This is a genomic window from Leptospira montravelensis (assembly GCF_004770045.1).
GTDB classification, from domain to species: domain Bacteria; phylum Spirochaetota; class Leptospiria; order Leptospirales; family Leptospiraceae; genus Leptospira_A; species Leptospira_A montravelensis.
The window spans coordinates 115,344-173,014 of the sequence record NZ_RQFO01000001.1; the positions used below are offsets into that span (position 1 = coordinate 115,344).

General features: G+C 36.9%; 48 protein-coding genes (2 of these 48 cut by a window edge). 17 read left to right on the top strand and 31 right to left on the bottom strand.

Annotation, left to right across the window (positions count from 1 at the left end; all coding sequences use genetic code 11):
• Positions 1–2,823: the 5' portion of a SpoIIE family protein phosphatase gene (locus tag EHQ31_RS00515; protein ID WP_244247221.1), read on the bottom strand. 231 nt of this gene lie to the left of the window's left edge; the window shows 2,823 of its 3,054 coding nt (coding positions 1–2,823); it begins with the start codon at positions 2,821–2,823; the stop codon falls past the left edge of the window.
• A 175-nt stretch (positions 2,824–2,998) separates the two neighbouring features.
• On the opposite strand from EHQ31_RS00515, the gene fliJ reads away from it, so the two are divergent.
• Both fliJ and EHQ31_RS00525 read left to right on the top strand, forming a co-directional pair.
• Positions 2,999–3,598, top strand: coding sequence for a flagellar export protein FliJ (gene fliJ, locus EHQ31_RS00520; RefSeq protein WP_135570824.1), 600 nt, complete (start codon positions 2,999–3,001; stop codon positions 3,596–3,598).
• On the top strand, positions 3,598–4,248 hold the full coding sequence (locus EHQ31_RS00525) for a periplasmic-type flagellar collar protein FlbB (RefSeq protein WP_135570826.1): 651 nt from the start codon (positions 3,598–3,600) through the stop codon (positions 4,246–4,248). Before fliJ ends, EHQ31_RS00525 begins: the two co-directional genes overlap by 1 nt.
• Positions 4,249–4,317: 69 nt before the next feature.
• Here the strand turns inward: EHQ31_RS00525 and EHQ31_RS00530 are convergent, their stop codons facing one another.
• The 9 genes from EHQ31_RS00530 to flhF all read right to left on the bottom strand — a co-directional run bounded on the left by EHQ31_RS00530 (position 4,318) and on the right by flhF (position 12,067).
• Positions 4,318–4,881, bottom strand: a complete 564-nt coding sequence (locus EHQ31_RS00530) for a guanylate kinase (RefSeq protein WP_135570828.1) — start codon at positions 4,879–4,881, stop codon at positions 4,318–4,320.
• Entirely contained in the window at positions 4,878–5,162 is a 285-nt protein-coding gene (locus EHQ31_RS00535; protein WP_015681102.1) for a DUF370 domain-containing protein, read from the bottom strand. Before EHQ31_RS00535 ends, EHQ31_RS00530 begins: the two co-directional genes overlap by 4 nt.
• Positions 5,163–5,174: 12 nt before the next feature.
• Complete coding sequence (locus tag EHQ31_RS00540; RefSeq protein ID WP_135570830.1) at positions 5,175–6,050, bottom strand: hypothetical protein; 876 nt, start codon at positions 6,048–6,050, stop codon at positions 5,175–5,177.
• Positions 6,051–6,097: 47 nt separating this feature from the next.
• A complete protein-coding gene (locus EHQ31_RS00545) occupies positions 6,098–6,388 on the bottom strand; it encodes a hypothetical protein (RefSeq protein WP_135570832.1) in 291 nt (96 codons plus the stop codon).
• 11 nt (positions 6,389–6,399) lie between these two features.
• The gene (locus tag EHQ31_RS00550; RefSeq protein ID WP_135570834.1) at positions 6,400–8,391 is read right to left on the bottom strand and encodes a FapA family protein; all 1,992 of its coding nucleotides are present in this window, start codon (positions 8,389–8,391) and stop codon (positions 6,400–6,402) included.
• Between the two features lie 6 nt (positions 8,392–8,397).
• Positions 8,398–9,198 carry an RNA polymerase sigma factor WhiG gene (gene whiG, locus EHQ31_RS00555; RefSeq protein WP_039927380.1) on the bottom strand — a complete coding sequence of 267 codons (801 nt, stop codon included), beginning with the start codon at positions 9,196–9,198 and terminating at the stop codon, positions 8,398–8,400.
• A gap of 102 nt (positions 9,199–9,300) precedes the next feature.
• Positions 9,301–9,777: a hypothetical protein gene (locus EHQ31_RS00560; RefSeq protein WP_135570836.1), complete on the bottom strand. Its 477-nt coding sequence runs from the start codon at positions 9,775–9,777 to the stop codon at positions 9,301–9,303.
• On the bottom strand, positions 9,778–10,701 hold the full coding sequence (locus tag EHQ31_RS00565; protein ID WP_135570838.1) for a MinD/ParA family protein: 924 nt from the start codon (positions 10,699–10,701) through the stop codon (positions 9,778–9,780). It abuts the gene before it with no gap.
• 34 nt (positions 10,702–10,735) lie between these two features.
• Entirely contained in the window at positions 10,736–12,067 is a 1,332-nt protein-coding gene (flhF, locus tag EHQ31_RS00570; protein WP_135570840.1) for a flagellar biosynthesis GTPase FlhF, read from the bottom strand.
• 196 nt (positions 12,068–12,263) lie between these two features.
• Between flhF and mnmC2 the strand changes: the two genes are divergently transcribed.
• Both mnmC2 and mnmC1 read left to right on the top strand, forming a co-directional pair.
• Positions 12,264–13,028 (top strand): tRNA (5-methylaminomethyl-2-thiouridine)(34)-methyltransferase MnmC2, encoded by a 765-nt coding sequence (gene mnmC2, locus EHQ31_RS00575; protein ID WP_135570842.1) that lies wholly within the window; start codon positions 12,264–12,266, stop codon positions 13,026–13,028.
• Positions 13,012–14,205, top strand: coding sequence for an FAD-dependent 5-carboxymethylaminomethyl-2-thiouridine(34) oxidoreductase MnmC1 (gene mnmC1, locus EHQ31_RS00580; RefSeq protein WP_135570844.1), 1,194 nt, complete (start codon positions 13,012–13,014; stop codon positions 14,203–14,205). The genes mnmC2 and mnmC1 overlap by 17 nt, the downstream gene beginning before the upstream one ends.
• Here the strand turns inward: mnmC1 and lpxK are convergent.
• Both lpxK and hisE read right to left on the bottom strand, forming a co-directional pair.
• The gene (gene lpxK, locus EHQ31_RS00585; RefSeq protein ID WP_135570845.1) at positions 14,153–15,238 is read right to left on the bottom strand and encodes a tetraacyldisaccharide 4'-kinase; all 1,086 of its coding nucleotides are present in this window, start codon (positions 15,236–15,238) and stop codon (positions 14,153–14,155) included. The two genes, mnmC1 and lpxK, sit on opposite strands and share 53 nt — an antisense overlap.
• A gap of 27 nt (positions 15,239–15,265) precedes the next feature.
• On the bottom strand, positions 15,266–15,544 hold the full coding sequence (hisE, locus tag EHQ31_RS00590; protein ID WP_002989187.1) for a phosphoribosyl-ATP diphosphatase: 279 nt from the start codon (positions 15,542–15,544) through the stop codon (positions 15,266–15,268).
• 97 nt (positions 15,545–15,641) lie between these two features.
• On the opposite strand from hisE, the gene EHQ31_RS00595 reads away from it, so the two are divergent.
• Positions 15,642–16,463, top strand: a complete 822-nt coding sequence (locus tag EHQ31_RS00595) for a thioredoxin fold domain-containing protein (RefSeq protein WP_135570847.1) — start codon at positions 15,642–15,644, stop codon at positions 16,461–16,463.
• A 36-nt stretch (positions 16,464–16,499) separates the two neighbouring features.
• Here the strand turns inward: EHQ31_RS00595 and EHQ31_RS00600 are convergent, their stop codons facing one another.
• Genes EHQ31_RS00600 through EHQ31_RS00615 form a run of 4 tightly spaced genes read right to left on the bottom strand, consistent with a single transcriptional unit; the run spans position 16,500 to position 20,076 of the window.
• Complete coding sequence (locus EHQ31_RS00600) at positions 16,500–17,804, bottom strand: UDP-glucose dehydrogenase family protein (protein WP_135570849.1); 1,305 nt, start codon at positions 17,802–17,804, stop codon at positions 16,500–16,502.
• A gap of 45 nt (positions 17,805–17,849) precedes the next feature.
• The gene (locus EHQ31_RS00605) at positions 17,850–19,049 is read right to left on the bottom strand and encodes an ABC transporter ATP-binding protein (RefSeq protein WP_135570851.1); all 1,200 of its coding nucleotides are present in this window, start codon (positions 19,047–19,049) and stop codon (positions 17,850–17,852) included.
• A 5-nt stretch (positions 19,050–19,054) separates the two neighbouring features.
• Complete coding sequence (locus EHQ31_RS00610) at positions 19,055–19,804, bottom strand: ABC transporter permease (protein WP_135570853.1); 750 nt, start codon at positions 19,802–19,804, stop codon at positions 19,055–19,057.
• A 56-nt stretch (positions 19,805–19,860) separates the two neighbouring features.
• The gene (locus EHQ31_RS00615; RefSeq protein ID WP_135570855.1) at positions 19,861–20,076 is read right to left on the bottom strand and encodes an LIC12298 family protein; all 216 of its coding nucleotides are present in this window, start codon (positions 20,074–20,076) and stop codon (positions 19,861–19,863) included.
• Positions 20,077–20,352: 276 nt separating this feature from the next.
• Here EHQ31_RS00615 and EHQ31_RS00620 point away from each other — a divergent pair, with 276 nt between their 5' ends.
• Entirely contained in the window at positions 20,353–21,930 is a 1,578-nt protein-coding gene (locus EHQ31_RS00620; RefSeq protein WP_135570857.1) for a hypothetical protein, read from the top strand.
• Here EHQ31_RS00620 and EHQ31_RS00625 read toward each other — a convergent pair.
• From EHQ31_RS00625 to EHQ31_RS00660, 8 genes are all read right to left on the bottom strand, one after another.
• On the bottom strand, positions 21,927–22,424 hold the full coding sequence (locus EHQ31_RS00625; RefSeq protein WP_135570859.1) for an LIC_11959 family protein: 498 nt from the start codon (positions 22,422–22,424) through the stop codon (positions 21,927–21,929). The two genes, EHQ31_RS00620 and EHQ31_RS00625, sit on opposite strands and share 4 nt — an antisense overlap.
• Positions 22,421–23,368 carry a HEAT repeat domain-containing protein gene (locus EHQ31_RS00630; RefSeq protein WP_244247222.1) on the bottom strand — a complete coding sequence of 316 codons (948 nt, stop codon included), beginning with the start codon at positions 23,366–23,368 and terminating at the stop codon, positions 22,421–22,423. Before EHQ31_RS00630 ends, EHQ31_RS00625 begins: the two co-directional genes overlap by 4 nt.
• A gap of 115 nt (positions 23,369–23,483) precedes the next feature.
• Positions 23,484–23,951: a response regulator gene (locus tag EHQ31_RS00635; protein WP_100742232.1), complete on the bottom strand. Its 468-nt coding sequence runs from the start codon at positions 23,949–23,951 to the stop codon at positions 23,484–23,486.
• 49 nt (positions 23,952–24,000) lie between these two features.
• Positions 24,001–26,514 (bottom strand): glycogen/starch/alpha-glucan phosphorylase, encoded by a 2,514-nt coding sequence (locus EHQ31_RS00640; protein ID WP_135570861.1) that lies wholly within the window; start codon positions 26,512–26,514, stop codon positions 24,001–24,003.
• Positions 26,515–26,566: 52 nt separating this feature from the next.
• Entirely contained in the window at positions 26,567–27,031 is a 465-nt protein-coding gene (locus tag EHQ31_RS00645) for a DUF192 domain-containing protein (RefSeq protein WP_135570863.1), read from the bottom strand.
• A gap of 3 nt (positions 27,032–27,034) precedes the next feature.
• Positions 27,035–27,805, bottom strand: coding sequence for an enoyl-CoA hydratase-related protein (locus EHQ31_RS00650; protein ID WP_135570865.1), 771 nt, complete (start codon positions 27,803–27,805; stop codon positions 27,035–27,037).
• Between the two features lie 11 nt (positions 27,806–27,816).
• The gene (locus EHQ31_RS00655; RefSeq protein WP_135570867.1) at positions 27,817–29,184 is read right to left on the bottom strand and encodes a PP2C family protein-serine/threonine phosphatase; all 1,368 of its coding nucleotides are present in this window, start codon (positions 29,182–29,184) and stop codon (positions 27,817–27,819) included.
• Complete coding sequence (locus tag EHQ31_RS00660; protein WP_135570869.1) at positions 29,185–29,526, bottom strand: hypothetical protein; 342 nt, start codon at positions 29,524–29,526, stop codon at positions 29,185–29,187. It abuts the gene before it with no gap.
• A gap of 19 nt (positions 29,527–29,545) precedes the next feature.
• Between EHQ31_RS00660 and EHQ31_RS00665 the strand changes: the two genes are divergently transcribed.
• The 10 genes from EHQ31_RS00665 (at position 29,546) to EHQ31_RS00710 (ending at position 41,618) form a co-directional block, all read left to right on the top strand.
• Complete coding sequence (locus EHQ31_RS00665) at positions 29,546–30,571, top strand: hypothetical protein (protein ID WP_135570870.1); 1,026 nt, start codon at positions 29,546–29,548, stop codon at positions 30,569–30,571.
• Positions 30,531–31,859 (top strand): hypothetical protein, encoded by a 1,329-nt coding sequence (locus EHQ31_RS00670; protein ID WP_135570872.1) that lies wholly within the window; start codon positions 30,531–30,533, stop codon positions 31,857–31,859. The genes EHQ31_RS00665 and EHQ31_RS00670 overlap by 41 nt, the downstream gene beginning before the upstream one ends.
• 99 nt (positions 31,860–31,958) lie before the next feature.
• Positions 31,959–33,704, top strand: coding sequence for a methyl-accepting chemotaxis protein (locus EHQ31_RS00675; protein ID WP_135570875.1), 1,746 nt, complete (start codon positions 31,959–31,961; stop codon positions 33,702–33,704).
• Positions 33,705–33,711: 7 nt separating this feature from the next.
• Positions 33,712–34,215, top strand: coding sequence for a chemotaxis protein CheW (locus EHQ31_RS00680; protein WP_244247224.1), 504 nt, complete (start codon positions 33,712–33,714; stop codon positions 34,213–34,215).
• 4 nt (positions 34,216–34,219) lie between these two features.
• Positions 34,220–36,103 carry a chemotaxis protein CheA gene (locus EHQ31_RS00685; protein WP_135570877.1) on the top strand — a complete coding sequence of 628 codons (1,884 nt, stop codon included), beginning with the start codon at positions 34,220–34,222 and terminating at the stop codon, positions 36,101–36,103.
• The gene (locus EHQ31_RS00690) at positions 36,100–37,143 is read left to right on the top strand and encodes a protein-glutamate methylesterase/protein-glutamine glutaminase (RefSeq protein WP_135570879.1); all 1,044 of its coding nucleotides are present in this window, start codon (positions 36,100–36,102) and stop codon (positions 37,141–37,143) included. Before EHQ31_RS00685 ends, EHQ31_RS00690 begins: the two co-directional genes overlap by 4 nt.
• Entirely contained in the window at positions 37,140–38,396 is a 1,257-nt protein-coding gene (locus tag EHQ31_RS00695) for a sensor histidine kinase (RefSeq protein WP_135570881.1), read from the top strand. Before EHQ31_RS00690 ends, EHQ31_RS00695 begins: the two co-directional genes overlap by 4 nt.
• A 1-nt stretch (position 38,397) precedes the next feature.
• Entirely contained in the window at positions 38,398–38,757 is a 360-nt protein-coding gene (locus tag EHQ31_RS00700) for a response regulator (protein ID WP_135570883.1), read from the top strand.
• Positions 38,758–38,764: 7 nt separating this feature from the next.
• A complete protein-coding gene (locus EHQ31_RS00705; RefSeq protein WP_135570886.1) occupies positions 38,765–39,145 on the top strand; it encodes a response regulator in 381 nt (126 codons plus the stop codon).
• Positions 39,132–41,618, top strand: a complete 2,487-nt coding sequence (locus EHQ31_RS00710; RefSeq protein WP_135570888.1) for a PAS domain-containing sensor histidine kinase — start codon at positions 39,132–39,134, stop codon at positions 41,616–41,618. The genes EHQ31_RS00705 and EHQ31_RS00710 overlap by 14 nt, the downstream gene beginning before the upstream one ends.
• Here the strand turns inward: EHQ31_RS00710 and purM are convergent.
• The 4 genes from purM to EHQ31_RS00730 are packed head-to-tail and all read right to left on the bottom strand — an operon-like array spanning position 41,611 to position 45,873.
• Positions 41,611–42,636, bottom strand: a complete 1,026-nt coding sequence (gene purM, locus EHQ31_RS00715; RefSeq protein WP_135570890.1) for a phosphoribosylformylglycinamidine cyclo-ligase — start codon at positions 42,634–42,636, stop codon at positions 41,611–41,613. The genes EHQ31_RS00710 and purM overlap by 8 nt on opposite strands.
• Positions 42,629–43,438: a glutamate racemase gene (gene murI / locus EHQ31_RS00720; RefSeq protein ID WP_135570892.1), complete on the bottom strand. Its 810-nt coding sequence runs from the start codon at positions 43,436–43,438 to the stop codon at positions 42,629–42,631. The genes purM and murI overlap by 8 nt, the downstream gene beginning before the upstream one ends.
• On the bottom strand, positions 43,439–44,740 hold the full coding sequence (locus EHQ31_RS00725) for a pyridoxal phosphate-dependent aminotransferase (RefSeq protein ID WP_135570893.1): 1,302 nt from the start codon (positions 44,738–44,740) through the stop codon (positions 43,439–43,441).
• Positions 44,741–44,745: 5 nt separating this feature from the next.
• Positions 44,746–45,873, bottom strand: coding sequence for a S1C family serine protease (locus EHQ31_RS00730; RefSeq protein WP_135570894.1), 1,128 nt, complete (start codon positions 45,871–45,873; stop codon positions 44,746–44,748).
• Positions 45,874–45,876: 3 nt separating this feature from the next.
• On the opposite strand from EHQ31_RS00730, the gene EHQ31_RS00735 reads away from it, so the two are divergent.
• Entirely contained in the window at positions 45,877–46,962 is a 1,086-nt protein-coding gene (locus EHQ31_RS00735; protein WP_135570895.1) for an aminopeptidase, read from the top strand.
• Here the strand turns inward: EHQ31_RS00735 and EHQ31_RS00740 are convergent.
• The 3 genes from EHQ31_RS00740 to EHQ31_RS00750 form a co-directional block, all read right to left on the bottom strand.
• Positions 46,959–54,818 (bottom strand): PD40 domain-containing protein, encoded by a 7,860-nt coding sequence (locus EHQ31_RS00740; RefSeq protein WP_135570896.1) that lies wholly within the window; start codon positions 54,816–54,818, stop codon positions 46,959–46,961. The genes EHQ31_RS00735 and EHQ31_RS00740 overlap by 4 nt on opposite strands.
• 86 nt (positions 54,819–54,904) lie before the next feature.
• Positions 54,905–55,492: a DUF1318 domain-containing protein gene (locus tag EHQ31_RS00745; protein ID WP_135570897.1), complete on the bottom strand. Its 588-nt coding sequence runs from the start codon at positions 55,490–55,492 to the stop codon at positions 54,905–54,907.
• A 7-nt stretch (positions 55,493–55,499) separates the two neighbouring features.
• Positions 55,500–57,671, bottom strand: the 3' portion of a protein-coding gene (locus EHQ31_RS00750; RefSeq protein ID WP_135570898.1) for an LIC_11026 family protein. 861 nt of this gene lie beyond the right edge of the window; the window shows 2,172 of its 3,033 coding nt (coding positions 862–3,033); the start codon falls outside the window, past its right edge; the stop codon is at positions 55,500–55,502.

Here is a 57,671-nt window from a genome sequence, read left to right on the forward strand (position 1 = left end):
AACATCTTCTTGAATATCTAGTTCAGGAATCCAACCAATCAATTTTCCTTGTGGTAAACTTAAAGTGGGTTTCGAATCCCCCAAACGATTAATAATCAGAGGAGGATGACCACAACGAGCGTGGACCATTTCTTTTGTTTCTAAATTAATATATATATAAGAAGCAGTGAGAAAAGCCCCTTTCATTTTTCCAAGTAAGGTGGAGTTGATTTGTGTCATTAACTGAGCTGGTTCTCTCGATAACCTAACTTGTGTTGAAAAAGCAATTTTTAACATGGCTGAGATAAGGGCAGCTGGAATCCCATGTCCCGAGACATCGGCAACCATTACACCAAGTTCTGTCCCTGAGATCGCATGGAAATCAAAGAAGTCCCCTCCTACGCTGTCCATTGGTTCATAATAAAATTCTGTTTTGATTCCAACGATAGCAGGGGCTTCTTCAGGTAAGATAGAACTTTGGAGTTTTCTTGCGAGTCCCAATTCATTTTGAAATGCAATAAACTTATTTTGTTCTTCCACTGCCTTTTTCAATGTAATTAAATTTTTAGCTCTAGAAATTAACTCTCGTTTGTCGAAAGGTTTTGCTAAATAATCATTTCCTCCAGCTTCTAAAGAGGCAATGATGTCAGTGATTTGGTTTTTGGCAGTCAAAAATAAAATCGGAAGTTGGTATAAAGAATATGATTCACGTAGAACCGTACAAACATCATATCCGCTCATGCCGGGCATCATGATATCAAGTAACATCAACTCAAATGGACCATCATCTCGAACCATTCGAATGGCATCGCCACCATTGGAAGCTTCATGTACATCACAACCAATCAGTGTTAAATGGTTTTTGAGAACTTGCCTATTGATCGGTTCATCGTCTACGACAAGGACTTTGATTTTTTCGCCATCATAATCATCACTTGTTTCTTCTATAGGCTCAAATTCAGGAGACTCACCCCCAAACCATAAATCTGTCTTTTTTTGTGGCGGTTTTTCCATTGGAATTTCGCCTTCTCTCGCCAAAGGAAGCGTAAATCGAAAAATAGAACCTTCCCCTTCTATGGATTCCACCCAAATATTTCCGCCGTGTAACTCCACCAAACGTTTTGTAATGGCAAGGCCTAGTCCAGTCCCACCAAACTTTCGCGTGGTGGAAGAATCCACTTGTTCGAAGGATCTAAAAATATCGGCAAATTTATCTTTGGGAATCCCGATCCCAGTATCTTTTATAGAAAGTACCAACATCTTTTCCAAAATTTCAGCGGAAACATCGATTCGACCTTTCTCTGTAAATTTAATCGCATTTCCAATTAAATTAAAAAGGATTTGTTGGAGCCTTGCTTCATCTCCCAAAATGGGAGGAAAATCCACTGGAACATGATTGCGAACGGTTAGATTTTTGGTAACATAGAGTGGCCTTGAAATCACAAGTACCAAATCACAAATTTGATGTAAATCAATGGCTTTTAGGTCCAAATCCAAGTCTCTGTTTTTCATTTTGGAAAAGTCCAAAATATCATCTACAAGAGAAGACAATCGTTTCCCTGAACTTACTATCATACCTAAATTTTGCCTTTGTTCTTGGTTGAGGCGTCCACCAATTCCATCAAACATAGATTCGGCGATACCAATGATTCCATTTAAAGGTGTTTTTAATTCGTGAGAAGTATTTGCTAAAAACTCGTCTTTGAGTTTATCTAAAGCAAGAAGTCTTTTGGATAGAGATTCTACATCAGAAAAAGCACGACTAAACCTTCTAGAGAGTGTTAAGGACTGTACTAAAATAAATATAAAAATCCCAATAGGAATTGCTTCTACAGTATAAACAATCTGATACGCATTCATTAAATCAATAAAAGCGGCAACCGCTACCGCAATGATACCGATTGAAAATAACAAACTACTTTCCTGGCGATTGACAACCGCACGAAAAACACCTTGTAAAATCATTAAGATTCCAGATAGAAAAACAATTTGGAAATATCCATTTAACTTTGTATAAATGGGAGTTGGTAAAAACAAAAGGAAACTAATGAATATTAAAGTGGGGATAAACAGAACTCGGTCCATCCAACGAGGGTAAAACTTGGGATAAAATTCACGAAAAAAAGCAAAAAATAAATAAGGAGATAAATAAAAAGTAAGGTATTCGATCCTAAGACATAGATTCCAAGTGATATAGGGGGACAATTCGTTAAATACGAATCTTTCTCCAGTGAAAAGGGTTCTTACTGATAACAAAAGGGCAGCTAACCCAAATAACAAATTTCCTTTATCCGATCTTCTAAAATAAAATAATCCAAAATGGTATAAAGCAATGATGAAAACTGCCCCTGCTAAAAACAAAGAGGAGGCTAAATCTTTCTCATTTGCTTTTAATAGTTTATTCCACTCACCAACATAAGGAGGTTCCCACATTCCACCCTTGTCATGATGAAAATTAGATATCTCCACCAATAGTTCGTTAGGTCCCTCTTTCCAAGGTAAAGGATAAAATTGGAATTGGTAAGAAGGTTTTGACTCTTCTGGATTTTTGGAAACTGTCCCAGAAGACCCAAGTAGCTTTCCATTCCAAAACACTCGTGAGGCGGTGGCTGAATCTACAAGTTTGATTCCATAAACTGTCTCTAAATCCGTACCTTCTGGTCTCTCCAAAACCAAACGATAGGTTCCAAATCCATTTCCGGTCCCAAGTTCCGAATTCCAAATTCCAGGTACCTGAACTTGGAGTTTTGACTCAGGCAATTGATTTGTTTCTGAGAGAAAGGTATGAGGATAAAACTCCCATTCGCCTTCCAAATGAACGGGATTTCCTTGGCTTTTTCGCACGATTTCAGCCGGAGACGTGGCATATAAATGAGGAAAACCCAAAAATAAAGGCAACCAGCCCGAAACAATCAAATGTAAGTATTTATAGGACAATATTGCAAGTTTTACTCATTTTTTTAAAAATACGAGTAAAAAAGAGTACAAAAATTATTCAGAACCGAAGAAATAGACAGGTGTGAAACGATTTCGTTTTAGTTTAGAGACAGTTCTAAAGCTAAGGGGTTGGCGGGAAGAAGAAGAAATCCGCAGGCTCTCTTTAGTTGTTTCCAAACTCAATGCGCTCATTGGCGAAAAAGATACCAATGAAAAAGAAATCGAATCTTCCTATGAGGCAATCCTAAATTCTTCCAAAGTAGGAACTAGCCTTTCTGATTATCTTTCCATCGAACAATACATCCAAGGACTAATCAGGCGAAATGAGGAGTTAGAATCTCGAATCGCCACTCAAAATGAAGAAGTGAATTTGGTGCGTAAAGATGTGATGGTGGCTCGAATGAACAAAAAGGTGATCGAAGTTTTAAAAGACAAACGATTTGCTGAGTGGAAGAAAAAAAGAAATCGCGCAGAACGAAGAGAAGTCGAAGAATTTAATCTTCAATTAAGCAAACAATCATTATTCGATTCGACTGATAGTTTCGTACCTTTAAAATCTAAAAAGATACCAAGAACTTTCAAAATTCTCAATAGAGAAGACGGAGGAGATGAACTCACATCTGATTTCAAAACTCTTCGTGATTTTTATGAAAAATACTACCTAGGACAAGGGAAATCATAATGGCAAGTGTAACCGATAGCACAAGATCCTTCTTTTTAATCGTTCTTATTTTTTTCTTAATCGCCATTGGTTTTTTTGTTTTTGATTACTTTCAGGTTATCAACGCAGAGGACTATTTGCCCTTCTTAAAAAAACAAGCAGGACTTGTCAACCAAGACCTACTTTCACCAACAGAACTAGAAAAGTTGGAGATGGAAAAAGCAAAAGAAAGGCTGATTGCTGACCGTGAAGAATTAGAACAGATGAAACGCGAGTTAGAAGAAAAATCTTCTTCTCTACATGCAGATAAAGAACGTTTGGAAGAACTCAAAGAAGGAATCCAACGTAAAGAAAAAGAAATGGCTGACAAATTGAAAAAAGACAATGCTCGCCAAGAAAAGGTGAAGGTACTTGCAAACAAAGTAGCAAATATGCCTCCCGAATCAGCGAGAGATATGTTAATCAATTGGCCTGATTATGATATCATCGAAGTCTTTGAACAAATGGATAAAGATGCCGAGGAGGAGGGAAGACAAACCATTACCACCTACCTACTCACTTTGTTCCCTGCAGAAAGAAGGTCTGTGATTTCTAACAAATGGTTGGATGCCGGAGCTAAAAACGTTCCCAATTACGGCAAAAGCATTGATGAGGATAACGACGAACCATAAACGTTATACCGTTTTCAAAATATAACCCAAATCTTACAAAAAAAATGAATCCATAACCAGTGAATAGTTTTAATTTTTGATGCCATACAAAATAGATTTTACTTCTCTTATGGCATCTTCTAACTGATCGTTTACTACCACATAATCGAAGCTAGGTGCTTCTTCTAATTCTTTGATTCCATTTTGAATCCTTCGTTCAATACTTGTTTGAGAATCAGTACCTCTGCGGATTAATCTTTCGATCCAAATTTCTCTGCTAGGAGGTTCAATAAAAATCGTAACAGTTTCTGGACGTAGTGCCTTCACTGTTTTGGCACCTTGGACATCCAAATCCAAAAGAGCAACACGATGGTCACGAATGGCATCGAGAATTGGGCCTTTGGGAGTGCCGTAGTAGTTTCCATGTACTTCCGCCCATTCATAAAACTCACCCGCATCGATTCGTTTTTTGAATTCTTCTACCGAAAGAAAGTAATAGGTTTTACCTTCGATATCCCCCGGTCTTGGAGCTCTTGTGGTACAAGAAATGGAAAAATAAAAATCGGGATTTTCTTTGAGAAGAGCGGCAATGATAGTAGATTTCCCACCACCTGCGACAGAGGAAATAATATATAAATTAGGACGAACGTTCAATCTTCCGACTCCTCTTCCCCTTCTGCGAAATGATTATCCCCTGACTCTAAACGTTTGGATAAACTTTCTGGACGAATGGCTGACAGAAGGATATGCCCAGAATCCAAAACAAGAACAGATCGTGTTTTTCGACCACCAGTGGCATCAATCAGGCGACTTTCCGATTTTGCTTCCGAACGAAGGCGTTTGGCGCCTGCAGAGTCCGCTTGGAGGATTGTAAGAATTTTCGAAACGAATACTACGTTTGAAAATCCTACATTGAGTACCGGAAACGAAGACATGGAAACATATTTTTAGATTCTTCTAGATCGATCAAGTCGAATCGTTTCTATTAAATGAATTTCATGAATGCCTATATTCATCACTTCTGAAATTTCTTCGTGTTTATATCCTTTTTTGATAAGATGCACTACTTTATCAATCTTAGTTGCTGAAGGAGCTAGTTCTTCTAGTGCCGATTCAATCGATAGTTCCACTTTATCTAAAGTCATTTTTTGATATGAAGCAAATGCTGGATCATTCGCTTTTGAAACTTCGTTTAAAAATTCTCTTTTTTTAGATCCTTCTGTTAGTTCGTTACGAATCGCTTCCGTTGGTTTTTCTTCAGCAAATGGATTCCCACCTACCGTATAATTCATCTTAGGTTGAAAAGTGGGAACTTCTAGGTTATCAATAGCTTCCGCAGATGGCGATTGAATTTGTTCCATCCCAAAAATCCCTTTGACTGCCTTTCCCAATTTTCCAAAGGCTTGGTTCACTGCACCTTCTGTGGTTTCTACTTCATCACTTGGAACCGGGATTTGATTGGCTTGGTAAATTTTGCCAATCCCAGTTCTTTGTTCTTTCAAATCAAGAATCGGTTCTTCACCTAAGTTTGGTTCTGGAATTAACTCCGATTTCATGGAAAGACCCGTGGACTGGTAATGTTTGAATTCTTTTACCAATACTTCACCTCGTTCCAACATAGTACGAAGAGCCACCATCTTAGATTCGATGACTGACACTGTGGCATCTAACTCCCGTATGGTTTCCTGGGTGGCCATATCAATAGCCCGGTTTAATTTTTTGTCGTAGTATTCGGCTACAGCTTTTTGAACTTTTGCTGAGATAAAAACATACATCATCCCACAAAATAATAGATTAATTAAAACTAGAGAAAAGAGTTCCATGACATTCTCCTACAGAACATTTCCAACAACATTCCGGAGTAAGAACTTTAAGCTTTTAAATCAAAACGAGATCCTCTTTCCAAACTAGGGCGGTCAAAAATGACTCCCTCTTTGGTATAAGCATAAACCGAATTTTCTTTATCTTGTTTCGGTTTCGCCGCCGAACCTTGGTACCCTGATTTTGTATCTGGGACCGTTTGGGCTCGGTTTTGGGTTTGGATCACAACCTTTTGCAATTCTACCACCTGGTTTTGGTGGGTGAAGGGATTCTCTGCCTGGGCCCTACGTGCAAAATCGTAGTGGTGAGCGAGACTCGCGAAGTTTTCGTTGAGAATCATCGAAATCCCTCCTAATTCTTAGACTTACCACGGCCTCTCTTTTTTCTCCAGTCATTTTTCGTTTCGTCTGGATCTTCGTAAGGCATACTGCGAACCTGAGATTCCTCTTCGTAGAATGTCTTTGCTTTTGTCTCGTGGCGAAGTTTGAAATCGGCATTGCGGATGCGAATGGTAACTCCAGGGAAAATGGTCTTCTCAACGGAAATACGCCCGCTAGCAGCCTGTTCATCCATGTATTCAGTAAGTGTCTGGATGTCCTTTCCTGCTTCTGCAATGCGTTTTTCGAGTTTTCTTGTACCTGCGTCCAATTTTTGCAAATGAGCGTCCTGTTCAGCCGTAAAACTGGCAGGATCCGCTTCTTTTCTGGCTTTGAGAGTTCGCATTGTTTTTGTGAGTTGGTCCAGTTTGTCCTGGTTCTCTTTTCGTTTTTCTTCGTATTCCTGGATCTGTTTTAGGATCTTCGGATTATTTCCCACGATGAGGTCGGTTTGTGGGTTGGCTTGTGAGCCAATGATTTTAGCGGAAATAAGTTGGGCCGCTTGGATGGTTCCACCCACAATTTGGCCTCGTTTTCCTTTACAAGAAACCTTTCCACCTGCCATGAGATGGGAATGTAAAATTCCTTCTTGGACAATGATGTCTTTTTCGGTAATACAAGTGGCGTTTTGGATGAACTTAGCAACAATGTTTCCCCCAGTGGATTCCACACGTGCCTCTTCTCTTCCCGTTACCCCTTGGCGGACAATGATGTCTCCATCGGCTTCCACAATGGCTTTTTGGACTGTTCCATAAATTTCAATATTACCCGCGGCTTTCACAGAATAATTGTCTTCTACGTTTCCTGTGATGATGATAGAACCAAGGAAGGTAACGTTTCCTGTACGAACTCCCACGTCGCCATTGATACGATAAACAGTTTCTACAGAAAGTCTACCAGCAGCATATAACACTTGTCCGTTGACCTCTGCTGTGAGACGCATTTTGTCTTCCGACAAAATAGTTCCTTTTCCTTGTTTGAGTTCGGTATCCAAACCATCTTTGGCTGGTAATACCATTCCAAATAAATTGCGCCCGAACTTTCCTTTTTCTGCTGGAAGTTTTTCAGCTAACAGTTGTCCTACGACAACGTTTTCAATCATATCTAAGTCTTTGTAATCGACACGACCCGATTGGTCTTCTTTAAAATTGATTTTCTTTTCGGTGCGAACATAGTATTTGATTTCCGCGTTTTTACCGTTCACAGGGAAATCACCTTCCGCACCAATAAAAGGTTTGTTATGAATGTCTTCATCCAAACACCTTCTAATTTCATCCTCTTTTAATCCGTGAGCCACACCCATCCCTTTGAGGGCCGCCACAACATCAGAAACCTCTAAATCACGACCACCTGGCCTTGCAGGAAACACAGTGACAAAAGCACGCATATTTTCTTGAGCAATTTCTACGTTGCAACTAGAGTCATTTCCTGCTTTTGGTTTCTGATTCGAGATGAGAACCGGTTCCCCCTTCTTCTCTTTGAGAATTTTGTTAATTAGGTTTTGGTCGACACCGGCCACTCCACGAAACGAAAGTTTCTTGGATACATCAGCCATTGTCATTTCCAATCCTTCACCAGTAGGAGGATAAACGGTTAAAAATACACCGGTTCTATATATCTTAACGGCAACACGGCCATCTTTATTTTTAGGAGTGACTAGTTCTTTTAAATCTTTGGAAACTAATTTCCCACTACCACCCGTTAGATGCTCATCCAAAAGACTAAGTTCATCTAATAGCATATCATCGGGAATGATGGAGGCACGAATATGATAGGGTTCAGAAAAGAATAAGGACTTCTTTCCTCTTTTTAAAACAGTATAATCGATCTCATGAACTTTGCGACCCAAGTGCTGCGACGCAATTGCCAGACACTCTTCAATGGTATCGGCAATGACTTCCACTTGTTCTTTTTCCTTACGATCGAACTCTTTCAGTTCCTCTGTAAGAAATTCAGTGAGCGACATATCTATTTACCTTTTCTGGATCGCGGATTTTACTTTAGAGAGTTTGCTGCGAAGTCTTGCGACTGCTTTTGTATGAAGTTGCGAAATTCTTGATTCCGTAACTTCCAAAACTTCACCAATTTCTTTTAAGGTGAGGTCTTCATAATAATAAAGTACGATTACTTTTTTTTCTTTTTCTGGAAGAGACTGGATGGCTTCTACGATTACGTTTTTGATTTCTTCTTTTTCGATGATATTGTCGGGATTCATATTCATCGGAGATTCAAGAGTTTCCATAAAGGAAACTTCATCGTTCTCATCACCGAGAAACCAAATATCATTGAGAGAAACGAGAGAGGTTCCCGATAGTTTTGCAAGAAGTGAATTATACTCTTCCATAGAAACACCGAGTTCTTTGGCGATCTCTTCATCTTCTACTTTTTTGCCTTCCTTGTTCTCAAGCATGGCAATGATGTTTTCGAGTTGTTTTGCCTTTTGACGGATAGAACGAGGGATCCAATCCACACTTCTAAGTTCGTCAAAAATGGACCCGCGAATACGAGTCATGGCATAAGTTTTAAATTTAATTTCGCGAGAAGGGTCAAACTTTTCAATCGCATCTAACAGACCAAAGACGCCATAACTGACAAGGTCCTCAAATTCTACGTTTTGAGGCATACCGATGGCGATTCGTCCTGCCACGTGTTTGACGAGAGGAGAATATTTTTCGACAAGGTAACTTCGGATCTCCGCATCTTTTGTGACGCGGTATTGTTTCCAAAGATCTGTCTCATCAAACTGATTGTATTTGTCTAGCAATCTTGACATAGGGAACCGTAGTACGGAATCTCTTTACTTTATAGAAAAAATCGTATAGAAAGGGAAATTACAAGAGGATTTTTTCTTATGTCCTCTAAAAACGGTAATTTTTCAACCGTCTTGCGGATCATCCTTGGCCATCATGGTGCGAATCGCCTCCGCCATGAGTTTTGGCTCGTTTTTGATCGCAATTTTATCCACAATGATATGGTCTCCGAATTTTCCAGACTTTGCCATAGCAAGTTTTGCATCCATTGCGGCATCCCCCACTGGTTGGACTCCAAAATCATCGGACCCGCCAGACTCAGAACGAGAAGAATCCATTCCGCCATGTTCTTGATCATATTCCTCGGAATGGCCCTCTCCCCCACCGAAACCACCAATGGAAAAGGTACTTATAAATTCTAAAAATTCAGGAACTTTCTTTTGTAAGACTGAAAATACACCAAAACCAAGTCCTCCAAATGCAAATGTGGAGATTAACGAGACAAAAAAGATATAACCAAGGCGGTTTCCCACTAGAAACCCACAAACGGAGCTAATGATGGCTCCGAGTATCGCAAATCCCAGTACAAATCCGATCTGCACTTAGATGTCTTCCTCCATCTTCTCTTCCATTTCTTTCTCTTTGAAATCCACAAAGCTAAAGAATTTTTTAAAGAAACCGGTAAGGCCTTCCTCGTCACTATAACCACCTTCGGTTTGTAAGAGGGTATGTGTGACTCTTGTCAGACAGGCGGCTGCTTTGGAACGTGGTGCCCCGATAATGAATGGTTTTTGTTCCCGAATGGATTTTTCCACCTCTTCATCTTGGAAAATAAATCCTAAGTTTTCCACTTGGACTTCTAAAAATTGACCCGAGATATCAATCACACGATCGGCAACTTTTTTTCCTTCAATCGCAGACCGAACTCGGTTCACGATGATTTTAAGATTTTTGTCTTTGGATTGAGAAACAATGGATTTGATCAGTCCATAAGAGTCGGTGATGGAAGTGGGTTCCGGTGTGGTCACAACAATCACTTCATCGGCAGGCATCACAAGCCCTATGACATTGGCAGAAATTCCTGCACCCGTATCAATGATCATCACATCGTAACGATCGAGCTCAGCAAATCCTTTGATTAAATTGTTTCTTTGTGTTTCATTCAGGTTTGCCAGTTGGGAATACCCAGAAGCTCCTGCAATGATGTCCACACCTTCTGGAGTGGATATCACGATGTCTTTTAGAGATTTATGGCCTTTGACCACATGGTATAAATTATATTTCGGAATGATCCCAAGAAGGACGTTTACATTGGCAAGGCCCAAGTCACCATCGAAGATTAAAACTTTTAGACCTGTTTTGGCAATGGAGATGGCAAGGTTGACAGAAACAGTACTTTTGCCCACTCCCCCTTTCCCGGAGGCTACGGCTATGATTTTCGTTTTTTTGGCTGTATCCTGGGGTTGTACAAGTTTTAATCCAGCACCAGATTCCGTGAGCTTTCTAAGATTTGCAGCTTGGTCCATCGTTACCCCTAGGTCATCAGGATAACGACGCTCGTTACACGGTCTTTTCGAAGACCTCGCCCGCTATCCCTTTCAATTTTTCAGGAAAAATCACACATTCGGCAAGAAGTTTTTTCGAGGCATTTAGGATATCAAATGGAACATCCTGGCCTACACTTAAAAATGCGAATTCCCTGTGAATAGTATCGGCTAATTCCACTACAGAACCTAAAAATTCTGCTTCATCCAGCTTGGTTAATAAAATTCTTTTATAACCTACCGACTCATACGCGTTTGCCACAGCCAGTGCATTGTCTTTGGAAACCGTGGAGGAAAGAACAAGGACGGTTTCAATATAATCCTTTTCCCCAAATACTTGGTAGAATTCCTGAAGTTTTTCTAGGTTTTCGGACTTTCTATGGGAGTATCCTGCGGTATCAACCAAAATGAGTTCGGACCCATCTCGGACAATGGTCTCTTTCATTTTACGAAGATCTTTTGCAGCATAAAATGGTAAACCCATCGCATCCGCATAAAATTTAAGTTGGTCTATGGCAGCAATCCGGTAGTTGTCTGTAGTATAAAGGGAAACTTTTTTTCCCATGTGTAAACTGTACTTTGCAGCTAGCTTTGCAATGGATGTAGTTTTTCCAGATCCAGTCGGTCCTACAAAAAAAATCACCTTTCGTTTCCCACGAGGAGTTCCACTAAACAAATCGGAATCAATTTGGATTCTTTCTTCTAAATAAGTAACGGCTTTGTCTGTCACATTGGCATACCGAGTGAGATCCACAGCCGATAACCGGCGCTCAAGTGCAATGGCCATCTCTTCTAAAAATCCAGAAGACATACCTTCGTTTAACAAACGATCTATGAGTTTTTGGATATGTGGGTGCCGTTCTGGAATTTGTTGTTTAGAAGGAGCGGAAACTTCCAAAAGGGAATCCTTTGCTTCCGAAATCGATAACCCAACCGGTCTTTCTTCTAGAGTTTCCAATTCGTAAACAGGGGGATTTTGTCTACGACGGCGCTCCGAAAATGGACGAACGGCATCGATATTTTTTTTGCGAAGAGGTGTCCCCACTTGTGACGTTTGGTTTGCACCAATACTCACAAGACCTGATTCAGGTAAGGTTTCTGTTCTTTGTTTTTGTTTGATAAGTTCTTTGAGGTCCTTTAACTTACGTTCAATTCTCTCTTTTGAGTTTTGTTTTTCTGGGACACCTACATCAATTTCATACATACGTTGGGCCATAAGCCCCGTACCAAAAAGCCCACCTTCTGTGATGACTCGTTGGTCGTAGAGGTGAGCCTCTGGACCGTATTTCATTTTCATCTGCATGATGCAGTCTTGTAAGTCTTTACCTCGGATTTTTACAAAATCCATAGAATATCCCCCGAACCTGGGAAAAATATGAAGAGTACCCTCCTTTTGGAAAGTCTTTTTTATGAGACATAATAAATTCAGGAAATTTCGTGGTTTTTTAAGAGCAGGAAAGCTTTGTTTTCCTCTTGGTTGTGGCTTCGGGAAAGATTCGGTTTCCAACGAAGGCTAGGACCGGAAAGATGGGGATAGACTCCCGATGGAAAAAGACCCCTCCCCCGAAAATCCGAAAAACGAAATCGAATTCAAAGATGGGGTTCCCGTTTCCCTTTTGTTTGACGATGTGTATTTTTCAAAACAAGGGGGGTATGAAGAATCAAACTATGTATTTTTGGAAGGAAATCAAATTCCATCCAAACTAATACAAAGCCCCCAATCGGTTTTTTGCATTGGGGAATTAGGATTTGGATCTGGACTCAATGTGTTTGTGACACTCAATACTTGGATGTCCTTAACCAACCCAGCTTCCCTTGCGTTTTATAGTCTCGAAGGTTATCCTTTACAAAGAGAAATCCTACTAACACTAAACGCAAGTTATCCGGGAAAAAGGCTTTGGTTCGAAGACTTAATATTCTCTTACGAATCTGCCATAAAACTTTGGCACCAAAATCCGGATAAAAATTCATGGAAATACACCTGGACCCATCCTACTAACGGAAATTCATTCACATTACAAGTGTTTTTTGGAGATGTTGGACTTTGTTTACCTCAGTTTCCAAAAATTCATTCTTGGTATTTAGATGGATTTTCTCCTGGGAAAAATCCTGATATGTGGTCTTCTAATACTCTAAAGGAGATACAAAAAAAATCAGAACCTGGCACAAGTTTTGCCACTTTTTCTTCAGCCGGATTTTTACGTAGGAATCTAAAAGAACTTGGATTTGTTGTGGAAAAGAAAAAAGGCTTTGGTCGAAAACGAGAAATGATCACTGGATATTTAGAATCAAATGCAAAAACCAAATAAAACTGCTGTGGTTGTAGGAGCAGGAATTGCTGGAGCCAGCATTTGTTTAGCGTTAAAACAAAGAAATATAGAAACGATATTACTCGAAGAAGACACGGGCCCTGCAAAACATGCAAGTGGGAACCCCATTGGTGTGGTTTATCCATTTCTCACCAAACATAAACTAGCTGAATCTGAGTTTTCCTACGATGCATTTTTATATTTCCTTTCTGTTTGGGAAAAATTCCATTTAAAAGACCTAGTCCCTCATGTAGATGGGATATACTTTTTACTAGATTCTAATGAAGCTTATGATCGTTATTCGAATGCACTCATCTCTCACCAAATTCCTGATCACTTAGCAAAAGAGAGTCTGGAACCGTTTTCAAACCTCCCTGCCATTTTTTTCCCAGCAGGGAAATCTGTATCCCCAGTTGACCTCACCAAACAAATAATCATTTTATCCGATCCAAAAATCCAATATTCTTCTAAGTTAGTAAATTGGGAAGAATCAGAAAATGGAACAAAGGTTATCTGCCAAACAACAAATGGTCTAATCGAATGTGATTATTTATTTTTAACGCAAGGTTACCACTTTGCAGAAGATCCTCATTTGGCCTGGTTACCTTTAAAAAAAGTGAGAGGACAAATTCTAAAATTCCCAGAACAAAATCCCACCAATCCTCACGGAATTCTTTACGGCGATTATATCACACCAGCCATAAACGGATTCCAAGTATTAGGTGCCACATTTGATGAATTCAAATTAGAAGAAACTCCAAGGGCTGAAGAAACAGAAATTTTGTGGGATGGGTTATCCAAAAAACTTCCAAAACTTTTTTCACAGTGGAAAACACAAAATCCGCAAGAATTTTCACCTAGAGTGAGTTATCGAACGCAATCACAAGATCGCCATCCTGTTGTTGGTAAATTGCCCAATCGATCCAAACTGGATTTATCGATTACGTATCAAAATTCTCTTAAAAATGCAAAAAAAAAGATGGATATCCCCTATTACGAATCCGTGGGCATTTTAAACGGACTTGGTTCCAGAGGTCTCACTCACGGCTTGTATGCGGCAGAGATTTTAGTTTCTTCTCTATTGAAAGAACCAAACTCCATTTCTGATTCGATATTTAATTCACTCAAACCTGATCGATTTTTGATTCGTATGTGGAAACGAGAGCAGCTAACATAGATTTTAGTTCGGCCTCTTCATCTACTGAAACTTGGATTAAAATCAAAAAAACTCTTGTTTTGCGAAAAACAAGCTCTGCCAAAAAAGACTCATCACTTCGCATTTTGATCCAATCTTTTTCTGTTGTGACCAAAATCTCATCTGTTTGTATTTCCTTACATAAGGATAATAAAGAAGTGGTTCCATATTCAAAATGGTCAGGGAAAAATTTAGATCGTATGGACTTGGAACTCAAAGCCGAGCTTGCAGTTTCATAAACACTTTTAGGATTTCCAACACCAGTAACTAAAAAATAATTCGAAGTTGAATCGGGATTTACCGGATTTGTTCGATAAGCCAAATTTCTAGTGATTACTACTTCGTGAACTGACGGTCGAAAGTAGGAATGGAAAATCGGAACATTCACTTCGTTTCGAGTTAATATTTTTTTATATCCATCTAATCGAAATTTGTTTTGAGGGGAAAGTTTCGTAAAAACAATCGCATTGGCCCGTTTGCTATTCCTAACTGGTTCTCTTAAAAAACCCAATGGGAGAGTCATTCCATTCCCAAAAGCGGAATTTGCATCTAACAAAACAAAATCAAAATCTCGATAAACTGCTTTGTGTTGGAACCCGTCATCAAGGATGACAATATGTTTTTTTGAAACCACTTGGTTGTAACGCAGAAATGATGTTTTTCTATCTCTGCCGATGATTACCTGTGCATTTGGAAACATTTCTTTATGTTGGCTTGGTTCATCCCCGTATAACCTAGGTTCTAATCCATTCGGTAAGATGGCACCTTCTTTACTTTTTTCGGCTTTATAACCTCTCGATAAGATGGTAATCGCATAACTAGGATAAGTTTGATTAAAAAAACGAACTAAGTATTGAACAAAAGGTGTTTTGCCAGTTCCTCCCACCGTCAGGTTTCCCACACTAATGACTAAAACATTTGGTAAGTGGAAGGAGGAAACCCCTCTTTGTGACCACCAGAATAGAAGCTGGTAGAGCAAACTCAGAGGGTAAAACAAATATAAAAGTATTTTCATTTAGTTTCCAGTAGGAAACCTACTGGCTTAGCTGTGGCGTTTTTCTAATTCTTTGGCAATGGTAGAAAGACTGATTCCTTTTTCTACCATTAGGACTTCTAAGTGAAAAACCAAATCAGCAATTTCATGAATCAGTTCTTTTTCATTGGGATTTTTTGCAGCAATGATGACCTCACCTGCTTCCTCTCCAATTTTTTTGAGAATTCGGTCAACCCCATCACGAAAGAGTTCAGCAGTATAAGACTTTTCAGGCAATTCTTCCTTACGTTTGCGGAGTAGTTCTTCCAATTTCAGTAAAAATTCCATTTTTTGACCTTCTAGCGACCATAGAAACTGTCCATTCCATTTCGAAAAAGCGAAAATTGACTATTCAAATGGAGAGATTCACAATAGAATTCAATGGATGGTTCGTAAGTTTTTACCTGTTTTTTTTCTTCTTTGCACAAGCTCCATATTTTCCGAATCCCCCTGGGGTAGCTCTATCCAAAAAGGATTTGAGGCCGCCAAACAGGACAAAAAATTTATCGTCGTAGATGTATTTGCCGATTGGTGTACATATTGTTTGGTTTTAGAAAAAGAAATTTTTCCTGATCCAGAAGTCAGTCGTATTTTAGAGAGCTTCGTTAAAGTTCGGTTAGATGGAGAAGAGTTCCCCAACTTACGAAAAAAATACAGTATAGAAGGATACCCTACTATACTATTTTTGGATGGGGATGGAAACTATGTTACAAAAATTTCCGGACTCGCCACAAAAGAAGATATACTTGGTGTATCCAAACGGATCCTGCAAGAACCAAACCTAGAATCTTATCTAAAAACAGAACTTAGACGAAATACCAATAGTCCGGACATCCATTTTCGTTTGGGTTTATTATACTTTCAAAACAAAGAGTTTGAAAAAGCAGAACAACAATTCTCAGATGCTGTCCAAAAATCCAAAAACCAAACCATCCTTAAAGAAAATGCACACTTTAATTTAAGCTTAGTAAGATCCATTCATGGCCCGAAAGAATCTGCGGTAAAATCCTGGAAAGAATTTTTAGATACTTATCCAACTTCCAGTCGCAAAACTACCGCTAAACTATACTATGGACTTACACTGAAAGATGTTGGCGAGACAAAACTTGCAAAAGTTGTACTTATGGAAATCAAACCAAAATTAACAACCGAAACAGATAAATCGATGTGTAACGAAGCTTTGTCGGAAATGGAAAGAGGATTTTAGTCCAACCGAAATTTACTTTCAGTTGGACTCTTAAATTTATCGGTTCCCGATAGAGTAGTAAGTAAAACCTAACTCCTGCATCAAAGTGGGTTTGTATTGGTTTCTACCATCAAAAACCAAAGGAGATTTTAGTAGACTTTTGATTTTATTAAAATCAGGTTCTCTAAACTCTCTCCATTCTGTTAAAAGTAACATGGCATCTGCACCCTGGAGAGCCGAATACGCATCTTTTTTGTATTCCACCTTTCCATCAAAATAGTATTTTGATGTTTCTGCTGCCGCAGGATCAAACACCTGGATTTTGGCTCCGTTTTTATGTAGTTCATAAATCAAAGGAATGGATGGAGCTTCACGCATATCATCTGTCCCTGGTTTGAAAGACAAACCCCAAATGCCAAAAGTTTTTCCTTTCATATCTGTCGATTTGAAATGTTCGAATATTTTGTCTGTTAAACGAGTTTTTTGTTTTTCGTTTACATCCTCAACCGATTGAATGATGTGCATAGGTGCATTCACTTCTTCTGCTGTGCGTAGAAGGGCTCTTACATCTTTTGGAAAACAAGAACCACCGTATCCAATTCCTGCATATAAAAACTGACGACCAATTCTAGAATCAGTTCCCATCCCTTTTCTCACATCATCATAGTTAGCACCGAGTGCATCACAAAGATTTGCAATTTCATTTACGAAAGAAATTTTTGTAGCAAGGAAGGCGTTACATGCATATTTTGTAAGCTCCGCAGAACGGATGCTCATCGTAATGATGGGGTTACCGTTTAATACAAACGGAGAATATAGTTCGCTCATTTTTTTGGCAGCGATTTCAGATTCTGCGCCGATGACAACCCTTTCCGGTCGCATAAAGTCATCAATGGCCGCACCTTCTTTCAAAAATTCAGGATTGGAAACTACATCAAACGGGTGTTTTGTGTGTTGTGAAACAATGGCTTTTACTTTGTCAGCAGTTCCCACAGGAACTGTGGATTTATCTACAATGATTTTATAACCATTCATGGTTTTACCAACTTCTTCAGCCACTGCAAAAACAAATCGTAAGTCCGCAGAGCCATTATCCGAAGTGGGAGTTCCTACAGCGATAAATACAAATTCAGAAGATTCCACACCATCTTTTAGAGAAGTAGAAAAATGGAGTCTTCCCTCTTTGTGATTGCGTTCTACCAGTTCAGAAAGGCCAGGTTCGTAGATGGGAATGATCCCTTTTTTTAGGTCACTGATTTTCTTTTCATCTTTATCAATACAAATTACATCATTGCCATATTCAGCAAAACAGGTTCCTGCAACGAGGCCCACATATCCGGTTCCAACGACACAAACTTTCATAGGATTTCCAGAATTTAGTTTTTTCCTTTGAAGGAAACTGTTTTTCTACTCGGATTTGGGAAGAGTTTGGATTGTAAATTTGGTGGGTAAATGGCAAAGGCCTACGAATTTTTCGATTTTGCCTCGTTCGACTTCGAAGTCAAAAATGGATTCGGCCCAAAAATAACTGCCTTCCAGATGGGACTCTCCTTTGTGGATAGAAACTCCCAAACTGTATTTCCCATCGCTAAACTGGATGGGAAATTGAAATTCGACAACCGATCTTTCGGATTCACGAATTTCTAAACCCTGCCTTCCTAAATGGTGGGAGTTGGTTCCAAAAATGCGAATGCCTTTTTCGCTATCGATGTGAAATCCAATGGTTCCGTCTGTGATTGGTTTTGTAGCCTTAAATTCAATTCGTAAAACAGCCGTTTCCCCTAGGAAATGGTGCTGTGTCTCGAGCCCCTTGGAATTTTTTAAAGAAATGTGAATGTCCTGAATGGATTCAGAAAATTCGGCAGAGCTAGAATTGGCAGTTCCGGCTAACACATGCATATATTCTTCGATGGTTTCTTTTGGGTTACCATCAAATATCAAATGTCCTTTATTTAAAAGAATGGCCCTTGTACAAAAATAAGAAATGAGTCCGAGGTCATGGCTCACAACTAAAATACAAGATCCCGATTGGGAAAACTCTTTGATTCGTTTTAGGCATTTTTGTTGGAAACTCGCGTCTCCCACAGCCAAGGCTTCATCTACGATTAGAATATCGGGGCGTTTGGCAGTAGCAAGACTGAAGCCAAGTCGCATCGCCATTCCTGAGCTATAATTTTTTAAGGGTGAATTTCTAAATTCAGTTAACTCTGCGAATTCAAAAATAGAGTCTGTGAGTTCTTTGATTTCAGATGGTTTGTATCCCCAAACCAGTCCATTATAATAAACATTCTCTTCCCCAGAAAGTTCGGGATTAAAACCAACACTTAGTTCAAGCAGTGCCCGAACCGATCCATTGACATTTAGGTTTCCCTTATCTTTACGGATCACTCCAGTGATTAGTTTAAGAAGAGTTGATTTCCCTGCTCCATTCCTTCCAACGATCCCAAGAATTTCTCCAGAGCCAACTTTTAAATTGATCGATTGTAAGGCGGTAAATTTTGAATCAATTCCAAAGTAACCAAAACTGAGTCCTGTTAAAATTCTTTTCCAAGGTTTCGAAAATCCATGATAGTCTTTCGATAGATTTTCTAATACAACTGAAGCCATAAAGATTAAAGATGATCCAAAATCACCGATTGGAACTTACGTTTTGAAAGTAGATACACTAAAAAGAAAAAAAGTAAAAAAGGTAAAATTTGAATCCAATCAAATTGTGGAGTATACCCTGGTATCACAGATGTGCGAAAAATATCCAAAGGAATAGTAAACGGATTCAAACGATTCCATTCTTTTAAATATCCAGTGGGATAATATAAAACAGGGATCCCCCAGAACACCAACTGACTCACCAAACGTATCAAAGGTGATATATCTTTTAATAAAATATTTAGCCTTGAAAGATAATGGAGAAGTAACATCAAATAAAGCCCTGAAAGAATAAGAATCAGGTATCCCAAAAAAATTCCGGAAAGATTTAATTTTCCTGAATAAGCCAAATACAAAAACACTGGGATGGATGTGACGAGGCTATGAATGAGAAATTGAACATAAGGAATCCATAAAAATAAATCGATTCCTAGGCTAGAGCGTTTGAGTAAACTTCGGTTGTCGGTAAGAATGCCTGTTCCACGAACCAAAAGTTCCTGGATGGGAATCCAATAGAGTAACCCTGTTAAAAGATAAGCGGTGAAGTCTTCTTGTGTGGACGGGTTTTTTAAGTTCAGCACAAGGAAAACCAGTGCGTACAAACTAATAAGGACTAGGTTTTGCAGAAACATCCAGGAGATCCCCAAAAAGGAACCTGCATATTGCAAAGCATAATCTCGCCGAACAAGAGCCCAAAGTATGGATACTTTCTCCATACTTTGATTGTCGGCCTGGCGCTTCCTGTTCTAGAACAAGAAGCCTGTTTTTGGTCTTACATCTTCCTTAGGTTCTTTTGGCCAAGAGTAGAGAGACCTGGGGACACCCACTCTCCATTTTGGACCACTTCCCCTTGGAAGGCTTCCATCAAATAATCTTCAAAGGTCTTCCCTGTTTGGTTTTGGGAAAATCCCTTTTTAGGACCTTGCCCTGTGAGGCCTTGGTCTTTGTGGCGGTTGTAAGCGGGTTGTTGGATGGATCGAACGATCATAGGTTTTTCCTCCCCGTCATCATTTTAGACGACATAAAAACTAAAAATAATACCAATAATATACTAAACGCTTGTTTACACTACTTAACATTTGAGAAGTTAAGTCAATATTTTTTTCGCGTTTTTATCGGTTTCTATAGGTAATTTAGCATTCCCCTGGGACAAAACCCGCCCTCTCTAAGATTTTTTTTAATGGGAGGTTTAGAATATGTCCCTTTTTTAGAAAAAAGCAATCGTACTAAGGGCAAAAAATGGAAATTTTAAACCTCAATCCTGGTGGATTGGCAGAAATTTGGGGTTATTTTATGGATCTTATTCGTACAGACTTTGGTTGCTGTAGAAAAAAAACCAGATCAGGTTTCGGTTCCCCAACTTTTAAAAGCAGGGTTTCCACCCCATTTGGCTGCGGCCTGGAAAGAAAAGTCCAAACAACCTCCTGAAAAATTTTTGGAATGGAAAAAATCGCTCAAAGGAAAGGAAGCAGCCCTTGTTTCCAAGGTTTGGAAAGAACAAAAAATTACACTATACGACAACAAACAAAGATTAGCTTACAACAAGACATATCGAAAAAACGAAAAATCTACAAAGGAAGAAAAAAACCAAAAATCCAAAGAGACACAAACTTCAAAACCTAAAGAAGGATTCGATTCTAGTGATGAATTATTTTTTGGACTGAGTTATCAGAATTTAGATGTAAGGTATCTACCACGAAAAGAAAAAAATCATTCCTCAGTCTTTCTAGGTGGCAAAGGTAAAGGTCAAATTTGGATTTTGGAAAAACGGGATGAAGAATTTTCCTATGGAGTCAACCTTACATACCAAACATTTCGATTCACTTCGGGAAACCGTTACAAACCCATCCCTCATTTTTACTTTGCCAAAGATCCGAATTTTTATTCGCAATTGGAACGAACGGGTTCTCCCCTTCCCCAACCCATTACCTATTCCAATTTTTTAGGTTATCGATTGTTAAATGATGCCAAAGAATATGAACTAGGAATTTACCATGCAAACGCATTTTCTTATTATCCTGGAGTCTATTTTGTATCTCCAAACAAATCCTATTCTGGTGTTTGGTCACCAGGGGATAACAAATCCAGTTTGTACATCAATGATTCTTGGAATCATAAAGAATGGGGTTCTCATAGAATCCAATCCGAATCAATATTCAACAAAAAAGAATCTGTTGGATTTGTTTATTTAAAATCGGAATCACCCGAGTCCAAATTCTTCCTTGATGCCACAGTGTATAGAGACTCACCACTTCTTTATGGAATCGTATCACCAGAAGAAGTCAGACCACAAATCCCGCAAAGTTTAGGTTACTCAAAGATAAGTTTCAAACATTGGATTGGATCGGAGTTTTTAGGTTCTAAGGAAGGACATAGGTATGAAAACGGAAGGTCAGGATTTTTTCCATGTTTCATAAGTGAATGGGGAAACCTAATTTATAGGTATAGGGAATACAATGAATCAGGGAACTATCATTGGAATGAAATTGGAAGAGCTGTATTTTATGAATGGAGAAAAGAAAAAGCGGTAGTGACTTTTGGATTTGAATCCAGAGAAAACGGAGGCCAATGGGAAGGAAAACTAGCCATGCCTTTTGGAACTAGTAACTTACTTGAGTTAAGTGGTATTTTTAGAGAAGGACAACCAAAAACTAGGGCATGGTTTGAAAACTGGACTTATGCGACAGATTTTAATATTAACTTAACTGATAGACAAGAAATCATCAAACTCAAATGGGTAAGTTCCTTTATTTCACTAAACGTAAGTTATTCGGAAAAAGAAAACGATCCCAACCCTATTTTATTCATCAACTTTCAGTTATTACATAAAATTGATCTTTAATAGAGAAGATCATCCGTGCGGACTTCGATGTATTCGATTAACTTAAAGATAGGAACTGATTGTCTGTCGGCAAATTCTTTAGGTTCGGCTGGGAGTTTTTTTGGTGTTGGAAGAGAGGAACGTTTTCCCCTTTCATCTACCGAATAAAAATAATAACCGATCCATTCCCCTTTCACTCGGTAAGGATTTCCAGAAAACAAATCCTTCACAAAAACTTCAGCATCCAAATCAAATTTATTACGTCTGTACCGGTAGTGGATTTCATCTCCGTTTAGGTCATAAAAAACAACAAAATCCCCTTGTTTTCCCTTAAAAAACAGTTTCCATTCCAACGGGAAAGTTCCTGATTTTAGGAATTCAGCTTTTCCATCTAAAATTCTTTTTTCAGAACGAGAAATAGGGCCCGTATAACGACCATTATCTTCAGAATACAGATTTGTTTTTAAAACAATCAATATGCAAATAAAAATAGAAGTAAAAACTTTCCAATTCATTTGGGTTCTTCTTCCGGTTTTTCCTCTGGTGATTTTTCTTCATCGGGAACTGTTTCTTTCCCATTAATCTGGTCGATGGCTTTTTTGGCTGCTTTTTGTACTTTCGGACTTGGGTCTCTGTCCCTTTTATATTCTAATAATTCCAATGCTTTGGGATCTTTCAAATTTCCCATAAATTCAATGGCACGAAGTCGCACCATACTATCATCATCACGTGCAAATTCATTTAGTTCTTGGAATACTTCTTTGTCACCCATAGTCACGAGAGCACCTATGGCATAAATCTTTAAGGATTGTGCTTTTTTCGCATCCAACTTACCTGCCGTTTTCTTTAAAGAATCAAGTAGTTCATAAAACTTTGGTTTTGCTGTTTCCGATTTCAACTTACCTAATGTATTCATCGAATAACATCGCAAAGTGGTAGGTTGGATTTCATCAAACGCAACTTCCATTAGGGCAGACTCTGCATCAACATAAAGAACCGATCCAAAATACAATGCGATTTGACCTCGCATATCGGCATTATTAAACTTTTCACGAAACTTTGTTTCTAAGAAGGGAGCCGCTACCTTTCCCTCTGGCAATTCCCCCAATGCACTGATGTAGAGACTTAGTGAATTGGAATTTTTTGTGAAATCTTCTTTTTTTACTTTTTCGAGTAAGGGGTTTGTGGCTTCCGCTAATTTCATTTTTTTAGCAGAAGTGACTGCCTGTTTGGCAACATCTTCATTAGAATCTTCAAACAAACTAATGATAGTATCTTTGTTTTCTTTTAAATCTAAATCACCAATAGTTTTTAAGAGGACGATTTTCATCCCCATATCTTTTTCTGTTTTTAATTGTTCTCCCACTAGTGTATAAAGTTCACCAGCAGTTTCTTTGGGAAAACGAGTTAGTTCATATAACGCTTGTTTTCTTTCTTGGCTCGTTCCATAACGAACCATTTTAGAAAGTACTTCTTTTTTTTTGGAGATTTGTTCGGGACTAAGTTCTTTCTCCTTCCCCCAAACAGAGGAAAGAGAAATAAATAGGATTAGAAGAAGGAGAAATTGTTTTTTGTTACTGCCCGGATTCCAATTCGATGATGCGACGATTGAGGGCTTGGATGAGATGTTGGTTCTCCAAATTTTGACGGAACTTATCCAGTAAGTCTTTGATGTCTTTGGATAGTTCGTCAATGTTCCAAGGTTTTTCGACATACCGACTGAGTCCCCCGTTGTTGATAGCATAAATTGCGGAATCAAGTCCTGCCTGACCAGTCAGAAGGATTTTGATCGCATCGGGAAGGCGGTGGTGCACCTGTTCCAAAAATCGATCCCCTTTCATTCCAGGCATCACTTGGTCAGAAACAATCAACTCAACAATGTCGTTGCTACTGATGATTTCATCGATGAGGGAAAGTGCTTCTTCGGCACTGCTGGCAGTCTCGATGATATGGGATTCGCCAAATCGAGCCAGAAGTTGTTCCGCAAGCGTCTCCAATACCGATACTTCATCATCGACACATATAATATAACCTTTACTCATTTGGGACCCTTTCCTTGGAACAATACAACTCTGGTTCTTTTATGTCGATTCAGTTTTGTGGCAATTTGTAGATAGTTTTTGGAGGAACTGTGTCAAGGAGAGGGACCTTCCAGATCTCCTTAGCATACTCCCTGATGGTTCTATCCGAAGAAAATTTACCTGACCTGGCCACATTCAAAATGGATTTTTTGGTCCAAGTGGTTTTGTCCAAATAATCTCTCGCAACTAGGTTTTGGGTCTGGTCATAAGCATCAAAATCTGCCATAAGGAGATAATTGTCTGTATAATACAAACTATCATAAATGGGGCCAAAAATTCCCGGCTCAGCCATTGAGAAAAAATTCTCACGAATCATGAGAAGCACACGGTGGAGGTCATCATTTTTTTGGATGTAATCAGCAGGTTGGTATCCGGATTCTTTCAGACGAAAAACTTCTTCTGTATGAAGACCAAAGATATAAATATTTTCTTGTCCCACTTCTTCAAGAATTTCCACATTAGCACCGTCCAAGGTTCCGATAGTCAAAGCACCATTTAACATAAATTTCATGTTACTGGTTCCTGAGGCTTCGGTTCCTGCTGTGGAAATTTGTTCCGAAAGATCACTACCAGGGATAATTTTTTCGGCAAGGCTCACACGGTAGTTGGGTAAAAAAACCACTTTCAGTCGGTCAGCCACATCAGGATCTCGGTTGATGACCCAAGCCACATTGTTTATGAGTTTGATGATGAGTTTGGCCATATAATAACCAGGTGCCGCCTTCCCACCAAAGATCACGGTTCTTGGCGTTAATTCTCGTGTAGGATTTTCTTTGATTCGTCTATACAATGCAATCACACGTAAAATATTAAGAAGTTGGCGTTTGTATTCGTGGAAACGTTTGATTTGAACATCGATTAACGATTTCGAATCGATGGTAATTCCTGTTTCGCTTTTGATGAGTTTGGCCAATTCGTCTTTAGCAGTTTGTTTGACAACTCTCCAATCATTTTGGAAATCGAGATCATCCACAAAGGATTCCAATTTTTTTAAATTGTATAAATCGGTTGTAAAATCATTTCCGATTCGTTTAGAAATCAGGTTCGCCAAACTTGGATTTGATTGTAGTAACCATCGACGAGGAGTAATTCCATTAGTTTTGTTATTAAATTTTTCAGGGAATACTTTCGTAAAAGCTTGGAAAATAGTTTTTTTAATAAGTTCCGAATGTAACTCCGCAACTCCATTCACACGATATGATCCAATGACAGCTAAGTTTGCCATACGAATCCGTTTTTCCTTTCCTTCCTCAATGATACTCACTCTTTGGATTTCTTCATCCGATAAAATCCCTTTGTTTCGAACCTCAGATAGAAACCTATGGTTGATTTCATAAATGATCTCTAAATGCCTTGGCAAAAGTTTTTCAAAAAGTTCCACTCGCCATGTTTCCAAAGCTTCTGGCAAAACCGTATGGTTAGTATAAGAAAAAACTTTCGTGACAATCTCCCATGCGGGTTCCCAATCCATCTCTTCGTTATCGAGAAAAATTCGCATTAGTTCTGCAATCCCAATGCTTGGGTGAGTATCATTCAATTGGATGGCAACATAGTTAGGAAGTTCTTTCAGATTTTGTGTTGATTCACGATACTGAATTAAAATATCTTGGAGAGAAGCACAAACCATAAAGTATTGTTGTTTGAGTCTTAGCACCTTTCCTTGTTCGGTGGTGTCATTGGGATACAATACTTTGGAAATATTTTCGGAAATGGATTTGTCTTGAACGGCTTTCATATAATCGCCGTGGTTAAAATAATCTAAATTAAATTCTTCTGAAGATTTTGCAGCCCAAAGCCTTAAATAGTTCACCGTACTCGTGTTAAATCCTGGAATCGGATAATCATGTGCAGAAGCTAGAACCGTTTCATCGGGAACCCAATCGTGTTGGATTTTTCCTTTCCCTGAAACCCTAGTTTCTGTATGACCAAAAAAACCAACCGAAAAAGAAATATCGGAACGCACTACTTCATAAGGAACCCCATCCGCATCCCAGTGGTCGGGCATTTCCAATTGACTTCCATTGGCGATGATTTGGTTAAAAATTCCATAGTCATAACGAATTCCATAACCAAATCCAGGGACATTCAGAGTGGCCATCGAATCTAAAAAACAAGCAGCAAGCCTACCAAGGCCACCGTTGCCAAGTCCCGCATCGGTTTCAAATTCTAAAACATCCGTGAGTTCAAAACCAATTCCTCGAAGCATCACTTGGATTGTTTCGTATAACCCAAGATTGATGAGAGCATTCATAAGAGTGCGACCCATTAAAAATTCTAAAGAAAAATAAAACACACGTTTTGGATTTTCATTCCTGTAACGTTCATGTGTGACATTCAATCGATCGATTAAAAAGTCTCTGATGGTATGTCCCAGTGCTTTGTAGATATCTTCGTTTTTAAGATTAAATCTGTTTTTGCCAATGGTATATTCCAAATGGTGGGCAAATTGTTTTTCCATCGAAGCCAGATCGGCTTTTTGTTCTTCTGATAAGAGGGTAATTAAACGAGGATTATTGACAACCATGCTAAAGGATGGTAAGGAACCTCAGAAATAGATTCAAGTAAAAAGAGAAAATTTAGTCGCGGGCGCTGATCTTTCTTTCCAAAGTAAGAACTGCATCTTTTCCAATTTTATGTTTGGCGAACCAACCTTGGTTGACTTCCAAAGCATACATTGCCGGTTTCCTTGCATTATATACTTCTTCGGTTTGGTTGGGTTTCATATCGAATGATTCTAAAAGTCGCATATCTTCTGAAAAATAACCAATCGACAAAGGGATGAGAGTGTTCTTCATCCAAAAACTTAAATAATCAGGACGAGGAAAAACAAATAACATCCCTTCGTCTTCCCCAAGTTTTGTGCGATACATAAGTCCTGTCGCTCTTGTTGAAGGAGTGTTGGCAATTTCTAATTTTAAAACGCGATCAGCCACACTCCCAAAAAGAACCTCGGGAGTGTTTGTTTGCGACGGATAGGATTCTGCTTGTTTACAAACAGAAAAACTAAGTAAAACGAGTAGAATTCCTATCCGTGTTTTCATAGATTAACCTTTGAAATTTGGTTTCCTTTTTTCGAGGAAAGCCGAAAGACCTTCTTTCGTTTCTTCGTCGGCAAACCTTCCGCCAAAAAGTTGTTTTTCCCATTCCAATCCACGTTCCATATTGGTTTCTAAACCTTGGCGAATAGCAGTTTTTGCCGCCTTGATTGCGTTAGGTCCACGAGATAAAATGGTAGAAAGAGTTTTTTCCGATTCGTTTAATAATTCGGCTGGGTCGACCACCTTATTGATTAGGCCAAGCCTATATCCTTCATCGGCAGAAATCATATCCCCAGATAAAATCAGTTCGGTGGCTCTTCCCACTCCAATGAGTCTTGGAAGTCTTTGGGACCCACCAAATCCAGGTAACAAACCAAGTGTCACTTCTGGTAAACCTAACTTGGCCGAGGCTACCGCATAACGAATATCACATGCCATAGCTAATTCCATTCCCCCACCTAAACAAAATCCATTGATGGCAGCGATAGAAATTAGATTTGATAACTCCATTTTTCTAAAAACAGTTTGTCCAAGCTCTGAAAATGCCTGTCCTTCGCGGACATTGAACTCTTTCATTTTAGCAATGTCTGCACCGGCAACAAAAGCTTTTCCTTCTCCGGTAAGAATGAATCCTCGCACTGCTGGATTGGATTCCAATTCTTCCACCATTTCACCAATTTGGGTGATCACTACGTCGTTCAGTGCATTCAGGGCTTCTGGCCTTTTGATGGTAACAAGAGCAAAATTGGATTTAATTTGAATCTCTAAAAAAGACAAATGATTTCTCCTTATTCTTCTACTTCTAATATAAGAAACATAGTGTCATCAGAAAAACTATCGAGTCCGTAGTTGGTTTTCAATTCTGTGAGTAAACTTAGTTCCAGTTCTTTGATATTAGAACTTTGTCTATGTCGATTGAGAAGGGCAAGTAGGCCTTCTGTTCCTAAAGAGTTTCCTTCTGGATCTGTTGATTCAATAAGCCCGTCTGTATAAATAAAAAAGCGATCTCCTGGGGCAATGGGCATTGTTTTTTCCGCGATGGGCGGGATTTTAATATTGAAACCTAGAATCGCACCTTGCGTTTCTAACTCTTGAAAGTCCTCCCCTTTGTGCGCCAAAATTAAATAGGGATGGCCTGCATTTCCTAGGGTTAATTTTTTTTCGATAAAATCAAAAAATAAATAAATGGCTGAGGCATGGTATTTGTTTAAGTCATGTGCCAAACGATCATCTAAATAATCCATAAGTTTGGCTGGCGCTGTTTTAAAACGATAAGGAATGGTGGAAACAAGAACCTTCATGATGGACGCAACCATCGCAGAAGAAATCCCGTGACCCGCCACATCCGTTAAAAAAACTCCAACGTTTCCTTCCCTAAGTTGTACAAAATCAAAGAAGTCACCACCAATGACATTGGGACTTTTTCGATAATAGGTAAAAGCCAAACTCGGAATTTTGATATTCCCAGGAAAGAGTGCATCTTGTACTTTTTTTGCCAGTTCCAATTCGTGTAACATAAATCTTCTTTCTTCCGAAAGATTGTACATGTCTGTTGTGTCTTTTCGTTTGTTTAAAACAAAAATGGTTCCGAGAGTGGCACTGCCCCAATACACTAAAATCAAAAAGTATTTACTAAAAAAAGAAAACTGATCGGAAACAGAAGGAGGTAAATTATAAATATAAATAATATGTAATATAGAAAAATAAGAAGCACTCAAAATACATGCCTTGGGATCAAGTCTTGTGCTATACAATAGAATGGGAAAAATAAATGACATAAGATACGCATTTAATAAATAAAAACTCCCAAGGGATGGGAAGGAATGCATACCCAAAATAAAAACTATATAAACTAAACCATCACCTACAAATCCGCTAAAGTAAATCACTCGCTGGATGGGAATACTCTTCGTATAAAATTGCAAAAGTAAGACCAACCTAGCAATTGTTACACCAAGCAAATAAGGCAAAATTTGCATTTTAATTTCAGAAAACGGTGGGGCTATTAGTAAAGAGTAAACAATGAGATGGGTGATAAAAATATAATAAGTATATTCTTTATCATAACGGGCTTCTACTAACTTTAAAATTTCCCATTCTGATCTTGTTGGTTTTCGAAAGATTTCTTTAAAGTATAAATAAAAGGAACGTGTCAATCAGGGTTCTCCCCATACCAAAGTTTGGATCTCAGATCCATTCAAGGTGATGGTGAAAGCTTTTCCGGAATCCAAATACTTGTCCATTTGATTCGCAAGTTCGAATGCTTTTTTCTCATCTTCCATTCGGAAGAAAAAAGGGTGAGAAAGGGCTTTATAATTGTAGGGAAATCGTTCAGATACGATAAGATTCACCCTGTAATGGTCAGGCCTTCTCTCCATCACAATATGAGACACTTCTTTTCTAGTTAAAATCCGAACATCAGGTCGTAAATTCCACGGGTTGATTTCGGCGAAAAGGATTCCTGGTAAAAAAAAGCATAGACCAACAAATCCTTTCATATAGAAATACAATCGGCAAATGCGATCGAATCCTTACCTCATATCCCTCTTTCTTTTCCTTTTTTGGGTCTGTACACCCACATCGTTTTCCCTTCCAGAAAATCCTTACGCCGATTGGGCAAAGGATAATATCGGCTTACAGGAAAAGAACCTTCCTGCCTTAGATGGCAATTGGAATACAAGAGTTTATCCTTTGGATTCAAATCGATTGGACACACTCATTGCGATCAATGCCATCGACGAAATCACAGATGTTCCCAAACCTACCAAAGATTTATCCCCTTGGGAAAAAGAATTAAACCAAATCTTCCAATTAATGCCAAAAGAATTGAATGCACTTACCAACTCTCTTGTGTACGGAATATATTTTGTCACCGATTTAGGTTCTACCGGACTTACGGGAATCGTGAGAAATAAAGAAGGAAAACCCATTGGAGGAATTATTTTCTTAGATTCCAATTTGTTAATGGATGGTAGTAATGATTGGGCAACAAAAAAAGAAGCTACGGCTTTTTTACCTTCCAAAGATCATTCTATTCGAGTCCATTTAGATGATACGAATTCCAAACAAATAACTCTACGTTTTATCATCTTACACGAATTAGGTCATATTGTATCAATTGTCCAAGGACAGGCACCTGATTTTTCGGAAACCCAAAGAGATTTTAGAAAATTTCCTCTCTACGATGGAATCTGGTGGTCGGAAACCTATTCACCCTATGAAGCCACTTTTTTTCCCGAAAGATACAAAATTAAATTTTACCAAAGTGCCCCGACTCTTTCTTTATTTCCAGAAGGAAAACTCATCTATAAAAAACTAACCAATACCGGGTTTGTATCTTTATATGCTGCCACAAATGCAGATGATACCTATGCAGAAGCCTTTGCACAGTATGCACATGTTTATTTATACAAAAATGAATATAAGGTAATTCTCACTTCCAATGGAATTTCGGAAACTTTATTACATGATCCAATTCGAAAAGAAGGAGGAAGAAGGTTTCGTGAAACATTCCAAACTATTTTTGCAAATCAAAATCTTTAGTTTTTTATTTTTGATTTGTACTGTTTTTTTTCCTCTTAGTTCGGAACCTATTTCCAACGATACAAAACCACTCCTCATTGAAACCAATACAGAAATTGTTTCTGACTTTTTATGGCGTGGAAATTCTTTTGCAGGGGAAGCTGAAAACAGAAGGAATGGTGCCACATACCAAAGTTTTACTTATGCCCCAGCTCTCCAACCTAGTATCAATGTTTGGTCGCCAGAAAAAAAATTCCAATGGTCTCTATTTGGAAATTTTCAATTAACAAATAGAAACGATATAGACTCTGATAAAAGAATTTTTCAATCCAAGCCAGGTGGTGTTGGTCCTTCGTACTTGGGTGAAGACACAATTTTCTATGATCCTTATGGCCAAGATCCATGTGTTCGTTCCGTCCAAGAAAGAATCTCAAACGCTGGGGAAGGAACCGATCCGTGTATGGGTTATAGCCCAAGTGGCGGTTATGGTCCCAAAAAAGAACCAAATGGAAATAAAAGATCCGATGGAATGTTTTTTTCCATGAGTTATCATTTTGATCCCAGCAAGTTTGGTGATTTCGCAGTGGGAATTTGGTTTTATAATACATTTCAAAAAACACCCAGCTCACTACTTTCGCCAAACACACAAAAACAAAATCCGTATGTTTCCGGTGGACCAAATAACACACAGAATGCGAATAATCCAGATGCCATCACTAGACTTGTTTGGCATGAGTATTTTTTACAATGGAAACTCCCTTTTCTAAAAATAGTGAAACCCACCCTTTCCTACTACACCCAATACTCTACCGAAAATGGGGGACTGCTTGCAGGCAAAAATTATCTTTCGTTAAGTGCCTATTATACTTTTCGAGAAGAAGAATTTTTTAGAATTATGCCTCATTTCAATTTAGGTTATGCAATGAGTAATAATGCCGTTGATAATAGAAACGGAATCCAAGATATTACAACCTCTACTTCTTTTTTCTTTGGGGACTTTTTTATCAAACTATCACATATCTTTCGTCCCGATCTCTACCTTTGGGATACAAATAATTACTATGGATATGCGGGAGGAGATCCAAACAAAGCAAATTGGAACCGAAGTTCTGAAGATGGGAAGGTAACCAATCCTTCACGGATTTATGGTGCGTACAATACCTCAATCTTAAACACCATCGAACAGATAAACACTGGGAATTCCCTAGCTGACGCAATTGCAAAAACTTGGCTGAGAGAAGCCTATACCTTACAAAAAATCCCAGCTCATTTATTCTATGTTAGCTTAGGTTATTCTAAAACTTTTTAGTTCTTTTTTGACTGTTTTGTTTTTTATAATTTAATATTAGGAAAGACTTGACTAAGCCAATTCATGAATTAGAATTCCGTCCACCTCTAGGGGAAAACTATGAAATGGATTCATGATCTTAAAATTCGAGTCAAATTACTTTTGGCTTTTATGGTAACGATTCTTTTGATGATTGTTGTAGCAAGTGCCAGTTTTTATTCAGCACGTCAAATTTTAGCATCGCTTCACACAGTCTTTGAAGATCGTGTTGTGCCAATCAGCCAAATCAAAGAAGTATCAGATGCTTACCTGATTGGAATTGTAGATTCAGCCAATAAAGTCCGGGCCAAAAAGATCACCGTCGAGGAAGCTCTCGGATCCATTCGAGAATCCGAAACAAAGGCAGATGAAATATGGAAGGTATATTTAGGAACCTATCTTGTCCCTGAAGAAAAAGCGATCATTGATCAGATGGAAAAAGAATTTCCACCACTCAAAGCTGGCGTCAAACAACTTCGCATCCTATTAGAAACACGAAACGAAGCAGAATTAGAAAAGTTTGTTACCGTTGATATGTATCCTATCTTTGAGCCACTCACCAATCACTTAGATGATTTGATCCGAGTGCAATTAAAAGTGGCAAAAGAAGAATATCATAAATCTGAGGCACATTTCGAAAGCTCTCTAGCGATAGTCACCACCGTAGTGATCATTTCATTTATATTGGTATTTGTCATCGCTATCTTTTTTTCAGACTCAATCGCTGCTCCTATGAAAAAAATTGTAGAAGTGGCACAAACAGTTTCCATTGGAGATCTTGATGTCAATTTAGAAACAAAACATAGAACTCAGAATACAAAAAACTTAGAAGGCAATGAAATCCAACAGCTCTCTCAAGCTTTTATGGAACTTGTTTCTTTTATCAAAGAACGTGCTGAACACTTAGAAAGAATCGCTAATTCAGATCTCAGTGCCGATGTCACACTTAAATCAGAACGTGACCAATTGGGGTTAAGTTTACGAAGAATGCTGATCAATTTATCCGATGTTGTGGAAAAATTATTTTTTACTTCGCAAGAGGTGGATTTAGGTGCCCAACAATTAGCTGATGCAAGCACTTCGCTTTCGGAAGCAGCTAGCGAACAAGCAAGTGCGGTAGAAGAAATTTCAGCTACTCTCACAGAAATCAGCAATAGTTTTCTTTCCAATGCTGAAAATGCTGAAAGAATGACAGAATTTTCAGAATCGACCGCAAAACAAGCATTAGAAGGTAATACCAAAATGAAGGATTTGGTCTCAGCAATGGGAGAAATCAGTTACTCTTTTGATCAAATTTCAAAAATCAACAAAGTCATTAACGATATTGCATTCCAAACCAACATCCTAGCACTCAATGCAGCAGTCGAAGCAGCAAGAGCAGGACAACATGGAAAAGGATTTGCAGTGGTTGCGGAAGAAGTAAGAAATCTGGCTCAAAAAAGTGCAAATGCGGCCGACGAAACAACATTACTGATCGAATCTTCGATGAAAAAAGTAAAACTTGGAAATGAAGCCACCGAAAAAACTGCAGAAGTTCTTGGTAAAATCTCTGACAGCGCAGAAAATGTAAGTAATCTTACAAAAGAATTAGCATTGTCCATCCACGAACAAAAATCGGCAGTTTTACAAATCACTCAAGGAATAGACCAGGTAACGACCGTAACATCAACAACAGCTGCATCGGCAGAAGAAGTAGCTGCTTCCAGCGAAACTTTGAAACGCCAAGTGGAAATTATGCGATCTATCATCATGAGTTTTAAGTTAAAGGAAGATACTTCTAAATCGACAGCCCTCACTCGGGTGGAAAGGCCAAGAATCATTTTATAGGTCTATTATGAGCCAGAATTTAAATTCATGGGACATGAACGCAGACGAAGATACAATGAAGGATCTGTATCTTTGTTTTAGCTTGGAGGATAGGGACTATGCTTTTGAAGTCCGCCATCTAACAGAGATACTTGCCCTTCCTACAATAACTACAATTCCAGGCACGGCTCTTTTTTTAAAAGGTGTCATCAATATTCGAGGTAAAATTATCCCAGTTATGGATGTTCGTCTTCGTTTTGATATGTCTTTTAAACCTTATCACGAAAGAACCTGTGTATTACTTGTAGAACTAGATGGACTTCCCCTTGGTTTGATTGTTGATAAAGTAAACGATGTCTTACGAATCCCAACAGAAAATATAGACTTAGCACCGAAAATCGGCGAATCAAAATCTTCAAGATTTATTTATGCAACGGGAAGAGTTGGTGATTCAGTTAAAATTCTCATTAACTTACAAAGGTTACTCACAGAAGAAGAAACCGTCTTAATTAAGGACATTCCGGGAAATTAATTTCATGGAAAGAGATGATGTATTAGAATACTTACTGGAAGCCAGAGAAACTCTTGAAAGTATCGAAAAGGAACTACTCCATTTCGAAAAATCAACGTTAGATGGCAGCCTAGTAGATCGTGAACTTCTTGATACTTTATTTCGACATTTTCATACCATCAAAGGAAGTTCTGGTTTCTTTGGATTAACGGCAATTGTGAAAATAGCCCATGCAGCAGAAAATCTTTTAGATTATTTAAGAAACAATCCTGATGCGCAGGATGAAGACACCTTAGAATATTTAATCACAGCCCTTGACCATTTAAATGAACTCGTTGAACACGAAGAGAATTCTCCGACAGGAGGTGGTTTTTTCAATGTTTTACAAACTCAATTTTTAGAGAAATTAAACGAAAAAAATGAAGTGATTCGTGTAAGGCAAACGCAAACAACAGAAACAGCAAAGACAAACCAATCGGAACCCGAATTTGGTTTGTTTCAAAATACGACAAGTCACAATAACCAAAAAGTAGAAGAGTTTGGTTTATTTATAGAAAAATCAGAAACAGATGGCAAAGAGGAGTTTGGATTATTTACGGATGATTCAATTTCAACACCAAATGAAGAGTTTGGTTTATTCATTAAATCTGATGTAATCTTTAAAAAAAATATAATTCAAAAACCAGAAGAGAATCTCAAAACAGAAAAAAAATCTATCATCAAAAAAGACATCCGCATTGATACAGATAAACTAGATTCTCTCCTCGACATCGTCGGCGAAATTGTGATCACAGAACCTATGGTAACGGATCATCCCGATATCACAAAACTGAAACTGGAGAACTTTCAAAAGACAGCCCTCCAATTAAAAAAATTAATTAGGAACCTTCAAGAAATTACACTGAGCTTACGTATGGTTCCTATTGCAGGAATCTTCTCTCGTATGGAACGCCTTGTAAGAGATACTGCAAAAAAAACAGGGAAACAGGTAAACCTGGTTATTTCTGGCGAAGATACAGAAATTGATAAATCCATCATCGAAGAAATGTATGATCCCCTCGTCCATATTTTACGAAATGCCATTGATCATGGATTAGAAACTCCCGAAGAAAGGAAAGAGGCCGGCAAACAGCCGCAAGGTACAATTCAACTAACAGCAACACAGTCTGGAAAAGAAGTTTGGATTGAAGTTCGAGATGATGGAAAAGGTCTGAGTCGAGAAAAGATATTGAATAAAGCAATTTCTCTAGGACTACTTAGTCGTTCTGATTCAGAAATTTTGGAAGATAAAGAAATTTGGGAGTTTTTATTTCACCCTGGATTTTCAACAGCTAAAGAAGTAACTGACCTTTCAGGAAGAGGAGTTGGATTGGATGTTGTTAGAAAAAATGTAACAACTCTCAAAGGATTTGTAGATGTATTTTCTATCTATGGCCAAGGAACTACATTTCTTATTCGAGTGCCATTAACACTCGCTATTATTGAAGGGTTAGTGGTTCGCAAATCTGATACATATTTCATTTTACCTTCAATTGATGTGAAAGAATCTATGTATCTGGTTAACGAACCTATCAACGAGTTATATAATAACAATCATAGTATACAGTACAGAACGAATCAAATTTCAATAGTAGACATAAACTTATTGTTTGGAAAAGATTCAGAATTAAATAATCAAAGATCTCTTAAAGAAAAATACTTGATCGTTACAGAATCACACGAAAAACAATTGGGTATTGTTTTTGATGAAATCCTTGGGAACCAATCCATTGTGATTAAACCTATTTCCCCTATTTTCAAAAACATCAATGGCCTTGCTGGTTGCACAATTCTCGGGAATGGACATGCAGGTCTTATTTTGGATGTGAGAAAATTAATTAGCCAACATTTATCTTCGGTTACTATATGAAAAAACACACTGTCATCGTTGTGGATGACCAAAAGTCTGTGCGAAGTATGATCAAACGTTGGATTGAATCCGATCCAAACTGGGAAGTTATAGGAGAAGCTAACAATCCCTACGAGGCAAGGGATTTAATTATAGAAAAACAGCCGGAGGTAATGACATTAGATGTTCATATGCCGGGTATGGACGGCATTGTTTTTCTTAAAAAACTCCTACCACAATACCCAATGCCAGTCATTATGTTTAGTTCTTCCACAACTGAAGGAGCGGGAATTACATTAGAAGCTTTAGAAGCTGGGGCATTTGATTATGTAACTAAACCAATAGGTACACAAGAAAGTTTAGTAGAAGCAAAAGAAGACTTAATTTCAAAACTATATGAAAGTTTAAATTACAATGTTTCGCCATCGGCTAATTCCCAAAAAACAAATTCATTTGATTCAAATTACAAAAGATCAAAACCAACATTTAAACGAAAATTTATATTGATAGGCTCTTCAACAGGTGGAACCACCGCTTTACGAAAATTATTGGATGAGGTAGATGAAACTTTTCCACCAATACTCATAGCACAACACATGCCAGAAAATTTCACCGCTTTATTTGCACAAAGACTCAATTCTGATTTGAAGGTTCATGTTAAAGAAGCTAAAGACAAAGAAATTTTACAAAAAGGAAATGTCTATATCGCCCCAGGAAACTACCATTTAGGAATTCAAAAACTTGGCAATGACCACTACACTCGCATTTTTCAAACTGACAAAAAAAATGGGCACCGACCCTCAGTGGATGTTTTGTTTGAATCAGCCGCAGAACAAGACTTAGCTTGTGAATGTATAGGAATCATACTTACCGGAATGGGCAGTGATGGTGCAACTGGACTATTAAAGCTCAAAAACAAAGGTTGCCTTACTATAGGTCAGAACAAAGAGTCATGTGTGGTTTATGGAATGCCTAAGGTAGCCTATGAATTAGGAGCGGTTACCTACCAGGTTCCGCTCGAAGAAATGATAGAAAAAATCAAGGAAATAGCATCATTATGATTCCGCATTGTCTATTATTAGAAAGCAAAAACACTAAACCAATTGCGGACTTGCTAAAAGAAATTAGCTACACCTTTGAAAGAGTAAACCAATTTGAAGAAATCTCCAAAACCTTAGAACAAGGAAAATTTCATTTTTTAATTTTCCATGCTAATGATCTAATCAACGAAAATGACCCAAAAAAGCTTTCCGAGTTAACAACAGACTTTCCACAAACCTTAATTATTTTAATTACCGATACATCCCAATGGGACCTAACTGCTTCTCTTTTAAAAAGACATTCAGTTTATGATTTTATTCAAACACCAGTTGATGCAGACCTCCTTAAATTTACATTGGATCGTTCATTTTTATACCTATCAACCAAACTGAAATCTCAATTTTTAAACGATGCAGAAAACAATTTGTACAAACGGATGGTTGAAATCTTCGATTGGAAAAAATCGATTTCTCACAAAGAAAACGAAAACATTGCGGCAGACATTATTCACCAAATGAATATTAACTTATTTCAAGGAAGTGGAATTGGCACATTAATGAGTGTAGTTAGTATTTTGATTTCCAAAAGTAAATTAGACCAAGAAGAAAAAAATTACACAATCCCCAAACCAGTAATGGACTTACTTTCGGAAAACTACGAAGCGGCCAAGAGTATGTTTGATAGTATGTCAATTTCACAGTCAATAATAGACGATGAAGGAAAAGTAAATAGAAAAGAATCTCCAACAAAACTTCTTCCCATTATAGAAAGTGAACTGAAAAACTTAAGCGAAGCGCTCAGTATCAAAGCTCAGAAAATCAATTTAAGCCAGATTCCAATTTCAGCCGCTGGAAAAAAAATTTGGTTAGATGAAACAAAACTCTCTTATGTTATTCGCGAAGTATTATTGAATGCAATTAAATATTCTAAAGAACAAGATATAATTTATTTAATTTTCTTTCAAAAAGAAAATTTCTTAGAATTAAAAGTAATTAACCCAGCTTACCAAAATGATGACGGTACAAACGGTATACCAGAAAAATTCGAATCCTTCGTTTTCGAACCATTTTTTAGAATTTCATCTGTAGTAGATGATAGTTATGCGAAATTTGAACAATTTAGATTTGGACTAGGATTACCTCTGGTCAAAAAAATTATGGACCAACACCAAGCCAATGTACAAATTTATAATATAGAAAATAACTTTAGAAACGAAAACACAAATGATATATGTTTAACAATTCGATTTCCATTACTAGAAGAGGAGAATTAAAATGGCAAAAATACTCACAGTGGACGACGCACCAGCTGTATTAAAAATATTAAACTTGGTGTTAACAACAGAAGGTCACGAAGTAACCGCGGCAACTAACGGAACTGAAGCACTTCAAAAGATTGAAAATTCAAGTTTCGACATAGGGATTTTTGATGTTAATATGCCTGGAATGACAGGGATTGAATTAACGGAAAAAACTTTAAAAACTGAAAATGGGAAATCCATGAAAATCGTAATGTTAACTACTGAATCTAGCGAAGAAATGAAAAATAAAGGTAAAGCCGCTGGAGCCGTAGGATGGCTAGTGAAACCTTTTGCCAACGAATCACTGATCAAATTAATTTCTCAATTAGTTTAAATGAAAAATGGCTTCAATTCTTGTAGTAGATGACTCTCCGGCTGTCCTAAAGATTGTTAGGTTAGCTTTAATTAGCCAGGGTCACAAAGTTAACACTTGTAGTAATGGAGAAAAAGCATTAGAAATATTAAATTCTGATGTTTCGATTCAGCTAGGTATCTTCGATTTTAATATGCCTGGCATTAGTGGGATAGAACTAATTAAAGAAACAAAGAAAGTGAGAAAAGACAAAGGTTTCAAATTCCTTGTTCTTTCCGTTGAGGATAAACCTGAAATTATATCCAATGCCTTATTGCATGGTGCCGACGCATGGATGATAAAGCCATTTAACAACGAACAGTTAATTAACCAAGTCACGGAGCTAATCGAAAAAGATGCTTCCCTTTGAAGTAAATGTAATTTTTGCGGTGACTGTCATCTCAGTAGTATTTAATACTTCAATGGCATTTATCATTTACTTCCTTTCAAAACATTCAAAGTCAGAGATAAAATTAGTTTACACTGCCATTTTTCTAACCGTTCTTGTTTTTAGAAACTTTGCACTTTTTCTATTTGGAGAAAGTAGTGAAAAAATATTTTTTTTCATTTCTGAAAGTTTCGCAATCTTTGGATCCTATCTTTTAATTGCAGCAGTTGCGCCAATTATTACAAAGAAAATAAGAATATCTTTTCTCTATTTTATTTCAATATTTATTTATGTATTATTTAGCTCCCTCCTCCTAATCGATATTAGTTTCTTTTGGACAGCCTTACCTTCTGCGATTTTCAATGCTTGCGCCCTTGTTTTATTTGGCCTCATCGTATTCCAATTAAAAACCTTTCCGCAAGCATTTCGAATTTTCTTCTTTGCAATTTGTCTAATCATTGCATTCCAAAGAATCACATTCCCATATCTTTTTGGTTTAGAGTGGTATAGGCCTCTAGGTTATATCATCAGTACACTTTTTATTTTTTTATTTGGAGTTGGATGTATACTTTTTAACTTTAATGTCCAAACTAAAAAATTAAATCTTTCCTTAGAGGAACTAGAGTTATTACAAAAAACAATTAAAGATGTAAACGTTCGTCTTCTCATAATGTATAACCAACTTCCTGCGATCATTTATAATATTGAATTTTTGCCAGAACCAAGGACATCTTATATAAGCCCAAAAATGGAAGAAATTACTGGATATGGATTGAATTTTTTTTATGAAAACCCAGATTTTTTCAAAGATATTGTTATTCCTGAGGATCAATATAAAATTTCAGATTTGTATGCGGGCCATTCACCCATCATACTTCGTATGATCCATGCAAATGGATCGTTAATTTGGACAGAACATTATGTAAATGTTTCTTTCGATATATTAGGAATTGAAAAACGTATTGATGTAGTTGCACTTGATATTACAAAATCCAAAAAAACCGAAATTTCACTCTTACAAGAAAAAAACCTTAATAATACAGTTTTTGATAATGCAGCAAACTTAATTTTATTAACGAATGCACATGGATTGATTGAAAACATAAACTCTGCAGCTTTAACCATTTTACAAATTAAAAAAAATGATGTAATCGGAAAATACATTCAGGATGTAATTCTTCTTCCAGAAGATCGTGAGTATTTAAAAGATGTTTTGGACGATGTTAACGAAATTCAAAACATTGCAGAGAGTCTGATTTTAAGATGTGTAACCAACTCTAACCAAATTTTATTCTTAGATTGGAGACTTGGGATTATCCGCGACAATAAAAACGAACCTTCAAAGATTATTTGGATTGGGATAGACCAAACTTCAAAACGAGCAGCAGAAATTGAACTTAAAGAATTAAATAAATCTTTGGAAGAAAAAGTAAAAGCGAGAACCAAAGAACTTCAATCTAGCAATTTCGAATTAAACTCTGCTCTTTATGCATTACGGGAAGCTCAACAAAAGTTAATTCAAAATGAGAAAATGGTTTCACTGGGACAATTGGTTTCTGGCCTTTCACATGAAATCAATAATCCTATTGGAATGATTAAATCCTCGGTGGAAACACTTGTATCAGAATGGCAAGAAGGAAATCAAAGAGACCCTAGCTCACAAATCAACGAATTAGTGCAATCAATACTAGATTCCGATACGGATGGACTTCGTATTTTAACTGGGTTATCAAACAGGCAAGCACGTAAATCTTTAACAGAAACCTTAATTAAACACGAGCTTACATTTGCGGAAGAACTTGCCGAACTTCTTGTTGATTCCGGCATACGCAATTTATCAACATCTTCGATAAATAAAATTAAATCGTTAATTCAAAATAGAGAAAATTTTCAAACTTTAAGAAAGTTATTATTAGTTAAACAATCTTCCGAACACATTTTATATTCTGTTAGGAGGCTTTCAAAAATTACTTATACATTAAAAAACTTTGCTGGATTACAATCCAATTTAGAACTTACAGATTATTCGTTAAACGATACAATCCATTCTGCCATTTCTCTTTATAAGGAACATTTTTTAAGAGATATCAATTTAATACTTAATTTAGACTATAGTGGGAATATTCGCTGTATTCAAGGTGACCTAGTTCAACTTTGGAGCCAAATAATATGGAATTCTATTCAGGCTGTTGATTCGAAAGGAACAATACAAATTAGAAGTTTTAAAAAGTTAGATACGGTCTATGTCGAGATTGAAGACTCCGGGACAGGGATACCAACAGACAACCATACAAAAATCTTTATGCCATTTTTTTCAACAAAAACAACAGGAGATGGTTTGGGATTAGGACTATATCTCGTAAAAGAAATTGCAAATCGTCACAATGCAAACGTTGATTTCGAATCTAGAGAAGGAAGAACTGTTTTTAAAGTTGGGTTTCCCTTAACTACTTAATCGAAATTTTTCCAGTAGAATCAGTTTTACCAATTAAATGCGCATTTTCACCAAGTGTTTTTAGTTCAGACATGACCATCTCAACATGAGACGGATCAACAACTAAGATATATCCAATCCCCATGTTAAACGTACCATACATATCATGTCGATCTAATGAATGGTCTTTTTCTAATTTGGAAAAAACATAACTTTCTGGAATAAAATCAATCTCTGCTCCAATCCCTATTGGCAAAACTCGGGGGATATTTTCATAGAACCCACCACCTGTTATATGAACCATTCCTTTGATAGAAAACTTTTCAATTAAAGATAAAATTGTTTTAACATAAATTTTCGTTGGTTTAAAGACATGATCTCTTAAAAAATCCAATTCCGCAGAGCTTGTTGGCAACTTACCATCCTTTAACAACAATCTCCTAATGAGCGAAAAACCGTTGCTATGCGGACCTGAAGAACCAAGCCCGATAATAGAATCACCAGGTTTAATGGTGCGCCCATCGATCATTTTTTGTTTTTCTACTACACCAACAACAAAACCTGCTAAATCATATTCATCATCTGGCATTACCCCTGGATGTTCCGCAGTTTCCCCACCTACAAGTGAACAATCTGCCAACTTACAACCGTTAACGATTCCGGAAACAATAGCTTCCATTCTTGGCAAATAGAGTTTACCACAGGCAATGTAATCTTGGAAGAACAAGGGTTTCCCGCCATTCACAAGAATATCATTCACACACATTGCTACTAAGTCTATTCCCACAGTGTTGTGAATATCAAGTAGCCTTGCAATTTGTAATTTGGTGCCAACTCCATCAGTTCCAGAAAGTAAAATTGGCTCTTGGTAAGACTTTAAAAAACTAACATCATAACATGCTGCAAAACCACCCAACCCACCTAAAACATTTTTATTATGGGTGGATGCGACGTTAGTTTTGATTCGTTTTACAAACTCTTGTCCTTTTTCGGTATCAACACCTGCTTCTTTATATGTAACTTTGTTTGAATCAGACATGGAGTTTTCCTGTAGTAGTATTAATAAGGGAAAGAGTATGGTTAGGTGTTATTGTTTTGGCAATTCTTCCAGCCAAATGTACATAATCAGAATCCGAAGTGTTTAACAAAATATCTAATTGGTTTTTATTCTCTGGAAAGTCAGGTAAATTCAAAACTCTTTTTATATGTAAAGTTGTGCCCAAATTTCCATCATATACTTTTACTAAAGGATAATTATAAAGAATCCTTTCCTTTAGAAAAACATAGTGAGTACAACCCAATACAAAAACGTTACAATCTTTGATCACAGTTTTAATTTTTGAATCAAACAATTCCCAAGCCTCTTCCCATAGATCTTTATCTATAAGTTTTGCCAAACCTTCACAGGCAACGGGAAGAATCTCTGTGCCAATTGGAAATCCAGAAACTAAAGTTTTAAATTTATCTTCTTTTAACGTGAGCTCTGTAGCAAAAACGGCAATTTTAACACCAGGGTTTTGATTTACGGCAGGTTTTAACGCAGGTTCCATTCCAAAGATAGGAATGGAATGTTTGGCACGTAAAAAATCAGCTGCCGCCGATGTTGCTGTATTACATGCAAACAAAATGGCATCACAATCTTTTTCTAATAAATATTCAAAAGCATTTTTCGAAAGTTCCAATACTTCTGCTTTAGATTTTTGACCGTAAGGAGAATTTACTAAATCACCAAAGTAGATATAATCAATATGGGAAGTTTCTTTCCAGAGTGTTCGAAGTACAGAAAGTCCTCCAAGGCCTGAATCAAAAATTCCTATTTTATATCTACCGCGAGAATTCATTTAGGATGCTAAATACTTCCTGATGTTTTCTGCGAGAGTATTATAAATCCATTCAAATTTTGCCTCATCTTCTTCTAACAATGTGACTCGAAATCCATTCCGATTACAACAAAAGGAACTGAGTGGAACCACACAAATTCCCGCAGAAGCTAACAGATGTAATACAAATCTGCGGTCTAATGCAGCTTTTTCCATTAATGGAGAAACAAAATCTCGAACCTTTGTATTATCTATGGGGAGTGTCATATGTGGTTTCAATGCCCCATCTTCAAAAAGAACTGTGAGATAAAACGCACCCTTAGGTTGAATGACTTTTACACCTGGAATCCCTGTCAGAATGTTCGTTGCTTTCTCGGCTCTCTTTTTGAACTTCTGATTTCTGAATTTTAAATGATTTAAGAATTCGGGATGGGAATATACAAGTGGAATCGAAAGTTGCGGTAAAGTTGTTGAACATACTTCCAACATTTTTGCATCTAACAATGATTTGATATATCTTTCAAACGTTGGATCGTTTTTTCGATTAAAAACTTCTAACCAACCGCAACGAGCTCCTGGCCAAGGAAATTCTTTAGAAATGGATCTGAGTGCAAACCCACAAACTTTATCTCCAATGACTTCAGATAAATGAATACTTCCCCATTCTGAATAATTTACATGGGCATAAGTTTCATCGCAGATTAATATAATATCATACTTTTCGCAGATTTTAACAATCTCCCGCATGACTTCCTTGGGATACACTGCTCCCGTTGGATTGTCAGGATTGATGAGTAAAATTCCCGCAATGGAATCATTGTATTTTACTTTATTTTCAATGTCCTCTAAATCAGGCATCCAATCATTATTAGGATTTAATTCATAAGTTAAGTGTTCGTATCCTGAGTGAGCAGCTTCGGCAGATGATAACGTAGAGTAGGCGGGGGAAGGACCTAGAATCCTTGCTTCCCTTCTCATAAATCCAAAAATTTTTGCAACAGCATCCCCAAGACCGTTAAAAAATAAAATGTCCTCAGATGTGATTTGTGCACCACCTCGTTCATTCACTTTGGAGGCTAAAAATTTACGAGTCGTTTCGTCCCCTTGTGTTGCCGTATAGGCCCATGATTTATTTTGGGACACAAGTCCACTGACAATGTCTTTCATCCAAGTAGGAACAGATTCTCCCTTTTGGATGGGATCTCCAATATTTTCCCAAGTGATGGTGACACCCATTGCCTCTATTTGTTTAGCAAGAGCGACAATCTGGCGGATTTCATAAATGAGTGCATCAGCACCCGAGTGGACAATGTTTCTTCTCATAAAATTTACTGGCCTTTTTTATAGGCGGCCTCGACCAAAGGGATCGATAATTCCATCTCTTGGGTATCCCGTAATATCTTCAACCGTAAGACGCCTCCGAGACCCACAAGTCCCACTTGTTCGCGTAAATCATTAATATGACGGATTTGGAGACCATTTGCCCCCTCAATAAAGTCATAACGCCTAAGCCCCCCTTTTTCTGCAGAAGAATTTGGTTCTATATCATAAACCAAAACTCCCACTGTCTCCCCAGGGATTCCTAACGACTTCCGGTGGTCCGGCAGCGGCGCGGTTGCCATAACTCCGAGCGTTGCCGGGCGTATATTTTGTCCTACATTTTGTTCGATTTGGCGAAGTACTCGTTTGGCATAATTGATAGGGATAGCAAACCCAATCCCGGCACTGGCCCCAGAGGAAGAACGAATCATACGGTTGATCCCCACCACTTCTCCGTAAATATTGAGAAGAGGTCCACCACTGGATCCAGGATTGATGGCCGTGTCTGTTTGGATATGGGTCTGGCCGGTTTCATCTAGGTCTTCACGGGACTTGGCGGAAACCACTCCCACAGTGAAAGTTTTTTCGAGTCCATAAGGTGAACCGACAGCAATGGCCCAGTCCCCAACTTCGATTTCATCAGAATTTCCTAAAAAAGCGGGAGTAAAACGGTCGTTACTTGGGATTTTCAAAAGTGCGATGTCTGCCCTTTCATGGCTACCTATATAACGAGCGGGAAAAATACGCCCATCGGACATGATAATTTCGATGATCTCTGCATTTTTGATGACATGGTAGTTTGTGACAACAAACCCCCTCTCATCAATGATAAACCCACTTCCAATGGAAGAGATTCGGTCTTCTCTACTTTCACCAAAAGCATAAGGATGAAAAATCATCTCGGTTTTTTTAGTCCGTATAGAGACTACAAATTGTTGGGCTTCGCGGTAAACATTACGGAAACTGGATTGGATCTGAATGGCCTGGCTTTGTTTGCTTGAGGAGATTGGTTTTGGGGACGCAAACAGTTTTGTGACAGCCATCCGAATTTCAGGAAAGAAGATAGCGAACAAAAGTACAAAAACTAAGGCAAAGTTAATGTAGACGACTGGCGGAATCGAAGTTTTTCTTTCCATAGAATGCCAAAACCCTTTCCACTTTTGTCGATTCCCCTTCCTTGTCGAACCAAAAAGATTCCAAGAATTTTTACGATTTTATTCTTCCCCATTTTTCTTTCTGGGTGTTTACCGTATTTATTTCATTTAGGTAAGGAACAATCTTCCATCATCCTGGGTCGTGAAAAAATCGAAGATATTCTAAAACTACCAGGATTGGATTTAAAAACAAAACAAAAATTAAATTTAATTCAGGAAGCCAGAAATTTTGCCATCGGGGAACTAGCGCTAAATGAAAAAGGTGGTTTCGAATACTATACTAAATTAGATAGAGAAGAGATAGGTTGGAACGTAAGTGCTTCCGAAGCCTTAGAGCTAAAAGCTTACACATGGTGGTTCCCCATAGCAGGAACCGTTCCCTACAAAGGATTCTTTGATAAACAAATGGCAATCTCTCTTGAAAAAGAATTACAAGCGGAAGGTTACGATACCCGTATACGAGTCATAGGCGGATACTCGACACTTGGTTGGTTTTCGGATCCAGTCCTTTCACCACAACTTAGCTGGCCAGACCATAGGCTTGTTGGTCTAGTTTTCCATGAAATGGCACATGCAACTGTTTATTTACCGGGAGATTCAACTTTAAATGAATCATACGCAAGTTATGTGGAAGAAAAAGGGATAGAAAGATACTACACAGAAAAAGAAGGAGAAAGTAGTACAAACTTACAAAAATTTAAAAAAGAGAAACTAAAGAGAGAAGTTACCATAAAACTTTTACAAAAATATGCAGACGAATTAAAAACTCTTTATGGTTCCGATGTAAACACGGATAATAAAAGGATTCAAAAACGATCTATTATTGCTAAATTCAAAGAAGAAGTGATCCAAAAAAAACTGGTTCCAGAGGAAAAAGCAAAAGAGTTTTTGTCACGTGAATGGAATAACGAAGATTTTTTAGGTGCCTTACGATACCATTCAGGAGAGGTGAGTTTTGAATCTTTATTTATAAATACTGGCGGGGATTTTCGACAATTTCATAAAGAAGTAAAAAAACTCTTTGAAATGCCAGAAGAAACCCGCCAACAGTTTCTTAATGAAACACTTTAATCTTCGATCATAGCCGATGTATATAGCTTATAACCCATCCAATAACGATCATCGATTGCGGAATTCCTAGCGGCTTCTTTGCCTTCTGATAATCGAACATACAACGGTTTTGGCAAATCACCAGCTTTCAAAAATTCTTTAAGGAAAAACAAGTTATGAACTCCTGTTTGTATTCCTGAATGTAACACAAATAAACCGGTATTCCCCTTGGCTAAATAATATGCCACTCCGCCAAAATCATTCGTGTATTGTGTGGAGTTTCCAATTCTTTGGTTCGCATAAATTCTTGCAGTATTAACGTTCTTGCCCGTTACCTCAAATAGTGGCGTTTCAGAAATGCAAAGATAATTAATTTGGCACCAGCCAATCTCGGTAAAATCAACTTGAAACGGTGATAAACCATCCCGTTTACCATTTGTCTCCCACAATGTGAGACCTGCACTTATTTCATTTTCTAATGAAGACTTCCAACTAAATACTGATACCTCAGGCTTTTTGGGTGCAATTGAATTAAATTTTATTGCAGGGTTGGATAGAAAATCGGAAACAGAAGCAACAGAATAGTATTCAGTATCAGGCAAAACCATTGGAACAACTGCATGGAGTCCAGAGCTATAAATGTAATGCCGGTTAGCCTTATTGAATCGCAAACTAGTCCGGTATTTATCGGCTAAAGATTCACGTAATATCACTTCCTGGCCATCTGATTCTGCAGATCGGAAATATTTTACTGACTCTCTATATATGGATTTATTATCAGAAAACATCTCTCGACCGAGCGACTTGCCAGAAGCAAAACTTAATAAATAAGTTTTTTTACCGAGATCAAAAATTCCATGAAACTCCTGCTTCCCAACCATTTTCTTTTTTAATTTTTCCGAATAAACTTCGAAATTTGGGATATGTTTCACATATAGTTCGTTATTCGAAAAACGAGTAGAAGTATAACGAAAGATTTCCCGAGCCAGAGCTAAATCAAAAAAACTTTCCGAACTATTCTTTTCTAAACTTTGTTGGAGTAGGAAATGAAATAAAAACTCATACTCTTCCTTCAGTTCAGGACTTAAATATTCAGCTTTATTTCTTTTATTAAATTCATTTAAAATAGATACAAACTCTTCAGGTTTCTTAGATTTAGCTTCGTGGAATACTTTCAAAAACGGACTAGAAAGAGAAACCGTTGAAGTTTGATTTTTAAGAAAATCACGTTTCCACTTAAAGTCGTTCCACCTTTCTTGCCAAAATTGATTACCTGCACCTAATTCTTTGTCCATAGAATGGATTTTTGCGACGAGAGAATCTGCCATTTCCCATTCACCACGAAGTAACAAAGCTTTTGCCAGCTCCAATCTAAAAAACAAAGTACGATAATTTCGTCCTTCGTTTAATTCCTCGGAAATTAAAAGTTCTACCAAAGAACTCACTTCCTTATTTTTTTGGAAAGGCACTGAACTTAAAAGTAAATGAAAAAAAAGTGTCCTATTTAAATGAGAAAGTTTGGTAAGAACCGATTCACCACTAGTTAGGTATTCAGGAGTCAATGACATGACCTCAAAGTATCCACTTTGAAGTTGATCTTTCCAAGCCGAATATAATTTCAATCTATATGAATCATAAATCGAATCAGAATATCCGAATTTAGTAAAATCACGTGAAAGGATTTTCTCATCAAAATTTTTCCAATCCTTTTTAAATCCATAGTTATAGGCAGATGTTGAGTTAAGAGGCGTTAAGTAAATATCCTTATCACCTAAGAAAAAACCCTTATGAAAGTATATTTCCAAAATACGATTTTTAACAACGGACTTTTCCTTGGTTGTTTTCGCAAGCAGGCCCAATTTTTTAGTTTCTGATTCTGCTTCATAAAACATATAGTTTTGGATGTATAATGTCCCTAACCTGTAGGCTTGTAAAAAAGGATCTTCTGTAGATTCCATTTTGGATCTAAGTTCATTTTTTTCAGCAAGGTCTTTTACCGATCCAATTCGAAGATTAACATAAAAATCTAACGCACCCAAATAAGAATCTTTATCCTTACCTATAAAATCTGATGAGCTGTATTTACAATCTTCCTTGTCTTTTGAAGAAAGACAGGAAACTAAATATTCATATCGGATCTGGTTTTGAAAAGTAGACTTGGCATATTTGATCCAAAGTGGCTGAAAAATTGAATGCCTTGAAACATTGGCAAATATTTCGGTTTTTATTTTTGCCAACTTCAGTTCAAGAGAAGGCAAAACCATATCTCCGTCATCTAACAGAGTAGATGCGGTATAATAATTTTCATATGCATCAGCAAATTCTTTGGATTTTTCTTTTTGAAAACCAAGACGAATAAACTCCTTTGCTCTTTCACTTAAACCATCCTGCGGAATAAAAAACTCTTTCCAGTTTCCAATCAACAAACGATTCGGATCTTTAGCGAAAAGGTCTAATCTCATCGAAGAATAATCTTCTTTTTTTTGCGAATGATACGAAACTAAATTCTGAATTCTTTTAGAACGTAAAACTTCATATATTTTACTGATTAAATTCCATTGTTTTTGAGTTTGGAAATTGGAATCTTCCAGCCCTATGACTGAAATTTCAGTTCCACTCCCTTGGAAAATCTCACGTAACGGAAACACATGGGATTTTTCATCGCCAAATAAACTTGTTTGTTTCTCAATTGAACGTTTTGTAACTAAATAATCCGTATCATAAAGATATACACCTAAGTTTCCAGAAGGTAAATTCCGCACATTTTTATCTTGTTTATTTTTTTCTGTATCTCCATAAGTAGTAACCCATTTCAGGCGCCGTTCATTTCTTTCCGAAAATATATCATTATGGCTTCGATCAAATATAAGCACAGGAAAGGAATTTACTTTATGATATTCTTTTGCAATACCTCGAATCAAGTCTCCATTCGATTTTGGGCCAAGGATTTGAATTTTCGGAATGGATTCAGTTTGTTTGGGTATACAATCGCTAATTTGAGAAATTGAATTACAAATTGTTGTTTGCAGTTTTCCTTGTTGCGTTTGAAAAAAATATAAAGCAGTTTCCGTTGGATAAAAACCAATCCAACCATTAAAAAATTCATCTTTTCCTAAACGTTTTGGTTCTAAAAATGCGGAACGTTCTGGTGATACATTCTTTAGTTTATCAATGATGTTATCTAAATTCTGAATTTCAGTAACTTGTTGTTTTAGAGAATTGACAACCGGCTCTCGTTTTAATGCCTTTTCGGAAATGGTATTTGTAAGTTTTCTATATCCTTTTACCCACTTGATTAAATCTTGATAGTATAAATTGGATTTAGAATCCTCAAACTCAAATTGAGCTGAAATTAAATCTCTAAACAATTCCAAACTTCTAAAATTTTCCCAATGATTTACTAGGTTTTTAGTTTGGCGGGATTCTAATTGGGATTCCGAATATGACTCCAAAAAATCAACCAATCTATGTTTTGGAGAAAAAAGCCGAACACCAAGGTTTAATTGGTAAGTTTGAAAGGCCTCTTTACCGTATGACAAATAATTCGTATTTCTAACTGTATTATTTTGGAGTTGTTCCCACTTAAATCTTTGCACATTGGCCCAAAACATTTCTTCGTCCAAACGAAATTCATATGCAAGTTCAGATGCTTCTTTCCATTTTTTTTCAGCCAGAAGAGAATCACCTAACTTCATATAAATGGAATATAAATTTAACTGGATACGAACTCTAGTATGTCTAGAAATTGGATCATTCGTTAAACCAATAACTCGAGGATCAACAAGGCCTGGAGTTTCCAATACTTCTGAAGCTTTTGCTAAGATTGTTTGATAGTCTTTTCCTTCTTTTTCTAAAAGAAGTGATTCATAATAAAGTGCAGTACCAAAAACTATATCAAATTGGGGATTATCAATTCTAAAACGATTTACACAAGAATCTTGGATTTCAGCACAATTTGAAACTTCCTTTTTTTTCCAAGAATCAAGATGATTAAAAAACTGGTTTAATAATCTACGTTTGGTTCGTAATGAAAACTCGGCGGATTCTTGTAAGGAGAAAATGGAATAACCATAATTTTGAAATAATTTTTCAAAACCTTTGTTTGAAGGATTATCCAAAAGGATCGCTACCAATTCTTGATAATGATTTACTGCCTCTTCCTGCAACTCACTTCTTTGAAATATTTGCGCCTCAACTTGCCTTGATTTTGCAAGAATATTTTTTCCGATGATCGTATCATCTAAACTCTTAGAAGTAATCAATTCATTTCTAGCTTTTATTTCAGATAACGCAGCTGTATATTCTTCTTGTTCAATATGATTCTCTATTCGTATTCCCAGTGTTAGAAGGTATTTAAAATCATTAGGAAATTCTCCGGGAAATCTGCCATCTCCAATGACTCTTAGATTATCACCGAAAATAACGTTCCAAAAGCTCCATTTTTTGTATCTTTGCAAAAAGGATTCTTGGTTAGATTTATATTCATTTTCAGCCACATTTAACATTTGGTAGGAGTCACGAAAACGGCCACTTTTCTGAAATGCGATTGCTAAATAATTAGCCAAATTGACAGGACTAATAAATCGTACATCTTTATTATAAGCGATTGCGGTCTGAAACGAAGCAATGGACTCCTCATAACTTCCGAATTCTAATTCGGACAATCCTTTCAAAGAAAATAATAATGCCAATTTAGAACGTATTGCATTTAATTTGCTTAATGTAATCGAATTCGGATCCGAAGCATGATCGTTAATCGATTGATAATATTCATTTTTGAAATATATATCTATAGATTTGGAAAATTGTTCAGATGCTTTTTTATACTGACCTTGGTAAATCAAAGATTTACCATAATTAAAACGATAAATAGCTTCCTGTTTGTATCCTTCAAATTGGTTTTTTACTGAAAGAAAAAGAGAAACATCTTCTACCTTTTTATAACTTTCATTAGCTTTAGGAAAGTTACTCAATAGAAAATAATTATTACCCAAATTTAAATTGAGATCAGAAATAACTTTTCGGTCCCGATAATCTTCACCTAAGAAAACTAATATTTGATTATATAGTTCAATGTTTGCTTCTAAATTTTTATCAGGAAAATACTTTTTATAAAGGTTCTCATAAACTTCAGAATCAATTTCCCCAGACTTAGGATTTTTCTGCATTTTAATTAAATCAACATATTGATATAACCATCCAAGTAATTGGTATGCATCATAATGTGTTGGATCCGCATAAATGATCCAACGAAGTTCTAACTCTGCTCGCTTAAAATTTTCTAAAATTTCCGTTTTACGAACATCCGTCATTGTTCCTGTCGAATAATAATAGGACTCGAAAGTTACATATTTGTTAATTAGATAATAAGAATATCCGTAAAGAGTTGCTAAATCTAAATATGGTCTCGCTCTCGGGACTGCCTGTTTGTAGTATAACTCTGTCCAACTAAGAGCTTTTTCGGATAAAACTTCTATTTTTTCGAAGTCTTTAATATCAACGACTCCTCGAAGGAGTTCATTATCAGTTAAGATAGAAGTTACACCAGATAAATTTCCAACAACATTCAACTTGTCCTTACTTAAAATATTTAATTGGTTTAAAAGGGCTCTTTCTTCTTCTTCACGAATCTTTTTTCCAAAACGAAAAATGGTATCAACCATCTTACGTTGGTAATAAATTGCATATTCCTTATATAAAGAATCTAAATACAAATTTCTTGTTTTAACGAGGAACATGTTTTGGTTGTTGAAAAAATAATGAAAAGAGGATTGCAAAAGATCCCCTATTCTTTCAAACTCAACTGCTTTATTTTCAAAATAGAAGAAAGCACTCTGTATATCTTCTTCCCCTAAATCAACACCCAAAATTGGATCATAGAATTCCAAATATATTTTCAAATTACGAAGTGCATCTGTCGTATTACCAGCAGCTTTTTGGTTATAATACTTCAATAAATTTGCACGCAACAAAATAGGGGTTTTATATTCAGCTATATATGTTGGAGTTTCAAAAACTGAAGGTTTCCCAGGAGGTTCCAAATCAATGTTTACAGGAATTGGAATAATTGAATCCAAAATTGCATTGGATTCATTAAACATACGTACATCTGAAAGTGCTTTTGCTTTTAAATACTTCAATGCAACTAAATATTGCGATATATTTTTAGTTTCAGGTTCAGAAAGAATTAAATCTAAATGTGAAATCAGAGTTTCGCTATTTCGATTTTCAGATATTTTTTGAATTACATCTTCCAATAGAAAACGAAGATCCCTTTTTTTATCGTTTGAAAAGGTTGCAGAAGGATCAGATAAGTATCTGGCTTTTTCCTTTTCCCATTCTAAAATCATCTCTTGATATAATGTAGATAACTTTAATGAATTTGGTTTAAACTCATACCCACCTAACCTTCGCTTAATTTCGTCGATTTGATGATAGTCAGGGAATTTATCAAAAATCAACTTTAAGGATTCAAATGCCTGTGAGTATTTTTTATCCTTTTCCAATTCATCTGCATATATATGATACAAAGTCGGCTCTGCATCTTTGGTCCATTTTGTATGCGGGACCGAATTTATCTCATTAATTAAATTAAATTTTCTATCTGAACGTTTTGATTCTTCCCAATTTAAGAGTAAATGTGCAAAATAATTCTTGTTAGGTTCTATTTTCAAACGATTGCGATAGGTATCTAAAAAAGTTTTTGCTTCGTCCCTTTTCCCAACTCTAAGAAGAGAAGTATATTTCAAAACAGCTACTCGAACGGAATAAAGCGGAAACAAAACATCATCTGAATAAAACAACTCAACTGAATCCAAAGCAAGAAAGTAAGCTTCTAAACTTTGTCCACTAGTAAAAGTTTTTGCATACTGGTACTGTTCAGTAATGTTTTGTTGTTTGGGAATAGAGCCGTTTTCTGGAATAAAATAAATATTAATAGCATTAAAATAGGATGCCGAAAAGAGAATGGATCCACCATTAAAATTAGAATAACGAACATCAAAATTGGATGTTTCACCAGAAGACAAAATACGTTCTTCCCCTGTCTTTAGATTCATCATTACCAATACACTATGGTCTCTTTCATCTAGTTTTCCATTTTGATTTGTATCCTTTCGAATGGAAGCGTAGTATAAATTCTTTGATTTAGAATCTACTGTAGGCGAGAAATCGAGATATGCATTAGTAGTAATTCTTTGGATGATAGAGTTATTAAGATTAATACTGTAAATTTCACCCTTTGGATCTTCAAAATACGATATAAAATAAATAATATTACCATCTGAAGAGACGTAAGGAGAACTTGCACCGTTGGATGTAATTTGAATCACTTGGTTTGGATTTTTCAATTTTAAGGCGCAAAGATTTGGCAAACCAGGCGTAAATCTATCCGAAATAAAATAGATAGTCTCACCATCAGAAGACCAAACAGGATCTGTATCAATAATCCCTTTTGTATATTCACCTTTTTTATTTGGTTGGTTTGTTAAGTTAACAAAGTTATCATCAATGAAACGATTTCCCTTGAGTAACTCGCGGGTCCACTCCTCAATGTCGATTGGCAAAAGTATCAAATCCCCCTCTGAATCAAACTCTTCAGAAACAAATACTAAGTATTTACCATTTGGGGAAATCGAAGGTTTAGTTTCAGAAAATGGATGATTAGTTACAGGTACGACAATAGAACTTTTTAAATCCCGAAACCAAATATCAAAATTACCTTTCTGATCCGTAGCATAAAATAAATACCTCCCATCTTTTGTGGTCGAATTATATATGTTATTTCCACGTTGAACTGTCAAAGGAAATGGTTTTGATTGTGTAGGAGAAAAATAGTTTTTCGAAATAGCCGAATAGTCAAAATCAACATTCGTCATTTTAACAGTTTTTTGAAACAAAACACAATGAACGAAAACGATTGGGAAAAGAAGTATTAATAGAAAAAGAAACCGCCTCAAAGGTTTCATTGCAATTTCTCCCATCTACCAGAAATAGTTTCAAAATACTCACCTGCTGATACAGATTTATAATATTCTTCCATTAGCGACTGTTTGTATTTGATTAATTCTTCTTCCTTTTTCCCTCTTTTCTTTTGATTCTGAACTTCTTTTTCCCAGATAGCCTTTCTAGACTCATTCAAAAAAACAATCACATCCTCTACGCGCTTACGTTTTGCCGGAATTTCATATTGAGAATATGTAGGTAAATTCAAACCCAAAGGATTTAATTTAATAAATCCAGCAGGAGTTTCCCCAACAATACCGTGCAGTTTGTACTGCTTAACTTCAGGCAATAAATAATTCAATCGAATTCTATGTGCTTTAATTTCAGGATCTGAATCATCATTTGCAGACTTCTCGCGATTAGACCTTCCATTCGATGAAGACTGAATGGAAGCAATCATCCAACCTTCTTTTTCCAGCTCACGATCCTCACCTACCATTTGTTTTTCGGCAGCAGTTTGCGCATTAGTAATTGTGATAGGTGGAACTTTTAAATCAACTATGGACTTACAGCCCAACATTAAAAAAAGAAAAACAAGACGTTTCATAAATACCTCACTCTTGGTATGTTTGGATTTCGCTTTGTGCACGTTTCAAAAAGTTTGCAAGCGGCATTCGTTGCTGAGAAATTTTACCATCTTCAAGATTAATTAATAAAGACAAAAATGACCGATTGAAGTATACATCCGCATAGACAAGTCCCTTAGATAGGGAAACATCAATCTTATTTATTGAATAACTATCTGTTATACGATCTATTAGAAAGTTTTGTGGAGAGATAACATTTAAAGCACTTTTACCGAAATCACGACCAATTTGAAAGATGGAAAAAAATAAATCCAAATTGGCAACAGGCTCACTCAAATCTCTGACAGAAATATTAAGATCGGCCTTTAATTTACCATCGTCAATTTTATCTCGAACTTTCGGAGCCATCAATTGTTTTAAATCAATATCTCTAATCAGAAAGTTACCACGAAATTCCATTGATTTAGGGTCCAAATTGCCCAAATTAAAAACCATATTTTTCCCTAACACCAATCCATCTAAAGAATAGGAACGTAAGGATTCTATGTTTGCATAATTTTCTTTGTATTCTATAAATGCAGAAAGCCCGGGACCATCTTTTTGTCTTTTGATATATTCAAATGGCAAATTGGGAATATTTGGATGAGTTCCAAGCACCTGTCCCACGGTTAAGTTAGGTGGATTGTTTCGACCATAATTTTTTATGAATATAGATTTATCACCAACGATCAAACTATCTTCATTATTTCTCGCTAAATTATGTTGGATTGGTATTTTCGCAATGACTTCCTCTAATACATAAGCCTTACAATTTTCACCAGGACATTTTTGATTGGTATACGATAAAATTGGAATTTTTGAATGAAATTCTCCATTAATGTCATAATCACGAATTGATAAATTTAAACCTAAATCACCTTGGAAACTGAGACCTTTGGCAAGGTATTGTTGGCTTGCTGATACCAAGCCTAACTTTAAATCTAAATTTCCGAAATAAGGACCTAACGGCGGTTTTGGTTTCGAATTTTTATTTAACTTACCATTTACAGCAAAGTTAAATATCCCACCGAATGCATTCATTTTTAAAGTATTGATAATGATTTCGTTAGTTTCATTACCCGATAAGGCCAAATCTGCTTTTAAATTAAGATCTTTAATTTCCAATCCTGGCAATTCGGCGCGTATACCTGCATTAATTTTTTTTGTAGAACCAGATGCATAGTAACGAGCATTAAGCTTTAAGATTGGATGGTTTCCAAGAAAGTTCTGAATAGGTGAGATTTTTTCTTTTAATACTAATGGTAACACCAAAAGTAAATTGGGAGTATAAACGTGCAAACCTAACGGCTGCAAACTGACATTCAGATTTTGCCCTGTTTGTAAATTTCCTTTTAAATCTAACTCTAATGCTTTATTACCAGAGATGGTTTTTTGTTCCAAGTTTAAATCAGAAATTTTAACCAGAGATAATCCAAAAGGACGATCAAATATTAATGTAGCATTTAAACCTAGACCAAGGTAAGAAGAAGGAGACCTGGAACGGTCTATTTGATATCGAAACCCATCTATTTTCGCTTTTGTTTGCAGTGATAAAGAATGAAATGATTCTCCAGTCAATCCTAGGTCCATTTGCAGTTTTCCACCAAGACCTGAAACATATTCACCTAACTGTAATTTATCTATATTTACCTTAAAATCTAATCCTTTAGAATCAAAATATTCGCCAAATAATGATATTGTAGCTCCATTATAATCAATATGTGAAGGCGAAATTTTTATAGATTTTATATAAGGGAAAGGTTTTTCCGCAGATAATGGTTTTGTCTCCGCCAAGTTTAATTGAGAACTAATATCTAGAAAAGCAGAAGGTAAAGAATGTGCCTTTGATTTTCCAATTTTTAAATATAGTAGCGAAGTTTTTAATTTTAAATTTGCATTCGCATTTTTCCAATCCCCTCGAATCCCAGTTCCTTCCAAAGAAAGGTCTCCCGATAATTTCATTTCAGGAACAATGCCATTCAATTGGTCAATGGACTTCTGGAACGAAGTCAATTGCATATTAGATTTTCCAACAACAATATTTACTTTAGGCGTATCCTTTGATACATCTTTGACAGTACCGGACAAACTCATCCAAGATTGTCCTAAAACTCTAAGATCAAACTGATTTATCCCTACTTGGTCCAATAGATTGTCATA

Excerpts from the sequence above, each read along its gene's own strand:
- EHQ31_RS00525 (WP_135570826.1), top strand. The coding sequence starts at position 3,598 with ATGGCAAGTGTAACCGATAGCACAAGATCCTTCTTTTTAATCGTTCTT.
- EHQ31_RS00535 (WP_015681102.1), bottom strand. The coding sequence starts at position 5,162 with ATGTCTTCGTTTCCGGTACTCAATGTAGGATTTTCAAACGTAGTATTC.
- EHQ31_RS00540 (WP_135570830.1), bottom strand. The coding sequence starts at position 6,050 with ATGGAACTCTTTTCTCTAGTTTTAATTAATCTATTATTTTGTGGGATG.
- EHQ31_RS00545 (WP_135570832.1), bottom strand. The coding sequence starts at position 6,388 with ATGATTCTCAACGAAAACTTCGCGAGTCTCGCTCACCACTACGATTTT.
- EHQ31_RS00550 (WP_135570834.1), bottom strand. The coding sequence starts at position 8,391 with ATGTCGCTCACTGAATTTCTTACAGAGGAACTGAAAGAGTTCGATCGT.
- whiG (WP_039927380.1), bottom strand. The coding sequence starts at position 9,198 with ATGTCAAGATTGCTAGACAAATACAATCAGTTTGATGAGACAGATCTT.
- EHQ31_RS00565 (WP_135570838.1), bottom strand. The coding sequence starts at position 10,701 with ATGGACCAAGCTGCAAATCTTAGAAAGCTCACGGAATCTGGTGCTGGA.
- flhF (WP_135570840.1), bottom strand. The coding sequence starts at position 12,067 with ATGGATTTTGTAAAAATCCGAGGTAAAGACTTACAAGACTGCATCATG.
- mnmC2 (WP_135570842.1), top strand. The coding sequence starts at position 12,264 with ATGGAAAAAGACCCCTCCCCCGAAAATCCGAAAAACGAAATCGAATTC.
- mnmC1 (WP_135570844.1), top strand. The coding sequence starts at position 13,012 with ATGCAAAAACCAAATAAAACTGCTGTGGTTGTAGGAGCAGGAATTGCT.
- lpxK (WP_135570845.1), bottom strand. The coding sequence starts at position 15,238 with ATGAAAATACTTTTATATTTGTTTTACCCTCTGAGTTTGCTCTACCAG.
- hisE (WP_002989187.1), bottom strand. The coding sequence starts at position 15,544 with ATGGAATTTTTACTGAAATTGGAAGAACTACTCCGCAAACGTAAGGAA.
- EHQ31_RS00595 (WP_135570847.1), top strand. The coding sequence starts at position 15,642 with ATGGTTCGTAAGTTTTTACCTGTTTTTTTTCTTCTTTGCACAAGCTCC.
- EHQ31_RS00600 (WP_135570849.1), bottom strand. The coding sequence starts at position 17,804 with ATGAAAGTTTGTGTCGTTGGAACCGGATATGTGGGCCTCGTTGCAGGA.
- EHQ31_RS00605 (WP_135570851.1), bottom strand. The coding sequence starts at position 19,049 with ATGGCTTCAGTTGTATTAGAAAATCTATCGAAAGACTATCATGGATTT.
- EHQ31_RS00610 (WP_135570853.1), bottom strand. The coding sequence starts at position 19,804 with ATGGAGAAAGTATCCATACTTTGGGCTCTTGTTCGGCGAGATTATGCT.
- EHQ31_RS00615 (WP_135570855.1), bottom strand. The coding sequence starts at position 20,076 with ATGATCGTTCGATCCATCCAACAACCCGCTTACAACCGCCACAAAGAC.
- EHQ31_RS00625 (WP_135570859.1), bottom strand. The coding sequence starts at position 22,424 with ATGAATTGGAAAGTTTTTACTTCTATTTTTATTTGCATATTGATTGTT.
- EHQ31_RS00630 (WP_244247222.1), bottom strand. The coding sequence starts at position 23,368 with ATGGTTCGTTATGGAACGAGCCAAGAAAGAAAACAAGCGTTATATGAA.
- EHQ31_RS00635 (WP_100742232.1), bottom strand. The coding sequence starts at position 23,951 with ATGAGTAAAGGTTATATTATATGTGTCGATGATGAAGTATCGGTATTG.
- EHQ31_RS00640 (WP_135570861.1), bottom strand. The coding sequence starts at position 26,514 with ATGGTTGTCAATAATCCTCGTTTAATTACCCTCTTATCAGAAGAACAA.
- EHQ31_RS00645 (WP_135570863.1), bottom strand. The coding sequence starts at position 27,031 with ATGAAAACACGGATAGGAATTCTACTCGTTTTACTTAGTTTTTCTGTT.
- EHQ31_RS00660 (WP_135570869.1), bottom strand. The coding sequence starts at position 29,526 with ATGAAAGGATTTGTTGGTCTATGCTTTTTTTTACCAGGAATCCTTTTC.
- EHQ31_RS00665 (WP_135570870.1), top strand. The coding sequence starts at position 29,546 with ATGCGATCGAATCCTTACCTCATATCCCTCTTTCTTTTCCTTTTTTGG.
- EHQ31_RS00675 (WP_135570875.1), top strand. The coding sequence starts at position 31,959 with ATGAAATGGATTCATGATCTTAAAATTCGAGTCAAATTACTTTTGGCT.
- EHQ31_RS00680 (WP_244247224.1), top strand. The coding sequence starts at position 33,712 with ATGAGCCAGAATTTAAATTCATGGGACATGAACGCAGACGAAGATACA.
- EHQ31_RS00685 (WP_135570877.1), top strand. The coding sequence starts at position 34,220 with ATGGAAAGAGATGATGTATTAGAATACTTACTGGAAGCCAGAGAAACT.
- EHQ31_RS00690 (WP_135570879.1), top strand. The coding sequence starts at position 36,100 with ATGAAAAAACACACTGTCATCGTTGTGGATGACCAAAAGTCTGTGCGA.
- EHQ31_RS00695 (WP_135570881.1), top strand. The coding sequence starts at position 37,140 with ATGATTCCGCATTGTCTATTATTAGAAAGCAAAAACACTAAACCAATT.
- EHQ31_RS00700 (WP_135570883.1), top strand. The coding sequence starts at position 38,398 with ATGGCAAAAATACTCACAGTGGACGACGCACCAGCTGTATTAAAAATA.
- EHQ31_RS00705 (WP_135570886.1), top strand. The coding sequence starts at position 38,765 with ATGGCTTCAATTCTTGTAGTAGATGACTCTCCGGCTGTCCTAAAGATT.
- EHQ31_RS00710 (WP_135570888.1), top strand. The coding sequence starts at position 39,132 with ATGCTTCCCTTTGAAGTAAATGTAATTTTTGCGGTGACTGTCATCTCA.
- purM (WP_135570890.1), bottom strand. The coding sequence starts at position 42,636 with ATGTCTGATTCAAACAAAGTTACATATAAAGAAGCAGGTGTTGATACC.
- murI (WP_135570892.1), bottom strand. The coding sequence starts at position 43,438 with ATGAATTCTCGCGGTAGATATAAAATAGGAATTTTTGATTCAGGCCTT.
- EHQ31_RS00725 (WP_135570893.1), bottom strand. The coding sequence starts at position 44,740 with ATGAGAAGAAACATTGTCCACTCGGGTGCTGATGCACTCATTTATGAA.
- EHQ31_RS00730 (WP_135570894.1), bottom strand. The coding sequence starts at position 45,873 with ATGGAAAGAAAAACTTCGATTCCGCCAGTCGTCTACATTAACTTTGCC.
- EHQ31_RS00735 (WP_135570895.1), top strand. The coding sequence starts at position 45,877 with ATGCCAAAACCCTTTCCACTTTTGTCGATTCCCCTTCCTTGTCGAACC.
- EHQ31_RS00740 (WP_135570896.1), bottom strand. The coding sequence starts at position 54,818 with ATGACGAATGTTGATTTTGACTATTCGGCTATTTCGAAAAACTATTTT.
- EHQ31_RS00745 (WP_135570897.1), bottom strand. The coding sequence starts at position 55,492 with ATGAAACGTCTTGTTTTTCTTTTTTTAATGTTGGGCTGTAAGTCCATA.